48 protein-coding genes and 1 tRNA gene (1 of these 49 running past the window's edge) are annotated in these 57,185 nt (G+C 65.8%); 28 read left to right on the top strand and 21 right to left on the bottom strand.

Translation table 11 applies throughout. The features are described from left to right. Positions 1–639: 639 nt before the first annotated feature. From HNP98_RS13145 to HNP98_RS13155, 3 genes are all read left to right on the top strand, one after another. Entirely contained in the window at positions 640–1,650 is a 1,011-nt protein-coding gene (locus tag HNP98_RS13145; protein WP_317171105.1) for a sensor histidine kinase, read from the top strand. 38 nt (positions 1,651–1,688) lie between these two features. Continuing rightward, positions 1,689–2,081: a response regulator gene (locus HNP98_RS13150; protein WP_173810541.1), complete on the top strand. Its 393-nt coding sequence runs from the start codon at positions 1,689–1,691 to the stop codon at positions 2,079–2,081. A 210-nt stretch (positions 2,082–2,291) separates the two neighbouring features. After that, complete coding sequence (locus tag HNP98_RS13155) at positions 2,292–3,338, top strand: adenylate/guanylate cyclase domain-containing protein (RefSeq protein ID WP_173810542.1); 1,047 nt, start codon at positions 2,292–2,294, stop codon at positions 3,336–3,338. Positions 3,339–3,375: 37 nt separating this feature from the next. Here HNP98_RS13155 and HNP98_RS13160 read toward each other — a convergent pair whose 3' ends face one another. Continuing rightward, positions 3,376–6,087: a cyclic nucleotide-binding domain-containing protein gene (locus HNP98_RS13160; protein ID WP_173810543.1), complete on the bottom strand. Its 2,712-nt coding sequence runs from the start codon at positions 6,085–6,087 to the stop codon at positions 3,376–3,378. Between the two features lie 161 nt (positions 6,088–6,248). Then, positions 6,249–7,073 carry a 4-(cytidine 5'-diphospho)-2-C-methyl-D-erythritol kinase gene (ispE, locus tag HNP98_RS13165; RefSeq protein WP_173810544.1) on the bottom strand — a complete coding sequence of 275 codons (825 nt, stop codon included), beginning with the start codon at positions 7,071–7,073 and terminating at the stop codon, positions 6,249–6,251. A gap of 66 nt (positions 7,074–7,139) precedes the next feature. On the opposite strand from ispE, the gene HNP98_RS13170 reads away from it, so the two are divergent. The 6 genes from HNP98_RS13170 to HNP98_RS13195 all read left to right on the top strand — a co-directional run bounded on the left by HNP98_RS13170 (position 7,140) and on the right by HNP98_RS13195 (position 12,109). Further along, positions 7,140–7,787 carry a sugar transferase gene (locus HNP98_RS13170; protein WP_173810545.1) on the top strand — a complete coding sequence of 216 codons (648 nt, stop codon included), beginning with the start codon at positions 7,140–7,142 and terminating at the stop codon, positions 7,785–7,787. Between the two features lie 62 nt (positions 7,788–7,849). Next, entirely contained in the window at positions 7,850–8,551 is a 702-nt protein-coding gene (locus tag HNP98_RS13175) for an acetyltransferase (protein WP_173810546.1), read from the top strand. A 109-nt stretch (positions 8,552–8,660) separates the two neighbouring features. Further along, positions 8,661–9,338: an IS1595 family transposase gene (locus HNP98_RS13180; protein WP_173810547.1), complete on the top strand. Its 678-nt coding sequence runs from the start codon at positions 8,661–8,663 to the stop codon at positions 9,336–9,338. Between the two features lie 38 nt (positions 9,339–9,376). Beyond that, the gene (locus tag HNP98_RS13185) at positions 9,377–10,531 is read left to right on the top strand and encodes a DegT/DnrJ/EryC1/StrS family aminotransferase (RefSeq protein WP_173810548.1); all 1,155 of its coding nucleotides are present in this window, start codon (positions 9,377–9,379) and stop codon (positions 10,529–10,531) included. A 102-nt stretch (positions 10,532–10,633) separates the two neighbouring features. Further along, complete coding sequence (locus HNP98_RS13190) at positions 10,634–11,155, top strand: hypothetical protein (protein ID WP_173810549.1); 522 nt, start codon at positions 10,634–10,636, stop codon at positions 11,153–11,155. Positions 11,156–11,221: 66 nt separating this feature from the next. Beyond that, the gene (locus HNP98_RS13195; protein WP_173810550.1) at positions 11,222–12,109 is read left to right on the top strand and encodes an SDR family oxidoreductase; all 888 of its coding nucleotides are present in this window, start codon (positions 11,222–11,224) and stop codon (positions 12,107–12,109) included. A gap of 110 nt (positions 12,110–12,219) precedes the next feature. Here HNP98_RS13195 and HNP98_RS13200 read toward each other — a convergent pair whose 3' ends face one another. After that, on the bottom strand, positions 12,220–13,374 hold the full coding sequence (locus HNP98_RS13200) for a trans-sulfuration enzyme family protein (RefSeq protein WP_173810551.1): 1,155 nt from the start codon (positions 13,372–13,374) through the stop codon (positions 12,220–12,222). A gap of 304 nt (positions 13,375–13,678) precedes the next feature. On the opposite strand from HNP98_RS13200, the gene HNP98_RS13205 reads away from it, so the two are divergent. Then, positions 13,679–17,377, top strand: coding sequence for a PKD domain-containing protein (locus tag HNP98_RS13205; protein WP_173810552.1), 3,699 nt, complete (start codon positions 13,679–13,681; stop codon positions 17,375–17,377). 68 nt (positions 17,378–17,445) lie between these two features. Here the strand turns inward: HNP98_RS13205 and HNP98_RS13210 are convergent, their stop codons facing one another. The 3 genes from HNP98_RS13210 to atpD form a co-directional block, all read right to left on the bottom strand. Next, positions 17,446–18,528: an AI-2E family transporter gene (locus HNP98_RS13210; protein ID WP_173810553.1), complete on the bottom strand. Its 1,083-nt coding sequence runs from the start codon at positions 18,526–18,528 to the stop codon at positions 17,446–17,448. A 139-nt stretch (positions 18,529–18,667) separates the two neighbouring features. Then, positions 18,668–18,913 (bottom strand): ATP synthase F1 subunit epsilon, encoded by a 246-nt coding sequence (gene atpC / locus HNP98_RS13215; protein ID WP_173810554.1) that lies wholly within the window; start codon positions 18,911–18,913, stop codon positions 18,668–18,670. A 105-nt stretch (positions 18,914–19,018) separates the two neighbouring features. Continuing rightward, positions 19,019–20,524 (bottom strand): F0F1 ATP synthase subunit beta, encoded by a 1,506-nt coding sequence (atpD, locus tag HNP98_RS13220; RefSeq protein WP_173810555.1) that lies wholly within the window; start codon positions 20,522–20,524, stop codon positions 19,019–19,021. Between the two features lie 280 nt (positions 20,525–20,804). Here atpD and HNP98_RS13225 point away from each other — a divergent pair. The 3 genes from HNP98_RS13225 to HNP98_RS13235 all read left to right on the top strand — a co-directional run bounded on the left by HNP98_RS13225 (position 20,805) and on the right by HNP98_RS13235 (position 22,503). Next, a tRNA-Gln gene (locus HNP98_RS13225) sits at positions 20,805–20,877 on the top strand. Positions 20,878–21,027: 150 nt separating this feature from the next. After that, a complete protein-coding gene (locus HNP98_RS13230; protein WP_173810556.1) occupies positions 21,028–21,954 on the top strand; it encodes a ribose-phosphate pyrophosphokinase in 927 nt (308 codons plus the stop codon). A gap of 156 nt (positions 21,955–22,110) precedes the next feature. Continuing rightward, positions 22,111–22,503: a VOC family protein gene (locus HNP98_RS13235; protein WP_173810557.1), complete on the top strand. Its 393-nt coding sequence runs from the start codon at positions 22,111–22,113 to the stop codon at positions 22,501–22,503. 50 nt (positions 22,504–22,553) lie between these two features. Here HNP98_RS13235 and HNP98_RS21570 read toward each other — a convergent pair whose 3' ends face one another. From HNP98_RS21570 to HNP98_RS13260, 7 genes are all read right to left on the bottom strand, one after another. Continuing rightward, positions 22,554–23,432 (bottom strand): peroxidase family protein, encoded by an 879-nt coding sequence (locus tag HNP98_RS21570; RefSeq protein WP_217425767.1) that lies wholly within the window; start codon positions 23,430–23,432, stop codon positions 22,554–22,556. Beyond that, positions 23,371–23,739: a hypothetical protein gene (locus HNP98_RS21575; protein ID WP_217425768.1), complete on the bottom strand. Its 369-nt coding sequence runs from the start codon at positions 23,737–23,739 to the stop codon at positions 23,371–23,373. Before HNP98_RS21575 ends, HNP98_RS21570 begins: the two co-directional genes overlap by 62 nt. A 90-nt stretch (positions 23,740–23,829) precedes the next feature. Then, complete coding sequence (locus HNP98_RS21580) at positions 23,830–24,300, bottom strand: peroxidase family protein (protein WP_217425769.1); 471 nt, start codon at positions 24,298–24,300, stop codon at positions 23,830–23,832. 129 nt (positions 24,301–24,429) lie between these two features. Beyond that, positions 24,430–25,329, bottom strand: a complete 900-nt coding sequence (locus HNP98_RS13245; RefSeq protein WP_173810558.1) for a MerR family transcriptional regulator — start codon at positions 25,327–25,329, stop codon at positions 24,430–24,432. Between the two features lie 120 nt (positions 25,330–25,449). Next, entirely contained in the window at positions 25,450–26,148 is a 699-nt protein-coding gene (locus HNP98_RS13250) for a carboxypeptidase-like regulatory domain-containing protein (protein ID WP_173810559.1), read from the bottom strand. 75 nt (positions 26,149–26,223) lie between these two features. Beyond that, the gene (locus HNP98_RS13255; protein WP_173810560.1) at positions 26,224–26,604 is read right to left on the bottom strand and encodes a hypothetical protein; all 381 of its coding nucleotides are present in this window, start codon (positions 26,602–26,604) and stop codon (positions 26,224–26,226) included. Positions 26,605–26,661: 57 nt separating this feature from the next. Then, entirely contained in the window at positions 26,662–27,081 is a 420-nt protein-coding gene (locus tag HNP98_RS13260) for a hypothetical protein (RefSeq protein ID WP_246275132.1), read from the bottom strand. 440 nt (positions 27,082–27,521) lie between these two features. On the opposite strand from HNP98_RS13260, the gene HNP98_RS13265 reads away from it, so the two are divergent. Both HNP98_RS13265 and pth read left to right on the top strand, forming a co-directional pair. After that, positions 27,522–28,094, top strand: coding sequence for a 50S ribosomal protein L25/general stress protein Ctc (locus HNP98_RS13265; protein WP_173810561.1), 573 nt, complete (start codon positions 27,522–27,524; stop codon positions 28,092–28,094). A gap of 251 nt (positions 28,095–28,345) precedes the next feature. After that, positions 28,346–28,909 carry an aminoacyl-tRNA hydrolase gene (pth, locus tag HNP98_RS13270; protein WP_173810562.1) on the top strand — a complete coding sequence of 188 codons (564 nt, stop codon included), beginning with the start codon at positions 28,346–28,348 and terminating at the stop codon, positions 28,907–28,909. A gap of 106 nt (positions 28,910–29,015) precedes the next feature. On the opposite strand, the gene metG is transcribed toward pth, so the two are convergent. Beyond that, positions 29,016–31,058, bottom strand: a complete 2,043-nt coding sequence (metG, locus tag HNP98_RS13275; RefSeq protein WP_173810563.1) for a methionine--tRNA ligase — start codon at positions 31,056–31,058, stop codon at positions 29,016–29,018. A 249-nt stretch (positions 31,059–31,307) separates the two neighbouring features. Here metG and HNP98_RS13280 point away from each other — a divergent pair, with 249 nt between their 5' ends. Beyond that, positions 31,308–32,081 carry a hypothetical protein gene (locus tag HNP98_RS13280; protein ID WP_173810564.1) on the top strand — a complete coding sequence of 258 codons (774 nt, stop codon included), beginning with the start codon at positions 31,308–31,310 and terminating at the stop codon, positions 32,079–32,081. An 84-nt stretch (positions 32,082–32,165) separates the two neighbouring features. On the opposite strand, the gene HNP98_RS13285 is transcribed toward HNP98_RS13280, so the two are convergent. From HNP98_RS13285 to msrB, 3 genes are all read right to left on the bottom strand, one after another. Beyond that, positions 32,166–32,507, bottom strand: a complete 342-nt coding sequence (locus tag HNP98_RS13285) for a hypothetical protein (RefSeq protein ID WP_173810565.1) — start codon at positions 32,505–32,507, stop codon at positions 32,166–32,168. Between the two features lie 89 nt (positions 32,508–32,596). After that, the gene (locus HNP98_RS13290; RefSeq protein ID WP_173810566.1) at positions 32,597–33,385 is read right to left on the bottom strand and encodes a DUF3050 domain-containing protein; all 789 of its coding nucleotides are present in this window, start codon (positions 33,383–33,385) and stop codon (positions 32,597–32,599) included. A 158-nt stretch (positions 33,386–33,543) separates the two neighbouring features. Then, the gene (gene msrB / locus HNP98_RS13295; protein ID WP_173810567.1) at positions 33,544–34,095 is read right to left on the bottom strand and encodes a peptide-methionine (R)-S-oxide reductase MsrB; all 552 of its coding nucleotides are present in this window, start codon (positions 34,093–34,095) and stop codon (positions 33,544–33,546) included. A gap of 241 nt (positions 34,096–34,336) precedes the next feature. Between msrB and typA the strand changes: the two genes are divergently transcribed. The 4 genes from typA (at position 34,337) to galB (ending at position 39,860) form a co-directional block, all read left to right on the top strand. Beyond that, positions 34,337–36,148, top strand: a complete 1,812-nt coding sequence (typA, locus tag HNP98_RS13300; RefSeq protein ID WP_173810568.1) for a translational GTPase TypA — start codon at positions 34,337–34,339, stop codon at positions 36,146–36,148. Between the two features lie 107 nt (positions 36,149–36,255). Beyond that, entirely contained in the window at positions 36,256–36,771 is a 516-nt protein-coding gene (locus HNP98_RS13305) for a DUF6630 family protein (RefSeq protein WP_173810569.1), read from the top strand. 111 nt (positions 36,772–36,882) lie between these two features. Continuing rightward, positions 36,883–37,326, top strand: coding sequence for a cyanase (cynS, locus tag HNP98_RS13310; RefSeq protein ID WP_173810570.1), 444 nt, complete (start codon positions 36,883–36,885; stop codon positions 37,324–37,326). A gap of 68 nt (positions 37,327–37,394) precedes the next feature. Then, positions 37,395–39,860 (top strand): beta-galactosidase GalB, encoded by a 2,466-nt coding sequence (gene galB, locus HNP98_RS13315; RefSeq protein WP_173810571.1) that lies wholly within the window; start codon positions 37,395–37,397, stop codon positions 39,858–39,860. 476 nt (positions 39,861–40,336) lie between these two features. Here the strand turns inward: galB and HNP98_RS13320 are convergent, their stop codons facing one another. Then, a complete protein-coding gene (locus tag HNP98_RS13320; RefSeq protein ID WP_173810572.1) occupies positions 40,337–41,167 on the bottom strand; it encodes a TrmH family RNA methyltransferase in 831 nt (276 codons plus the stop codon). A 73-nt stretch (positions 41,168–41,240) separates the two neighbouring features. Here HNP98_RS13320 and HNP98_RS13325 point away from each other — a divergent pair, with 73 nt between their 5' ends. The 5 genes from HNP98_RS13325 to HNP98_RS13345 all read left to right on the top strand — a co-directional run bounded on the left by HNP98_RS13325 (position 41,241) and on the right by HNP98_RS13345 (position 45,653). Beyond that, positions 41,241–42,800 (top strand): sensor histidine kinase, encoded by a 1,560-nt coding sequence (locus tag HNP98_RS13325; RefSeq protein ID WP_173810573.1) that lies wholly within the window; start codon positions 41,241–41,243, stop codon positions 42,798–42,800. Positions 42,801–42,851: 51 nt separating this feature from the next. Beyond that, positions 42,852–43,262, top strand: coding sequence for a response regulator (locus HNP98_RS13330; protein WP_173810574.1), 411 nt, complete (start codon positions 42,852–42,854; stop codon positions 43,260–43,262). 106 nt (positions 43,263–43,368) lie between these two features. Further along, positions 43,369–44,382 (top strand): hypothetical protein, encoded by a 1,014-nt coding sequence (locus HNP98_RS21585; protein ID WP_217425770.1) that lies wholly within the window; start codon positions 43,369–43,371, stop codon positions 44,380–44,382. Between the two features lie 248 nt (positions 44,383–44,630). Next, the gene (locus tag HNP98_RS13340) at positions 44,631–45,371 is read left to right on the top strand and encodes an endonuclease III domain-containing protein (protein WP_173810575.1); all 741 of its coding nucleotides are present in this window, start codon (positions 44,631–44,633) and stop codon (positions 45,369–45,371) included. 18 nt (positions 45,372–45,389) lie between these two features. Further along, positions 45,390–45,653 (top strand): DUF167 domain-containing protein, encoded by a 264-nt coding sequence (locus HNP98_RS13345; protein WP_173810576.1) that lies wholly within the window; start codon positions 45,390–45,392, stop codon positions 45,651–45,653. A gap of 22 nt (positions 45,654–45,675) precedes the next feature. Here the strand turns inward: HNP98_RS13345 and HNP98_RS13350 are convergent, their stop codons facing one another. The 3 genes from HNP98_RS13350 to HNP98_RS13360 form a co-directional block, all read right to left on the bottom strand. Then, positions 45,676–47,508 (bottom strand): polysaccharide deacetylase family protein, encoded by a 1,833-nt coding sequence (locus HNP98_RS13350; RefSeq protein WP_173810577.1) that lies wholly within the window; start codon positions 47,506–47,508, stop codon positions 45,676–45,678. Positions 47,509–47,725: 217 nt separating this feature from the next. Further along, complete coding sequence (locus HNP98_RS13355; protein WP_173810578.1) at positions 47,726–48,928, bottom strand: threonine synthase; 1,203 nt, start codon at positions 48,926–48,928, stop codon at positions 47,726–47,728. Between the two features lie 67 nt (positions 48,929–48,995). Continuing rightward, positions 48,996–49,901, bottom strand: coding sequence for a LysR family transcriptional regulator (locus HNP98_RS13360; RefSeq protein WP_173810579.1), 906 nt, complete (start codon positions 49,899–49,901; stop codon positions 48,996–48,998). Positions 49,902–50,303: 402 nt separating this feature from the next. Here HNP98_RS13360 and HNP98_RS13365 point away from each other — a divergent pair, with 402 nt between their 5' ends. The 3 genes from HNP98_RS13365 to pbpC form a co-directional block, all read left to right on the top strand. Further along, positions 50,304–55,850, top strand: coding sequence for an alpha-2-macroglobulin family protein (locus HNP98_RS13365; RefSeq protein ID WP_173810580.1), 5,547 nt, complete (start codon positions 50,304–50,306; stop codon positions 55,848–55,850). 205 nt (positions 55,851–56,055) lie between these two features. Beyond that, positions 56,056–56,940 (top strand): hypothetical protein, encoded by an 885-nt coding sequence (locus tag HNP98_RS13370; protein ID WP_173810581.1) that lies wholly within the window; start codon positions 56,056–56,058, stop codon positions 56,938–56,940. Beyond that, positions 56,937–57,185, top strand: partial view of a penicillin-binding protein 1C gene (pbpC, locus tag HNP98_RS13375; protein WP_173810582.1) — the beginning only. Its footprint extends 2,175 nt past the window's final position; only the first 249 of its 2,424 coding nucleotides appear in the window; the start codon lies at positions 56,937–56,939; its stop codon lies off the right edge, out of view. The genes HNP98_RS13370 and pbpC overlap by 4 nt, the downstream gene beginning before the upstream one ends.

The following is a 57,185-nucleotide window of genomic DNA, read 5'->3' on the forward strand; positions in this document are numbered from 1 at the left end:
GGCCACCCGGTACGATAAGCTGGATGCGCATTTTCTGGCTTTTATTCACCTGGCCGCAACCGTCCTCTGGCTGCGTGACTGTTAACACTTCCTAGCTTGCTCACCCTGCTGCACCTGGCCTTCTTTCGCTACTACCCGGCCCAGCCGGCCAACCTCTATTTCGCCCTTTTTACCCTGGGGTCGGGGTTGCAAAATCTGGGCATTTTGGGTCAGAAAGCAATGGCCTTTTCGACCCCGGTACCTGGGCTGCTCCTGCAGTTCGTCACGGATTTCCTATTAACGGGCGCTTACTTGTGGGCTGTGCGGGCCCTTTATGCCTTGTTCGGCTTCCGGCCCGGCTGGCTGTATAAAGGGCTATGGCTGGGCTTTGGGGTGATGGTAGCCCTTAAACTGTACGGCAGTGAAACGGTTGCTTACGCTTTTATAAGCGTATTCCTTGCCGCCATTGTCGAGCTGCTGCACCTAACCGGGCGTGCCCTGCGGCAACGCCAACGCGGGGCCTGGATTATCGGTGCCGGGTTTGCCGTTACCCTCCTACTCATCGTGGGCATGTTGGTAATCATCGCGGTAGGTACCCTGCTGAAAGCTCCGAATTCATCACTGGCAGCGGGGGATGTACTTTCTGTGTTATTACCCCTGGTGCTTTATCTGTCCCCGGCGCTGGGCATCTCGTTGTTTCTGGCTCGCGAGTTCGCCCTTGATGCCGTGCTGCTGCAAGTCAAGCTGGGCGAAGTCGAGCGCCTCTCGGCCCAGACCCTGGCCCAGGAGCAGGACAAGCAGGCCCTGCTGGCCAACCAAAACGAGACCCTGGAGCAGCAGGTAGCCCAGCGCACCCAGGAGCTGCAAGGCTCGCTCACCCGCCTGCAAGCCACCCAGGCCCAGCTCGTCCAGGCCGAGAAGATGGCCGGCCTGGGCGAGCTGACGGCCGGCATCGCCCACGAGATTCAGAACCCGCTCAACTTCGTCAACAACTTCGCCGAAGTCAGCGCCGAGCTGGTGGGCGAGCTGGCAGAAGAGCAGCAGCGCCCGGCCCGCGACCCGGCCCTGGAAGCCGAGCTACTGGGCGACCTCAAGCAGAACCTGGGCAAAATCAGCCACCACGGCCAGCGGGCGGCCAGCATCGTGCGCGGGATGCTCGAGCACAGCCGCGCTAGCACGGGCGAGCGGACCCCCTCCGACCTCAACGCCCTCTGCGACGAGTACCTACGCCTGGCCTACCACGGCCTGCGGGCCAAAGACAAAGCCTTCAACGCGGCGCTCAGCACCGACTTCGCGCCGGACCTGCCAGCAGTAAACGTGGTGGGCCCCGACATCGGCCGCGTGCTGCTCAACCTGCTCACCAACGCCTTTTACGCCGTGCGCCAGCGCCAGCGGGCCGGCGAGGCCGGCTACGCGCCCCGCGTCGGCGTCAGCACGCGGCGGGTCGGCGGGCAGGTCGAAATCCGGGTGGCCGACAACGGCACGGGGATGCCGGCGGCGGTGCAGGCCAAGATATTTCAGCCCTTTTTCACCACCAAGCCCACCGGCGAGGGCACCGGCCTGGGCCTCTCGCTCAGCCACGACATCATCGCCCAGGGCCACGGCGGCACGCTCGGCGTGGAGAGCCGCGAGGGCGAGGGCACCGAATTCGTGATTTTTCTTCCCATTTAAGCCCAGTTCAATCTAACACCCATCCTATCTTTGAGCAGATGAAAATCCTGGTAGTGGACGACGAGCCCGACGTGCGCGTTTTGTTTGAGCAGCGCTTCCGGCGGGAGATTCGCCAAGGCGAATTCACGTTCTCCTTTGCCTATTCGGGCGAAGAAGCCCTGGCGTACCTGCACGGGCACGCCTCGGAGGTGGTGCTCATCCTTTCCGACATCAACATGCCGGGCATGAGCGGCTTCGAGCTGCTGCGGCGCGTGAAGCAGGAATACGGGGCCCCGCCGCCGCCCGCCCCGCCCCTGGTGATGATGGTGACGGCCTACGGCGACACGGAAAGCTACAACCAGGCCATGCAGCTCGGGGCCGACGATTTCCTGACCAAGCCGGTGGACTTCGCCGCCCTCAAAGAAAAACTGATTTCCCTGGAAAAGCAATAGACTTATTATGAGCTTTAAACCACAGATTTATAATAATTTAGAACGTCATGCTGAGCGCAGCCGAAGCATCTCTACCGCGGCAGTAATCAATAAATAGTTAGCGGGAGAGATGCTTCGGCTGCGCTCAGCATGACGTTCATCAGGTGACGTTCAATCCAGCATGACATTTAATTGTGATAAATAGCTCATTTAAAAACACTAGCGACCCTGATGAGCACAAAAATACTGGTGGTGGACGACGAGGCCGACCTGGAGCTGCTCATCAAGCAGAAGTTTCGGCGCAAAATCCGGGAGGGGGCCTACGAGTTCCTCTTCGCCGGCAACGGCGAGGAGGCCCTGGCCTGCGTGGCCGCGCACCCCGACACCGACATCATCCTCTCCGACATCAACATGCCCGTGATGGACGGGCTGACGCTACTATCGCGCCTGCACGACCTCAACTCGGTCATTAAGACGGTCATCGTGTCGGCCTACGGCGACATGGGCAACATCCGCACCGCCATGAACCGGGGGGCCTTCGACTTCGTGTGCAAGCCCGTCGATTTCGGCGACCTGGAGCTGACCATCGAGAAAACCATCGGGCAGGTGCAGCAGCTGCACGAAACGCTGCGGGCCATCCAGGAAAACAACATCCTGAAGATGTACGTGGACGAGACGGTCATCAACTTCATGGCCCGCCCCGGCTTCGCCGACCAGCTGCTGGCCAGCGAAACCATCGAGGCCACGGTCGTTTTCATCGACATCTGCGGCTTCACGGCCCTGTCCGAACAGCTGCCGGCCGCAGCCCTGGTGCAGCTGCTCAACACCTACTTCGACCAGATTGTCAAGGAAATCATTGCCCAGGGCGGCTACGTCGATAAGTTCATGGGCGACGCCGTGATGGCCGTGTTCCGGGGCGAATACCACCTGGACCGGGCCATCGACGCGGCCCTCTCGGTGCGCACCATGCTGCACGCCGTCCCCGACGTGGTACTGAAGGACACCCGCTACCACCCGGAGGTGTCCATCGGCATCAACACCGGCGAGATGGTGTCGGGCAACATCGGCTCGTCCTCGCTCAAGCGCCTGGACTACACCGTCATCGGCGACGCCGTGAACATGAGCCAGCGCCTGCAATCAGTGGCGCAGGCCAGCCAGATTGTCGTCACCGAAATCATCTACGAGCAGGTAAAGGAGAGCTTTCAGTGCCGGGCCATCGGCGAGTTGAAGCTCAAAAACAAGGCGCACCCGGTGATGACCTACGAGGTGGTAGCGTAAGCCGCCGGGCCCGCCGCGGCCCCGGGCCCGGCCGCCGTCAGTCGGGCCGCAGGGCCTCGTTCTGGCGGCGCAGGCGCTGGCACAGCACCCGCACGATGTTGCGCAGCACCTCGCCGCGCTCCTCCATCACGTCGTAAAAGTCTTCCTGGTCGAGCCGGAAGGCCGTCACCGCATCCTGCGCCACCGCCGACGCCGAACGGGGCTCGGCATCGAGCAGGGCCAGCTCGCCAAAAAAGTCGCCGTTGCCGAAGGTGGCCAGCCGCTGCGGGCCGTTGAAGATGCCGACCTGGCCCTCGTGGATGATGAAGAGCGAGGCCCCCAGCTCGCCCTTGGCAAAAATCTGCTCGCCGGCGGCAAAGCTCACTTCGTGCATGATGGGCACGATGCTGCTGAGCACGTTTTCGGCCGTTTCGGCGAACAGCGCCGTGTGTTGCAGCACCCGCACCCGCTCGGCGGCGCTGATGGACGAAGTAGTGGCGGCGTGGCTCATGAGCAGCTGGTCGAGGGTTTGGTGGGCGGCATCTACGAGCCGGTACAGGGCCGGCTGCTGCGCGGCGAGCCGCGCCAGGAGGGCAAAAGCGCTTTCGCGCACCAGCGGGCTGGGGCTGCGCAGGTGCGGGGCCAGCGCCGCCACCGAGCCGGCCGTGGGCTGCCACTGCTCCAGGGCCACCCGCACGGTCCAGTCGGCAAAGGCGGTTTCGCCGCGCGTCACGATGGTTTCGACGATGGGGGCGGGGGCCAGCAGCGGCCCCAGCAGGCGGTCGAAAGTGCGCTCTTTTTCGGCGGGCGGGTCTGGCGCGAGCAGGGCTTGCAGGCCCAGGTAGGTGGGCCGGGCAATGCTGTTGTCGAGGATTTCGAGGGCGTTGGCCTGGCGCTCGCGGGCGGCGTGGGCCACCCCGCGCTGCGCGTCGGCAATGAGCCGGGGCGCGTGCAGCTGGCCCAGCAGGCCGAACACCCGCTGCCGGGCCCGGGCCAGCTCGTAGTCGAGGCAGCCGGCCAGGGCGGGGCCGGCCGTGGCCTGGCCGTGCAGCAGCAGCTGGGCCAGGCGCAGCTCTTCGCCCACCAGGGCCTGAAACAGGGGGCCGTCCTGGGGGCCCGCGTCGGCGTGGCGCAGCGCCCGCAGGGCCGCCTCGCGCCGGAACAGGTGGGGCTGCCCGGCCAGGGCCACCAGCAGCTGGCGGCTGGCGGCCGTGCGCAGGCGGCCGCACACCTGCGCCACCCGCCGCACCCGGGCCGGGTCGGGCTCGGCGCTGAGCACGTCGGCCAGCGCGGGCAGGACGGCGTCGCCCAGGCGCAGCAGGTGCTGCGCGGCAGCGGCCCGGCCCGCCTTGCGCCCCAGCTCCAGCACCAAGTGGCGAATCTCGTCGGGGCTGGCGGTAGCGGGGAGGGCCAGGGCGTGGCCGGGGTCGGCGGGGTCGGCGGCCGCCGGGGCTTCGTCTTCGCCCGGCGCGAAGCGCTGGCTCAAGGCGTGCCCCAGCTCGGCCACGTACTGGCGGTAGGTGCGCCCCAGCAGCAGCAGCACGCCGAGCATCAGCAGGCCCATCCACGCGAACGGGGCCCAGGGGTGGTGGCCCCCCGGCAGGGCGGGCAGCACGAACAGCAATCCGCCGCCCAGGGCCAGGCCCAGCGGCTCGTAGAGGCCCTTGGCTAAGGTGTGCGCCTGCAGGCGCTCGGGCGGCGAGAGGGGCTGGAAAAGCAGCAGAAACACGGGGTCAAACACGGCCCGGCGCAGCACTTCCAGCCCCAAATACAGCCCGCAGAAATAGCGCAGCGCCGTGCTCTCGTTGGTCAGGTCGAGGCCGGCGTACAGGACCAGCCCGCCCAGCAGGGCCACCGGCAGTGCCAGCAGCACCCGGCGCACGCCCAGCGCGTCGAGGGCGCGCTGCGAGAGCAGCAGCTTGAAAACCAGGGCCAACAGGTAGGTGCACACGAGCACGGTGCCCACGTAGCGCATGATGGCCGCCTCGTCGTGGAAGCGGTGCTTGACGTTCACAAAAAACAGGTACTCGATGCCCGTCGTCACGGCCGCCAGGCCCAGCAGGCTCAGGCACAGCGTCGGCACCAGCCGGCTCTCGCCCAGCCAGCGGCGCAGCCCCGGGGCCACCGCCTGCGCCCGGGCCCGCCGCGGGGCCGGGGCCGCGGCCACCGCGTGCGCCCGCAGCGTGGCCCGCAGGGCCAGCAGCGCCCCCAGGTAGGCCCCGAAGGCCGTGCCCAGCAGCCACGGCAGGTCGGCGTGGCCGTGGATGGCAATGGCCAGCACGGCCCCCAGCGTCTTGGCCGGCATGTCGCCCGCGCTGATGACGCCGAACAGCCGCTTGCTCTGCCGCACGTCGAACACCACCGCCGCCACGCCCCAAAACTCCAGGCTGGTGAGCAGGTAGATGACCCGGTAGCCCGCCATCACGGCCACGGCCGAGGCCACCGAGTGGCCCGTGGCCACCAGCACGCCCAGCACGCCCGCCAGCACCACCGCCGCCAGCAGCACCCGCACCGCCAGCTTTTGCAGGGGCCAGTGGTGCTCGAAGCGCCCGTAGAGCTGGCCCGCCGCCAGCATGGCCAGGGCCGCCGCGCCGTAGGCCAGCGGCAGGTTGCGCTCGGGGTTGTTTTCGAGCAGCAGCACGTTGGCCGCCACGTACACCAGCACGGCCCCAACGCCCAGCAGGCAGTTGTGCAGGAAAAACAGCCACACCGTGCGCCCCTCCCCGGTCCGCACGCCCAGCAGCTGTTTTCCGCGCTCGGTTATCGTCATGGCCCGCAAGTTAGCGCAGGGCCGTTCTTTCAAATCCCAATTTCTGCCGGCATGAGGCAAAGAAATACAGCGGTGTTCCGGCCAGGGCCCGGCCGGGTGCGGGGCCGCCTTACCGTGGGGCCGCCTTGCCGTGGGGTCCGGCCGGCGCTTTTGCTTCGCGCCTATAGCACGCCCCGCCACACCAGGTACTCGGCGGGCCAGTCGAGGGCCGGGGCCTCCGCCCGGCCGGGCCACAGGCCGTACAGGGCCGAGCCCGAGCCCGACAAGCTGGCGTAGGCGGCCCCGGCGGCGTAGAGCTGGGCTTTGATGGCGGCCAGGCCCGGGTAGGCCGGGGCCAGGGCCGTTTCGAAGTCGTTGGCCACGGTGCCGCGCCAGGTTTCGATGGGCCCCGCCAGGGCCGCCCGCAGCGGGTGGGCCGGGGCCCGCGGCGCCACCCGGGCGTAGGCCTCGGCCGTGCCGATGTGCAGGCCCGGGTACACCACGGCGCAGGCGGTGCCGGCCAGGGGCAAGTCAATGGCCTCGAATTCGTCGCCCTTGCCCCCGGCCAGCACGGGCCGGTTTTGGATGAAAAAGGCGCAGTCGGCCCCCAGACGGCGGGCGTAGCCTTCCAGCGCTTCCGTCGATAAGCCCAGCCCGAACAGCTCGTTGGCCGCCTTCAGCGCAAACGCCGCGTCGGCGGAGCCGCCGCCCAGGCCCGCCCCGATGGGCACCACCTTGTGCAGGTGCAGCTGCACGGGCGGCAGCCGCGGGAAATCGGCTTGCAGCAGCGCATAGGCCCGCAGGCACAGGTTGGTTTCCGGGGCCCCGGGAATGGGCCGGCCGGTGAGGACAATGCCGGTGGGCTGGCCGGGCGCGGCAGGCAGCAGCTCCAGCGCGTCGGTCCACGGCAGCGGCACAAACACCGTCTCGAGCGTGTGGAAGCCGTCGGGGCGGCGGGCGGTGACGTAGAGGCCCAGGTTGAGCTTGGCGTTGGGGAAGGTGAGCACGGGGCGTGGGAAACGGGGTTGGCGGGAAGGACGGGCGCTGGGGCGGGCGGCACCGTATTTTTGGCCATGCCCGCGGCCGCCCAAAATTCAGCATTCCCCGCCCAAAGTTTCTACGCGCGCCGCGGCAAGCGCTGGCTCGACGTGGCCGGGGCCCTGGCCCTGCTGGGCCCGGCCCTGCCCCTGGCGGCGCTGGGGGCCCTGCTGGCCGCCGCCCAAAACCGGGGCTCCTGGCTGTTCCGGCAGGCGCGGCCTGGGTGGCACGGGCGGCTGTTTACCCTCTACAAGCTGCAAACCATGACCAACGCCCGCGACGCCCGCGGCCGGCTGCTGCCCGATGCTCAGCGCCTGCCGCCGCTGGGCCGCTGGCTGCGCCGCACCTCGCTCGACGAGTTGCCCCAGCTCTGGAACGTGCTGCGCGGCGACCTGAGCCTGGTGGGGCCCCGGCCGCTGCTGCCCCAGTACCTGCCGCTGTACTCGCCGGCCCAGGCCCGGCGGCACCTGGTGCGCCCCGGCCTCACGGGCTGGGCCCAGGTGCACGGACGCAACGCCATTTCGTGGGAAGAGAAATTTGCCCTCGACGGGTGGTACGTGGAGCACCTCTCGCTGGCCCTGGACCTGAAAATTCTGTGGCGCACGGCCGGGCGGGTGCTGCGCGGGACCGGCGTGGCAGCCCCCGACCAGGCCACGGCCGAGGCCTTCCGGGGCCCGGCGTAGGGCCCGGGCGCGGAAGCAGCGCGAACTTTGCCGCCCGTGCCCACTTTCGCCCAGCCCGCCGCATGACCCAGCTTTTCTTTTCGGACTACCACGCGGAGGAGGGCACCGGCCGGCCGCTCGTCATTTTTGGGGCCGGCGGGCTGGGGCGCGAAGTGCTGGACCTGGTGCGGCAGCTGAACGCGGCCGGCGCGGGCTGGGACGTACGCGGCTTCTACGACGACGCGGCCCCCGCCGCGCCCACCGTGGCGGGCCTCCCCTACCTGGGCACCAGCGCCGCCCTCAACGCCACCGCCGAGCCGCTGGCCGTGGCCGTGGCCGTGGGCAGCAGCGCCGGCCGGGCCGCCGTGGCGGGCCGCCTCACGTCGGGGCAGCTGGCCTTTCCGGCGCTGGTGCACCCGGGCGTGGTGCTGGGCCCCGCCCAGCGCATTGCCGTGGGCGCGGGCTGCGTCATCCAGCAGGGCTGCATCCTCACGTGCGACATCACCCTGGGCCGCTTCGTGCTGCTGAACCTGGGCTGCACCGTGGGCCACGACGCCGCGCTCGGCGACTTCTGCTCGCTGATGCCCCGCGTCAACGTGGGCGGCGCGGCCCGGCTGGCCCCCGGCGTGTACCTTGGCACCGGGGCCACCGTCATCCAGGGCATCAGCGTGGGCGAGGACACCACCGTAGGAGCCGGGGCCGTGGTGGTGCGCGACCTGCCCGCCCGCGTCACGGCCGTGGGCGTGCCGGCCCGGGTAATTAAACAATTGACAGTGAGCAGTTAGTAATGAGCAATTACTGATTCCCAGTCACTACCTTTTTGCTCATTGCTCATTGTTAATTATTAAGGGGCTTAGGAAGCAAAATTCAGAAATTGGGGCGTAACTTCTTGTTATGCAACCCGCTAACCGCTATTATAAGTGCAGCAAACTTTCGGAGGTCAAATTTCGCTACTTGCTGCGGCTCTTTGCCCTGGATTTGACGGCCTCGGATGCGGCCCGCCTCACGGGCCTGAGCACGCGTGCCGTCAACGCGCTCTACCTGCGGCTGCGCCACCGATTCCTGGTCTGGAACCCGGTGCCGGCCGAGCTGGCTGGGGCCATCGAACTCGACGAAAGTTACTTCGGCCCGCGGCGGGTGCGCGGCAAACGGGGCCGGGGCGCGAGCGGCAAAACCATTGTCTTTGGCCTGTTCAAACGCGGCGGGCAGGTGTACACGGAAATCGTCCCCGATTGCTCGAAAAAGACGCTGCAAGCCATTATTCGCGGCAAAATCAACGTCTCGGCCATGGTCAACACCGACGGCTGGCGCGGCTACGACGGGTTGGTGGACGTGGGCTTCGACCGCCACTTCCGCGTCCGCCACGGCCGGGACGAATTTGTTCAGGGGGCCTCGCACATCAACGGCATCGAGTCCTTCTGGAGCTTCGCCAAAGCCCGCCTTCAACAGTTCAAAGGCGTGCCCAAACACACCTTTTTGCTCCACCTGAAAGAGTCCGAATTTCGCTTCAATCATCGCTACGAAAACCTCTATAAATTGCTCCTTAAATTACTTCGTCAACAACCCCTCTGAACCAGTTTGCTTCCCAAGCCCCTTATTAATTACCGTTAGTGCGTAGCCAAGACCACGACCGCCTGTACCTGTCGCCGCCCCACCTCGGCCGCCACGAGCTGAACTACGTGCACAAGGCCATCGAAGACAACTGGGTGGCCCCGGTGGGCCCCAACCTGGATGGCTTCGAGGCCGACATCTGCGCGGCGGTGGGGATACCGTTTTGCGTGGCCCTGAACTCGGGCACGGCGGCCCTGCACCTGGGGCTGCTGCTGCTGGGCGTGGGCCCCGGCGACGAAGTGCTGTGCCCGTCGTTCACGTTCGTGGCCACGGCCAGCGCCGTGCGCTACTGCGGGGCCGCGCCGGTATTCGTTGACAGCGAATACGACACCTGGAACATCTGCCCCCAGCGCCTGCGCGAGGCCATCGAGGACCGGCTCCGGCGCGGCAAAAAGCCCAAGGCGCTGCTGCTGGTGCATTTGTACGGCATGCCGGCCAAGGTGCCCGAAGTACTGGCTCTGGCGGCGGAATTTGACATCCCGGTGCTGGAGGACGCGGCCGAGGCCCTGGGCAGCTGCTGGGAGGGCCAGCCGCTGGGCAGCTTCGGGCGGGTGGGCGTGTTCTCGTTCAACGGCAACAAAATCCTGACCACCAGCGGCGGCGGGGCCCTCGTGGCCCACGACCGGGCCCTGGCCGAGCGGGCCCGCTTCCTGGCCACCCAGGCCAAGGACGACGCCCCCCACTACCAGCACGCGGAGGTGGGCTACAACTACCGGCTGAGCAACATCCTGGCCGGCATCGGGCGCGGCCAGATGGAGCTGCTGGCCGACCGGGTGAAGCGCCGCCGCGAAATTTTTGCCTGGTACCGCGAGCACCTGGCCGCCCTGCCCGGCCTGGCCGTGGGCCCCGCCGAGCCCCCCGGGGCCCGGGCCAACCGCTGGCTCACCACCGTGCTCCTCGCCCCGCCCGCCCCGGACGCCGCCCCCGCCCCGCCCCCCGAAGCCCTGCGCCGGGCCCTCGAAGCCCACAACATCGAAAGCCGGCCCCTGTGGAAGCCCATGCACTTGCAGCCGCTCTTCGCCGACGCGCCGATGTACGGCGGCGCGGTGTGCACCGACTTGTTTGCCCGGGGACTGTGCCTGCCCAGCGGCACCGCCATGACGGAGGCCGACCTGCGCCGCGTGGCCGGGGCCCTGCGGGAGGCCTTCGGCTAAGGGCCCGCGGCGCGTTTGGAACCATTATTGCCTGGGAGCGGGGCCCGCAGACTACCGCCAGCTGCCATTTGCCGTTAAAGGCCCAGCTCTTTTCGTTTCCTCATGAAAAACCTTCGCTTTCTCGCCGCGCTGCTGTTCGTGCTACCCGTGGCCGCCAAGGCCCAAACCAAGCCGGCCACCACCCAGCAGGTAACTGAAGTAACCGAAGACCTGGACCCGGCCACGGGCAAGGTCGTGCGCCGCACTACCCGCACCACCACCGTGCCGGCGGGCACGGCCTTGCCCACCAGAACGACCGCGGCCGACGCGCCCGCAACCCGGGCCAGCGACGCCCAGGTATCGGACTTCTTCCGGGAAAAAACCACCGTGGGAACCCTCACCGCCCCCGCGCTGCTCGACGCCTACGCCCGCTTCATCGAGAAAGTACGCGCCGACCGCCGCACCTGGAACGCGGCCAACTGGTCGGCGGCCGCGGCCGTGCTCAGCAGCCTCAACGGCCGCTACGAACAGGTGCGGGCCAACTTCGTGCTCGACGACAAGGTGACCATCCGTTCGCAGCAGGCCGAGTTCCAGACCCTGCGCACCGCCCGCCAGCTTTCCGACCAAGTGTCGGACAAACTGTAGGCGGGCCCCGGGCCTGAACACCGGGCCGGGCCGCCGGGTTGTGGCCCTTCACCGTCCGCGCCCTTCATGCCCGTTTCCAAACCGACTGTCCTCATCACCGGTGCCACCGGCCAGATCGGGGGCGACACCCTGCGCCGCCTCCGCGCCGACGATTCCATTACGCCCGTGGCCGCGGTGCGCTCGGCCGCAAAGGCGCAGGTGTTTCACGACCAGGGCGTGCGCACCGTTATTCTCGATTTCGATAAGGAAGAAACCCTGGGCCCCGCTCTGCACGGCATCGACCGGGCCCTGTTGGTGACCGGCTATACCGTGGACATGCTGCGCCAGAGCAAGGCATTTCTCGACCAAGCCCAGCGGGCGGGCGTGCAGCACCTGGTGCATCTGGGGGCCTGTGGGCGCGACGACGCCACCGTGGCCCACTGGGCCTGGCACCAGCTCGTGGAGCGCTACATCGAGTGGCGCGGCTTTTCCTTCACGCACCTGCGCCCCGAAACCTTTATGCAGAACCTGCTGAGCTACGGCGGCACCCAGGTGGTGCGCCAGGGTCTCATCCAACAGTACGTGGGCGATGCGCGCCTGAGCTGGGTTGATGCCGAAGACGTGGCCCAGGTGGCCGTGCAGGCCCTGCTGCACCCCGAGCGCCACGCCGGCCAAACCTACCGCCTGGGCTACGAGGCCAAATCGTACGCCGAAATCGCCGCTACCATGGCCGAAGTGCTGGGCAAGCCCTTCCGCTACGAAGCCCAGGCCCCCGAGATTTTCCGCGAAAACATGCGCGCCGCCGGGGCCGACATGGCCTACATGGATTGCGTGTACGACCACTACAAGCGCTACGCCGCCCACACCATCCCCGGGGCCGACGACACGTTCGACAACTTCCCCGTCCTCACCGGCCAGCAGCCCACTCGGTGGGCCCATTTCGTGCAAAAGCACCGGGCCTCATTTGATTATTAGTGCAGCGTACTGGAAATGAAAGCGGCGTTGGCCCGCTTGCCTAATGAATTCGGCAGGCGGGCCAACGCCGCTGTTGCTTTGCCGTAAGATTTAGTTGTACGGCCGGGGTCTTACCCCAGCGCCTGGGTCAGGTCGGCCAGCAGTTCTTCTACTTCTTCGATGCCCACGCTTAGGCGCACCAGGCCCGGAGTAATGCCCAGGGCCCGGCGGCGCTCGTCGGGAATGTTGCGGTGCGAGGTGGCCAGCGGGTACGAGCACGACGAATCGACGCCGGCCAGCGACGGGGCCAGCGGAAACCGCTGACACTTTTGAATAAACGCATCGACGGCCGCGGCCGTGTCGTCGGCCAGCCGGAACGAGAGCATGCCGCCGAACAGGCCGCCCAGCAGCTGGGCCGCGGCCAGGGCGTGGCCGGGGTCGGCGGGCAGGCCGGGGTAGAACACCTGCCCCACGGCCGGGTGCGCGGCCAGCAGCCGGGCCACGGCCAGGGCGTTTTCCGAGTGCTGGCGCATGCGCAGGCGCAGGGTTTTGGTGCCGCGCAGGGTCAGCCAGCTTTCCAGCGGGGCCAGGGTGAGGCCGAGGCTGCCGCCCACCTGGCGCAGGCGCAGGGCCACGGCCGGGTCGCGGGCCAGCACGAGGCCGGCCGTCACGTCGGAGTGCCCGCCGAGGTACTTGGTGGCCGAGTGCCACACCAAATCGGCCCCCCAGCTGAACGGCTGGCTGATGACGGGCGAGGCGAACGTGTTGTCAATCAGCAGCAGTACGCCCTGCGCCTGGCAGGCGGCGGCCAGCCGGGGCCCGTCGAGCACGGTGAGCAAGGGGTTGCTGAGGGTTTCGGCCAGTACCAGCCTGGTGGTGGGCCGGGCATGAGCGGCAAGGTTGTAGAGGTCGGCCAGGGGCACGTAGCTCGTTTCAATGCCCAGGCGACTTAACTCGTTGGATAGCAGCACCACCGAGCCGCCGTACAGCTCGGCGGGGCACAGCACGTGGTCGCCGGCCCGGCAGGTGGCCAGCACGGCGGCCAGCAGCCCGGCCAGGCCCGCGCCGGTGGCCACGCCGGCCATTGCGCCCCCGGCCACGCCCTCAAGCTGGGCCACGGCGGCCACCAGCTCCTCGGTGTTGGGGTGCTCGGAGCGCGAGTAGCCGTAGCGGCCGCCGCGGCCGGGGGCGGTGTAGTACTCTTCCAGCTCGGCCAGGGAAGAAAATTTGAAGACCGAGGTTTGGTAGATGGGGGTGACTTTGGGGTGGATGTTGGTCAGGTTCATGGCGGGGGACGGCGGCGGCGGGCCGGCAAGTGCCAAAGTAACGCCCGAATGCCCGGCTCACCACTGCGCCGGTGGGCCCCCGACGGCGTTTCAGCTGTACTTCGGCCCGGCCCGGGACGGCCGCGCGGCAAGCCTTGGCCAGGAAGGTCACCAGCCGCGGCACTGGCTGGACAATCCCCATAATTTATGCGCTTGTAACAAGAAAAATAAGTTAAACCTATTGTGAAAGTTGTCTGAATATTAACGCTAACTTGCTCGCTCAACTCCACCTTCACTAGTATTTATGAGAAGTCTGTTTACTCTCTTGGGAACGTGCCTGGCCACCGTGCCGCTGCTCACGCAGCTCGGGCCTTCCGCGCACCCCGCCACCCCGGCGGCTACCGTGGCTGCCGGGCCCCGGCCGGTGGCCGACCCCAACTCGCGCATCGGCGGCGAGCTGCAGCAACTCTACCAGCAGTGGCACGGCACGGCTGCCCGGGGCGGGGCCCAGCTGGCGGCGGCTTTTCCCGAGCTGAGCGTGGCGGCCGACGGGGCGGTGCTGGTGCGCATCACGGCCCGCGACGTGGCGGCTTTGCGCCCGGCCCTGCTGGCCCGCGGCTTCGAAATCGTTTCCGACCAGAGCAAGTTTCACTTCATTGAAGGCCGCCTGCCGGTGAGCGAGCTGGCCCCCGGCACGGCCGGCATCAGCGCCCTGGCGGCGCAGGGCCTGCTGGGCGTGCTGCCGGTGTTCGACCCGGTGAACAACGCGGGCAAAATCCAGAACCAGGCCGACTTCCTGCTCGAAGCGGCCCGCGTGCGCGCCGTGAAGCCCACCGGCTACGACGGTACGGGCGTGCGCATCGGCGTGATGAGCGACTCTTACAACGCCTTGGGCGGCGCAGCGACCGGCGTGGCTTCCGGCGACCTGCCCGCCGGCGTGCAGGTGCTGCAAGACCCCGCCACCGGCACCGACGAGGGCCGGGCCATGATTGAGCTAATCCACGACCTGGCCCCCGGGGCCGGCAAAGCCTTCAGCGGCATTTACCAGGGCGAGGCCAACTTCGCCGACCAGATTTACCGCCTGGCCGACCCCACGGTGGCCAACTGCAAAATCATCGTTGACGACATTAGCTACCTCAACGAGCCCATGTTCCAGGACGGCGTGATTGCCCAGGCCGTGGAGGAAGTGGTGGCCACGCGCGGCGTGGCCTATTACTCGTCGGCGGGCAACTACGCCGACCAGTCGTCGGAGTACGCGGCCCCCACCTTCGCCGCCACCACCGGCGGCGCGGCCGATTTGGACTTCGGCCTCTCGACCGGCGCCACCACCGACACGCGCCAGCCGTTCACCATCGCGGCCTCGGGGGCCTTCCGCCTGGCCATTCAGTGGAGCGACCCGTTTTACACCGCCAACGGCGTGAAGACCGACCTCGACGCCTACCTCGTGGTGGCCCGCGCCACCGGCGTGGTTATGAAGGGCGACACCGTGGCCCGCGCCACCACCAACAACATCGCCAGCCAGACCCCCGGCGAAATCATCAGCTTCACCAACCCCGCCGCGGCCACCAACACGACGTTCAGCCTGGTGCTGAACCGCCGCGCCGGCACCGCCGACCCGGCCCGCGTGAAGTACATCAACTACGGCGCGTCGTTCACGCCCACCAAGTACTGGACGCACAGCGGCACCGTGACGGGCCACCACGCTTCCGTGAACAGCATGGCGGTGGCGGCGGCGCCCTCCTACAACCGCCTCGTCAACGAGTCGTACTCGTCGAAAGGCCTTCCCACCTACTTGTACGGCCCGCTGGGGGCCCCGCTGGCGGCCCCGGTGACGCGCAACAAGCCCGACTTTACGTCGATTGACTTCGTGAGCACCACGTTCTTCGGCGGCAACGCCACGCCCGACCCGGCCGACGGCCTGTTCTTCGGCGGCACCTCGGCGGCGGCTCCCAACGCGGCGGCCGTGGCCGCGCTGCTGCTGCAAGCCCAGCCCGCGCTCACCCAGGCGCAACTCAACGACCGGCTGAAGGCCACTGCCACCGACCTGCTGACCCCCGGCTACGACGCCCTGACCGGCGCGGGCCTGATTAACGCCTACGCCGCCATCTACGGGCTGCCCTTGGCCACCGCCGCCCCGTTCGTGGAAACGTTCGACAACGCCGGCCTCAGCCGCGCCTGGCAGATTGAGGGCCGCGGGGCCGGCCGCTCGCTCGTGCGCACCGACTTCGCGCCCGCCTCGGCCCCCGGCCAGCTGGTGCTCGACAACTTTATTCCGACCTACACCATCGGGGTGGGCACGAGCGAAGCCACCCTGCGCCTCAACCTGAGCGCCGCGCCCACCACCAGCTACGTGCTGGCCTTTAAGCACAAGAAGATTCTGGGCGAAACCGACCAGGCCATGCCCGCCACCTTCGCCACCACCAGCCCCACCGACGGCGTGGCCCTCAGCGTGGACGGCGGCACCAGCTGGTTCCGCCTGGCCGACCTGACCGGCACCAACGCCACCACCGCCTACAAAACGGTGAGCGTGGACCTGACCCAGTTCGCCACGGCCAACGGCCTGACGCTGGGGGCCGACGTGCGCATCCGCTTTCAGCGCTACGGTGCCTCCTTGCAAGTGGATGCGGCCGTGACCACCCGCCGCGGGGGCCGTGCCTACGACGACATCACCGTGACGGGCGGCACCGTGGCTCCCATCGCCTACTTCACGTCGTCGGCCACCGCCACGGCCGTCTGCCCCGGCTCCACGGTGCAGTTCACCGACGCGTCGCTGCTGACGCCCACGGCCTGGAGCTGGAGCTTCCCCGGCGGCACGCCCGCCACCAGCACCGCTCAAAACCCCGTCGTGACCTACAACGTGGCCGGCACCTACGGCGCCACGCTGACCGCGACCAACGCCAGCGGCTCGTCCAGCACCACCACCGCAGCGCTGGTCACGGTGTCGGCGGCGCTGCCGGTGGCCAGCTTCACCGCCCGCCAGGCCCTCATTTGCCCCGGCGGCAAAGCCAGCTTCACCAACACGTCCACGCAGTGCGTGAGTAGCGTCAGCTGGAGCTTCCCCGGCGGCACGCCGGCCACCAGCACCGCCCAGAACCCCGTCGTGACCTACGCCACGGCCGGCAACTACACCGCCACCCTCACGGCCACCAACGCCAACGGCAGCACCACCAAGAGCATTCCGGTGCAGGTGCAGGGCACCGCCCTGGCCGTGCCCTACGCCGAGTCGCTGGCCGCCGGCGTGCCCGCCACCTGGGGCGTCATCAACCCCGACAACAGCTATACCTGGGCCAGCGCGAGCAACGTGCTGCTGAAAGACGGCACCCGCGGCGGCGCGGTGGACATGAACTTCTACGACTACGGCCCCAAGGTGGGCCAGCGCGACACGCTGCAAACCCCCGCCTTCAACCTGACCCAGCCCCGCGCCTTTTTGCGCTTCGACGTGGCTTACGCCGCGGCGGGGCCCGTGGCCGCTGCCAACAACGACTCGCTGGCCGTGGACGTGTACACGTCCTGCACCAACACCCGCCTGGGCCGCGTGTACCTGAAGTCGGCCGTCAACGGCTTGCCCACCACGCTTTTTCGGCAGGCCGCCTACACGCCCACGGCCGTCAGCCAGTGGCGCACCGAGAACATCGACCTGGCCGCCTACCTCAACCAGCAGGTGTACCTGCGCTTCGTGGCCTTCAACCAGTACGGCAACCACCTCTTCCTGAGCAACGTGCGGGTAGAAAACACCGTGCTGGCCGCCAAAACGGCCCTCGCCGACTCGCCGGCCCTGCAAGCCTACCCGAACCCGGTGGCCGGCGGCCGCAGCCTGACGCTGGCCCTGCCCGCCGCTCCCGGCGCGGCCACGGTGCGCCTGGTTGACGCCCTGGGCCGCACCACCTGGCAAACCACCGTGGCCCTGAACGCCGCCGCCGCTACCCGCCGCAGCCTGGACGCCCCCCTGGCTTCCGGCCTCTACACCGTGCTGTGCCAGACGGCCGACGGCCAGCTGTACTCGCGCCGCGTGGTGGTGGAATAAGCATTCGTTGAGAAACATGAAAAGGGCTACCCAATGGTTGGGTAGCCCTTTTTTTTCTTCAGCAGGTGTTACTCGTCGGCGGCCGGTGGCTTCAGCGCTTCGGCCGCCGCCGCGCTGATGTGGGCCCGGGCCCGGTTTTCGCGGGCGAATACCTGCATCAGCACGATGAAATACGAGAGCAGCAGGGGCCCGATGACCAGCCCGACGATGCCGAAAATTTCCACGCCCAGCACGATGCCCACCAGCGTCACCCAGGGGTGGATGTCGCCCATGCTCTTGGCCAGCCAGATGCGCAGCAGGTTGTCGATGTTGACGATAACCACCGCCCCTACCACCAGAATGCCGATGCCCTGCCCCGTGTGGCCCAGGGCCAGCTGGTAGAGGGCCGCCGGCACCCACACCAGCGGCGTGCCCAGCACCGGCAAAAACGCCAGGAAGAACGCCACCACCGTCCAGAACAGCGGCGTGGGCACCCCGAAAATCCACAGCGTCAGCCCCGTCAGCAGGCCCTGCACGAGGGCCACCAGGGCCTGGCCCAGCACGTTGGCGTTCACGTTGTTGCGCAACGATTCGCTCAGCTCGTCCAGCGTTTTTTCGCGGAAGGGCAGGTAGCGGTGCAGGCCCGCCAGGAAAGCCTCTTCCTGCGTGAGCAGGTAGTACAAGGTGAACAGCATCAGCCCCACCACGACGATAACGTTCAGCACGCTGCTGGCCAGCGTGGGAATCCACTGGCTCACGCGGGCGGCCCCCTGCTGTAAAAGCTGCCGCACGTTGTTCTCCTGCGTTACCTGCAGGCCCACTTTGCGCTCGATGCGCTGCACCACCAGCAGTATCTGGTCGGTGCTTTTGGCCAGCATCTGCAGCCGCTCGATGAGCAGCGACGTGAGGGCGAAGAACGGGATGACGAGCACCACCACTGCAAACAGCAGCAGCAGCACCGTCACGAAGGTGCGGTTCCACCCGCGCCGGTGCACCAGGGCCGTGAACCACGGCCGGAACACCACGTACAAAATGCCTGCCCCCAGAAAAGCCGTCAGGTATTGGAGCAGCCCAAACAGCGCCAGGGCCCCCAGCACCACCAGCGCGACGATGAGTAGCAGGAAGCGCTGGTGCGGCGTGTAAACGTTGGTTTCGTCGGGAATAGAGGTCATAAAAAGCCGATGTAGCAGATGAATTTCTTGTGAAACAACCAGGGTTCCTACGAAAGAACCGGGCGCTTTGGCCGTAACCAACAGCGCCCGCCCCGGCCGAAGCCGGAGCGGGCGCTGCCCTTACCAACGATGCCCGTTGCTAGGCGCTGGCTCCTTCGGCCAGCACAATCACGTTATTGCGCAGCACTTCCACCACGCCGCCTTCGATGCGAATCGTGTCGCGGCCGGCCGCGCCGGTCAGCGTCACGTCGCCAGCCTTCAGGGCGGCAATCATTGGGGCGTGGTTGTTCAGCACTTCGAACGAGCCGTCGGCCCCCGGAAACCGGGCCGCCGTCACTTCGCCTTCGAATACCTTGCGGTCAGGGGTGATGATTTCCAGATGCATAATTTTTTCAGCTGTTGGCTTTCAGCTGTTAGCTGTTAGCCATACTGTATGCCATTCTTTCGAAAAGCTAACAGCTAACGGCTAACGGCTAACGGCTCAAAAAATTTACTTGGCTTCGGCAATCAGCTTCTCCCCTTTGGCAGCGGCGTCCTCGATGGTGCCCACCAGGTTGAAAGCGGCCTCGGGCAGGTGGTCGTACTTGCCGTCGATGATTTCGTTGAAGCCGCGGATGGTGTCCTTGATGTCCACGAGCACGCCTTGCAGACCGGTGAACTGCTCGGCCACGAAGAAGGGCTGCGAGAGGAAGCGCTGCACGCGGCGGGCGCGGTTCACGGTCTGCTTGTCCTCCTCGCTCAGCTCGTCCATGCCCAGGATGGCGATGATGTCCTGCAACTCCTTGTAGCGCTGGAGGATTTCCTTCACGCGCTGGGCCGTGTTGTAGTGCTCGTCGCCGAGGATGTCGGCCGAGAGGATGCGCGAGGTCGAGTCCAGCGGGTCCACGGCCGGGTAGATGCCCAGCTCGGCAATTTTGCGGCTGAGCACCGTCGTGGCGTCCAGGTGGGCAAAGGTGTTGGCCGGGGCCGGGTCGGTCAGGTCATCGGCCGGCACGTACACGGCCTGCACCGAGGTGATGGAGCCGCGCTTGGTGGAGGTGATGCGCTCCTGCATGGCCCCCATCTCGGTGGCCAGCGTGGGCTGGTAGCCCACGGCCGACGGCATCCGGCCCAGCAAAGCCGATACCTCCGAGCCCGCCTGCGTGAAGCGGAAGATGTTGTCGATGAAGAACAGGATGTCGCGGCCAGCGCCGGTGCCGTCGCCGTCGCGGAAGCTCTCGGCGATGGTCAGGCCGGAGAGGGCCACGCGGGCCCGGGCTCCGGGGGGCTCGTTCATCTGGCCGAACACCAGGGTGGCCTGCGATTTCTCCATCTCCACCAAGTCCACCTTGCTCAGGTCCCAGCCGCCCTGCTCCATCGAGTGCTTGAACTCGGTGCCGTAGCGGATGATATCCGACTCGATGAACTCGCGCAGCAGGTCGTTGCCCTCGCGGGTGCGCTCGCCCACGCCGGCGAACACCGACAGGCCCGAGTAGGCCTTGGCGATGTTGTTGATGAGCTCCTGGATGAGCACGGTTTTGCCCACGCCGGCCCCGCCGAACAGGCCAATCTTGCCGCCCTTCACGTAAGGCGCCAGCAAGTCAATTACTTTGATGCCGGTGAAGAACACCTCCGACGTCGTGGCCAGGTCCTCAAACGCCGGGGCAGCGCGGTGGATGGGCAGCGGCCCGTCGGACTTGGGCTGCGGAATGCCGTCGATGGCCTGGCCGATAACGTTGAACAGGCGGCCTTTCACGCCGTCGCCGGTGGGCATCGAGAGCGGGGCCCCCAGGTCGCGCACCTCGGTGCCGCGGGCCAGGCCCTCGGTCGAGTCCATGGCAATGGTGCGGACCCGGTCTTCGCCCAGGTGCTGCTGGCATTCGAGCAACACCACCTGGCCGTTGTCTTTCGTCACCTCCATCGCATCGAAGATATTGGGAAGCTTGGTGCCTTCCCCAGCGAAGCTTACGTCCACGACGGGGCCGATGACCTGGGTGATTTTGCCGGTATTCGCCATTGCGTTTTTTATATAAAAGAAATGAAGTTGCGGAGTTTCAGGCCGCAAAATTACGCCAGCGGCACCGCTTTTCCAACCCCCGGCCCGGCGCTTCCCGGGCCCCCGGGCCGATGAACGCCCGAATGGCGGCGGGCTGAAAACCAACTCGTAGCGCCCGGCTGGCGGCCTTCCGGCCCGGCCCGAGCGGCACCAAAGCCAGAAATTTTTTCCGCCGAAACTTGCCTAAAAGCAAACGGGTCGTACATTTGCAGTCCCAAACGGCCTTGGCCCCGCGGGAAATTGTCCGATGGTGTAACCGGCAACACGCTTGATTTTGATTCAAGAAAGTCCAGGTTCGAGCCCTGGTCGGACAACGACAAAGCTCACGTAACACAAGCGAAAGGCGCTGGCTTCTCTTCCTGGAGAGGTCAGCGCCTTTCGCTTGTATCCCCTGGTCCTGCGGCCCGCCCGTTGCCCACCCCGGCCCCCTGCTTATTCCTACACCATCAGCTTTTTACCGCACCATGAAGCAAGTAAGAATTTTCGCGGGCAGCGCCTCGCGGGCCCTGGCCGAGGGCATCGCCGCCGCCTACGGCAAGCCCCTGGGCGACCTCACCATCCAGCGCTTCGCCGACACCGAGATGGGGCCCAGCTTCAACGAGAGCGTGCGGGGCTGCGAGGTGTTCCTGATCCAGAGCACGCCCCCGCCGGCCGAAAACCTGATGGAGCTGATGCTGATGGTGGACGCGGCCAAGCGGGCCTCGGCCCACAAGGTCAACATCGTGATGCCCTACATGGGCTACGCCCGCCAGGACCGCAAGGACAAGCCCCGGGTGAGCATCGGGGCCAAGGTGGTGGCCAACATCATCCAGAGCGTGGGCACCGACCGGCTGATGACCTGCGAACTCCACGCGGGCCAGATTCAGGGCTTCTTCGACATCCCGGTGGACCACCTCGACGGGGCCACCGTCACGGCCCCCTACATCAAGTCGCTGAACCTGGACAACCTGATTTTCGCCTCGCCCGACGTGGGCGGCGTGGTGCGCACCCGGGCCTTTGCCAAGAAATTCGGGGCCGAGATTGTGGTCTGCGACAAAACGCGCCTGCGGGCCAACGAGATTGCCTCGATGCAGGTGATTGGCGACGTGGCCGGCATGAACGTGGTGCTGGTGGACGACATGGTGGACACGGCCGGCACCATCTGCAAAGCCGCCGACTTGCTGATGGAGCGCGGGGCCCTCTCGGTGCGCGCCGTCATCACGCACCCGCTGCTGAGCGGCCCGGCCCACGAGCGCATCCGCGCCAGTGCCCTCACCGAGCTGGTGGTGACGGACACGATTCCGCTGAAGGAGCAGAACGAGAAAATTCGGGTAATTTCGGTGGCCCACCTGTTTGCCCACGCCATCCGCAACGTAGTTACGCACGAGAGCATCAGCTCGCTGTTCGTGTAACGAGCCAATGCGCAGGGCCCCGGCCGGTTGATAACCGTGCCGGGGCCCTGTTCTTTTGCCAGCATGCGCTTTGCCTGCTTTTTGAGCGGCCGGTGCGGCCAAGGTCGCTGGTTTGCCGTTAGACGCAGGTACTGCCTTCACTTTTTTAGCTTGTCCATGTCCATTCAACCCAAAACCAAGGGCTTGGCGCACGTAGCCTTGCGCACCACCGACTTTGCCCGCGCCAAAGCGTTTTACCACGATTTGCTGGGCCTGCCGATAGCGCTCGAAACGCCCGAAATACTGGGGTTTCTGGTGGGCTCAACGTTCATCGGCTTCAAGCAGGCGGCGCCTACTTACCCCGGCGGCGGCACCTTCACCCCCTTCAACGTGGGCCTGGACCACATCGCCATTGCCTGCGAAGACGAGGCCGAGCTGCACCGCGTGGCCGATGCCTTGCAGGCGGCCGGGGTTGAGAACACCGGCGTCAAGGCAGACACCGTGCAGCCCGTGAAATACGTGGCCTTCAAAGACCCCGACCGTATTTCCTGGGAGTTTTACATGGTGTAAGGGGCCGCCGGCTCGCCTCTCCCGTAAGAGCAACCAAGCATTTTCCTTGACTAAAAGAGGAGCTGACCACTATCGGTCAGCTCCTCATTTAACGGAATTAATGCCTTATTATCAGGTTTTACGTCGCAGCGGTCGAGCATCATCACCTTGTCCCAGGCCTTCGCCAACGCTCTCACGAAGCGTTTGTGGCCGTCGCCGCCGGCGAAAACTTCCGCCACGGCCCGCAGCTGGCTGTTGGAGCCGAACAAGAGGTCGGAGCGGGTCGCCACAAAGCGGCTTTTGCCCGTTTCGCGGTGTTCGAGCGAGAAAGTCAGGCCCTTCGCGTCGTCCTTCTTCCAGTCGTATTCCGTGCTCGTGAGCACGGTGAAGAAGTCGTTGGTGAGCACGCCCACGCGGTCGGTGAAGCTACCGTAGGGCGAACCGTCGTGGTTGGCGTTCATGGCCCGCAGGCCGCCCGTCAGCGCCACCCACTCGGGCGAGGTGAGCGAGAGCAGCTGCGCCTTGTCGAGAAAAATCTCCTCCGGCGAAACGCCCTGCAAAGTATCCCCAAACCCTTTGCCAAGGTAGTTGCGGAAACCGTCGGCCACGGGCTTCAGCCACGTGAACATCTCAACGTCGGTGAGTGCCTGCGTGCTGTCGCGGCGGCCCGGCGTGAAGGGCACTTCGGTGGCAACGCCCGCAGCGGCGGCCGCTTTTTCAAGCGCCGCGCAGCCGCCCAGCACGATGAGGTCGGCCAGCGAAACGTGCTTGCCACCCGCCGGCTGGCCGTTGAACTCCTCCAGCGCCGTGCGCAGAGCCGCGATGACCGGCACCGTGCGGCGGTTCACTGCCCAGTCCTTTTGCGGGGCTAGCGCGAGCCGCCCGCCATTAGCACCGCCGCGCTTGTCGCTGCTGCGGTGCGCAACCGCCGCCGAAAAAGCCGTGTACACGAGGCCAGAAACCGAAACACCCGAAGCCAGAATCGACTGCTTCAGCGCTGCAATGTCGGCCGCGTCGATATGTGGCGTAATCGGCCACCGGAATCGGGTCCTGCCAGAGCAGGTCGTTTTCGTTCACCTTCTCGGCACCGGGGTAGCGCTCACGGGGGCCCATGTCGCGGTGCGTCAGCTTGTACCAGGCCTTGGAAAAGGCCTGGGTAAACGCGTCGAAATCGCCAAGGAATTTCTCGCACACCGCGCGGTAAGCGGGGTCCACCTTGAAGGCAATGTCGGTCGTCGTCATCGTCAGGGCGTTCATCTGGCCGGGGATGTGCGCGTCGGGCGTCTTGGGGGCGTTCTTGTCAACCGGGGTCCATTGCAGGGCGCAGGCCGGGCTCTTGGTCTACGCTCACTCAGATTTGAACAGGTTGGTGAGGTAGTCGTTGTTCCAGCGCGTGGGGTGCGGCGTCCAGCTGCCCTCGATGCCGTTGGTCATCGTGAGCTCGGCGTTGCCGGGGCCCTCGGGGTTGTGCCAGCCCAGGCCCATCAGCTCCATCGGCGCAATCTCGGGCGGGGCCCCGGTTTCGGTCGGCTTGACTATGCCGTGGCTCTTGCCAAAGGCGTGGCCGCCGGCAATGAGGGCCACGCTTTCCTCGTCGTTCATGGCCCTGCGCGAGAACGTCACGCGGATGTCGCGCGCCGAACCCAGCGGGTCACCGTTGGCGTAAGGGCCTTCGGGGTTCACGTAAATCAGGGACTGATGCGAGGCCGCCAGCGGGTTCTCCAGGTCGTAGTCGGCGTCGCCGTTTTGGCCGCGCCAGCGCTTGTCGCGCGTCACCATCTCGTCAAACGAGTCCGCTTTCGCGAGGTCCTTGTACACTTCGGGGCCCCAGTAGGTGCCAAGCGCAGCAGCCCGCTGTTCGTGTAACCCGCTGTTCGTGTAAAACACCCCCGGGATAGGACGGCGAACGACCCGGTGCGGGCAGCCCGGGCCAGGGGCGGGGGCCCGTTACTGCCCGGCCCGGAGCTGGCCCAACACGGCTATCAGGGCCAGGAAGTCGGTGATGAGGGCCGGCAGGTGGGAGCCCGCGGGCGGCGTGCCCACCAGTTGGGCCAGCGGGCCGTAGAACACCAGCTGGGGCCCCGGGCAGCGGCGGCGCAGCTCGGCGGCAAAGGCCGGCACCCGCTCGCGGGCGGGCACGGCCGTGAGCACCGTAGCCACGGCATCGGGCCGGAACGCCCGGCACGCGGCTTCCACGTCGGCCAGCGGCAAATTTTGGCCCAGGAAAAGCACCTGCTGCCCCCGGGCCCGCAGCGCGTAGTTGATGAACAGCAAAGCCAGCTCGTGCAGCTCGCCCTCGGGCAGAAACAGGAGCCAGCGCGGGGCCCCGGCGGGGGCCGCGGGCAGCCCGTCGGCGGCCACCAGCAGCCGCTGGCGCACCAGCTGCGACACCAGGTGCTCCTGCGCGGCGTTGAGCGTGCCGGCCTGCCACGAGAGCCCGATGCGCCGCAGCAGCGGGTACACCACCTCCACCATGGCCGGCTCGAGCCCCAGCTGCGCCACCGCCTCGCCCAGCAGCCGGTGCAGCAGGGGCTCGTCGAGGCCCAGCATGGCCGCCACCAGCGCGTTGATGCGGGGCCCGTGGCCGGCGGCCGCCTCGCCGGCCAGCGCCCCCACGGCCTGCGCCCGCTCGTGCTCGCTGAGCCGCGCCACGGCCGAGATGCGGAGGCCCCGCTCGCACAGCGACGCCACGTTGAGCAGCCGGCGCAGGTCGTCGTCGCTGTAATAGCGGATGTTGGCGGCCGTGCGGGCGGGCTGGAGCAAGCCGTAGCGCTGCTCCCACACGCGGATGGTGTGCGCCTTGACGTTGGAGAGCTGCTCTAAATCGCTGATGGAATACTGGCCCACAGAACCTACAATAAGTTAATCGCAATGATAACGGGGAAAACACCGGCCGGGCAAATTGCTTTGCCGCGGTGCTCCGGTGTTTTCCCCGTTAGCTGCTCACTCCAGGCTTTCCGCGGGCGCTTAAAAGAACAGCCAGCGGTGGCGGCGCGTGGGCGCGGGCGCGTCCTGCCCGGCGGCGTCCCGCGGCACCAGCGTCATGTTCTGGGTAAACTTTCCTTTCAACTGCACTTCGTCTTCGGCGTAGCCGCCGTAGCCGAACTGGAGCCTGGTGGTGCCGGCCAAGGCGGCGGGCACCCGCAGCGCGTAGTTGCCGTTGGCGTCGGTACCGGCCCCGCGGCCCGAGCGTTTGTCGAGCACCGTGGCCCCCACCAGGGGCCGGCCGTTCTCGTCCAGGATGCGCCCGCGCACGGTCACCAGCGCCACGGCGGCCCCGCTCGCTTCGCCGGCCAGGGCGGGCTCCGCCGCCGGCCCCCCGGCGGCAAGGTTGGAAACGGCCGGGGTGCTGGTGGCCATGGATGCTCCGGCCACCAGCAGGGCCCCGGCCACGAGCGCGGCGGCGCGGCGGCGGAAGCGCTGGGGCTCGGTGCGCACCAGTTCCAGCTGGCGCTGCACCCAGCCCACGGGCCGCACCTGCTCGCCCTGCTGCTGCATTGCGTGGAGGCGGTGCAGGGTGTCGTTGGCCAGCAGCCGGTCGGTTTTGAGGTGGGCGTCCACGGCGGCACTGCCTTGGTGCGACAAGTCGCCGCGCAGGTAAGCGTCGCGGTACACGGGCAGCAGCGTGCCGGTGGCCGCATCGAAGGGAGAAGCAGTTAATTTCATATTGGGAAAAATTGGAGACTGGGAGAAAAATTAAAAGAGTGTGCGTAAAGAAGCCCGGAGGCCGGGCCGCCGGGCTTACTTGAGCAGCTCGGACTGTTGGCGCAGCACGTCGCGGGCAATGGCGAGGTTGGTGTCGCGCGAGTTCACCACGAGGTAAATAAATTTCTTGCCGCCTTCAGCTATATTAATGAGGTGGAGCTGATTGGTGAGGGTAATCAGGATGTCATTAATGGTTTCGCTTTGCAGCTTGAGGGCCGTCAGAGCCTTCTGCTTTTGCTTGACCACCTCGGTGTTATAGGCGGCGGCGGTTTCGGGGTTGAAGGTGGGCGAGTTGGAATGCGAAGCCAGGGCCATGCCCGACTGCGCGTCCACGATGGCGACCGCCACCAGCTGGGGCAGTTCGTCGATGATGTTTTGGACGGCTTGTCCGGTCGGGGTATTAGTGGTATAGGCCATGGGTGAAATAAATTTATGGAGTGGAGTGAATGGAAAAACGGGTCGGGAAAAAGCCGGTTAACCGCTGTGCGCCTGCAACACGCCGCGGGCGATGGCCAGGTTGGTGTCGAGGGGGCTCACCACCAGGTACAAGAGGCGTTTATCGTCGCGGCTGATGCGCAACAAGTGAATTTGCCCGCGCAGGGTGATGAGGATGTCCTCAATTTTTTCGTCCGGCAAGGCCAGCGCGAGCAGGGCCCGCCGTTTTTGGCGCACCACCTCCGCGTTGTGCGGCGCGGCTTTGGCCGGGTCGAGGCGCGGCGTGTTGGAGTGGGCCGCCAGTGCTTGTCCGCTCTCAATGTCGATGACCGCCACGGCCAGCAGCTCTGGCAGGGCCGCCCGCACCGCCGCCACCGTGGCCGCCGCCTGGGCCCGCAGCGGGCCGGGCACGGCGGGTTGGGCGAGGCCCTGCAAACGGGTAAGAAAAGGAATGTTCATGGGAAAAATGCGCCAGCAGGACTTTAACCAGATAAAAAATGATTCTTCTCCTAATGGCTGATAAACAGTCTATTGGGTGAGCCTTTAATTCTATACAAAGCTCGATCTGTTTAACTGTTTGACAAAATCCGTTAAACAGAATAACCCGGAGACCGGGCTAACCCGCCCAAGTACTGGCCGAATGCACGGATTTAAACGGCCAGTATTTTAGGGGTCAGGCCGGCGGTGTGCGCTTTTGCAGGCAGCGCCCGTCCGGCCTTGCGCCGCGCCCGGGGCCCACGCGGCTTTGGCGGCTGCCGTACTGCTGCCGGCGAAATGCGCCGGCGCAACGCCTTCCTGTTCTTATAGTTTAGTTGTGGCTCCTGGGTATATTCCCTACCTTTGCGGCCCGTTTCGGCAAGGGTTGCCGGGGCGGAAATTCATTTTCAAGAACTTCTTTTATGAAAAGCCTCGAGATTGTAGGGTTTAAAAGAGCGAATCTCGGTAAAACGGATGCCAAGGCCCTGCGCCTGGATTCGCAAGTACCGTGTGTGTTGTACGGCGGCAAGGACACGGTGCATTTTTCGGTGCCCGCCATCCTGTTCCGCGAGCTGCTGTACACCCCCGAGGCCCACATCGTGGACCTGAACGTGGAAGGCACCTTGTACCGCGCCGTGGTGCAGGACGCCCAGTTCCACCCGGTGAACGAAATGCTGCTGCACGTCGATTTCCTGGAAATCGAGGACGGCAAAGAAGTGAAGATGGACATTCCGATTAAGTACGTGGGCGTGTCGCCGGGCGTACTGGCCGGCGGCCGGTTGGTGAGCACGCTGCGCAAGCTGAAAGTGAAGGCCAACGCCGAAAACCTGCCCGACTACGTGGAGGTTGACATCAGCGGCATGGAGCTGGGCAAGTCCATCAAAGTATCGGCCGTGGCCACCAAAAACTTCGCCATCCTTACCAATCCCCTGGCCCCCATTGCCAGCATCGCCATCCCGCGCGCCCTCAAAGGCGAGTTGGCCGCCGGTAAGTAAGGACCAGGGATTGAACGGATTTTTAACGGATTGAACGGATTTTTTGGAGTTCCGCCCGTTCTTATCCCTTCGTTCTGGTTTGATTTTGTATTGAGCATTGCAAGAAAGCCGTCCTGCGCAGGACGGCTTTTTTGTGCACGCTCCGTAGTCAATTAAATCGTTGTTTTTCCAGCTTACTCACCTGCTTAAACGAACGAGCGGAAACCCAAAAATCCGTTTAATCCGTTAAAAATCCGTTAAATCTGTGGTCTATGTTTCTAGTTCTTGCTTTGGGTAATATCGGCCCTGAATACGCCCACACGCGGCACAACATCGGTTTTATGGTGGCCGATTATTTGGCGGAAAAATTTGACGCGCCGCGCTTCGAAACCGGCCGTCACGCTTTCACTACCCAAATTAAAAGCAAGGGCCACACCTACGCGCTGGTCAAGCCCACCACCTACATGAACCTGAGCGGCAAGGCCGCCGCGCACTGGCTCAGCGCCCTGAAAATTCCGGTCGAAAACATGGTCGTCGTCACCGATGATTTGGCCCTGCCCTTTGGCAAGCTGCGCCTCAAGGGCCAGGGCTCGGCCGGCGGGCACAACGGCCTCAAAGACGTTCAGGCCACGCTCGGCACCGACGTGTACGCCCGGCTGCGCTTCGGCGTGGACGCTAATTTCCCCAAAGGCCGGCAAGTCGATTACGTGCTGGACCCCTTCTCGGCCGACGAACGGATAGAACTGCCCACGCGCATCGAAAAAGCCGCCGAAGCCGTGCTGGCCTTCGGGGCCCTGGGCCTGGAACGTGCCATGAACGCGGTAAATGTAAAATAATTAACCAGCGGTAGCCCAACGAACGGCCCCCGGGATGTGCGCGTGTACATTCCGGGGGCCGTTCGTTGGGCTACCGCTGGTTGCCGCCGCTGGTTGCCGCCGCTGGTTAATTAATCGGGCTGCCGTTGCGCACCGCTTTGCCGGGTTGCATGAGCGCCAGGCTGCCGTCGGCATTCTCGGCCATTAGCAGCATGCCCTGGCTCTGGATGCCTTTTAATTCGCGGGGCAACAGGTTGAGCAAGACCTGCACTTGCTGGCCCACCAGTTCTTCGGGGGTGAAATGTTCGGCGATGCCGCTCACGATGGTGCGCTGCTCCAGGCCCACGTCCACGGTAAGTTTGAGGAGTTTTTTGGTTTTGGCTATTTTTTCGGCGGCCACGATGGTGCCCACGCGCAGGTCCATTTTCTGAAAATCATCGAAGCTTACGGCGGGCTTGGCTTCGGCCACTGGGGCGTTGGCCAGCAGGTTGGCGTTTTTGGTGTCGAGCAGCTTTTGCACCTGCGCTTCCACCGTGGCATCTTCAATTTTGGCAAACAGCAAGGCCGGCTCGCGCAGCTGGTGGCCCGCCCCCAGGGCGTCGGGGCGGCCGGCGGCAGCCCAGGCCACCAGGTCGGTGGCGAGCATGGTGGCCAACTTCTGGGCCGAATCGGGCAGGAACGGGGCCAGCAGCGGGGCCAGGCCCGCCGCAATTTGCAGGGCCACGTGCAGTACGGTACCGGTGCGGGCCGCGTCCGTTTTGATGAGGTGCCAGGGCTGCGTATCGGCCAGGTACTTGTTGCCGAGGCGCGCCAGGTTCATCACCTCCGCCAGCGCGTCGCGAAAACGGTAATTGTCAATCAACTCACCAATTTTGGCCGGAAAAGCCGCCAGCTGGTCCAGTGCCTCGCGGTCAATGGCCAGCAGCTCGCCCGCGGCCGGCACTGCGCCGCCAAAAAATTTGTGCGTGAGCACAACCGCGCGGTTCACAAAATTGCCGAGCGTGGCCACCAGCTCGTTGTTGTTGCGGGCCTGGAAATCCTTCCACGTAAAATCGTTGTCCTTCGTCTCGGGGGCGTTGGCGCACAGCACGTAGCGCAGCACGTCGGCCTGCCCGGGGAAGTCCTGCAAATACTCGTGCAGCCACACCGCCCAGTTGCGCGACGTGCTGATTTTGTCGCCTTCCAGATTCAGAAATTCGTTGGCGGGCACGTTGTTCGGCAGAATGTATTCGCCGTGCGCCTTCAGCATGACGGGAAAGATGATGCAGTGAAAAACGATGTTGTCTTTGCCAATAAAATGCACCAGCTTGGTGCCCGCGTCTTTCCAGTACAATTCCCACTCGTCGGGAAATGCCTCTTTGGTGGCCGAGATGTAGCCGATGGGCGCGTCAAACCACACGTACAGCACCTTGCCTTCGGCCCCGGGCAGCGGCACGGGCACGCCCCAGTCCAGGTCGCGGGTCACGGCGCGCGGGTGCAGGCCCTGGTCAATCCACGACTTGCACTGGCCGTACACGTTGTTTTTCCAATCGTGTTTGTGGCCCTCAATTATCCATTCGCGCAGCCAGGGCTCGTATTCGTCGAGCGGCAAAAACCAGTGCCTGGTATCGCGCAGCACCGGCTGGGCCCCGCTGAGCATGCTGCGCGGATTAATTAATTCGGTGGGGCTGAGCGACGTACCGCACCGCTCGCACTGGTCGCCGTAGGCGTTTTCGTTGCCGCAGTTGGGGCAGGTGCCCACAATGTAGCGGTCGGCCAGAAATTGCTGGGCCTGCTCGTCGAAATACTGCTGCGTGGTTTGTTCAATAAATTTATCGTCGCGGTAAAGCCGTAGAAAAAAATTGCTGCTGACCTCGGCGTGCGTGGGCGAGGAAGTGCGCGAGTAAACGTCGAACGAGACGTTGAAATCACTAAATGAATCGCGGATGAGGGCGTGGTATTTATCGACTACCTGCTGGGGCGTAACGCCTTCTTTCTGCGCGCGAATGGTAATGGGCACCCCGTGCTCGTCGGAACCACAAATAAATTTTACGTCGCGGCCCGCCGAGCGCAGATAGCGCACATAAATATCGGCGGGCAGGTAAACGCCGGCCAGGTGGCCGATGTGTACCGGACCGTTGGCGTAGGGCAAAGCGGCCGTAACCGTGTAGCGCTGAGGGAAAACAGCCATGAATCAAATAAATAGTTAAGAGCGAAGAAGCAGTGGAGCGAACCACCAAAAAATAATTCTCACCGCCTGAAACGGCCCGGAATTGCACGTGAAAACAGAAAAGTCAATTTTGAAAGCAGCAAAAAATAATTAAAGAATTGTTCGCGTTGCTATTTATTTTATATTTGAACACAATTAGCGGTACCGAGCACTAATTTTTCACCTCTTTCGCCAAGCACCAACCAACAATTCATTCTCTTTTTTCTCATCATGAAAAAACCTGCTTCTCCCGCTCAACCGGAAAAAAAAGTTAAGCGCACTCCGGTCGAGAAGGCCCAGCGCAAGTCGGAAAAAGCGGCCACCCGGGCCAGCACCGACCTGAGCGATACCCACGCGGCCAAAAAAGTCAGCCAGAAAAAATCGTTGCGCTCCGCGGCCAAGCAGTTGCAAAAAGAACTCGACGGCCGGATGAGCGAAGTGGTGGCCCGCATCCGCAAAGAAACGAAGGCCAAGCTGAAGGAAGTGGTGAAAGAAGCTACCCGCCGCCTGGACGGCGACACGGAACGGATGTTTGAGCAGGCGTTGCACACCATCGTGCGGCATTACGACGGGGCCATGCCCGAAGGAGCAGCCAAAGCCAGCACCAGCAAGGGCCTGAAAAAAGACGGCACGGAGCGCAAGCCGCGCGCCACCAGCCCAGCGGCCACCTCCACCGCCCCGGCCGCCGAAGCCCCCGACGCAGCCGCCAAGAAGCGCGGGCCCAAGCCCAAAACTGCTGCCGTAGCCCCCGCCCCTAAGAAGGGCAGCGCCAAGCCCGCCCCCGAAGCCGCTGCCCCCGCCCCGGAGGCCGCCGCCAAGAGCAGCCGCAAGCCCGCGGCCACTGCCGCGGCCACCAAAAAGCGCGGCCCTAAGCCCGGCACGCCGGCCACGGGGGCCAAGCGCGGCCCCAAGCCCCGCGCCGCGGCAGCAGAGGCGGCCCAGCCCGAAACCACGGATTTGCTGAACACGGCCGACGGCGCCAGCACCGGCGAAGTGAGCGTTTAGCTTACCCTGCGCCCCGCGCCAAAAAGCCGGCCCACTGTTCCTTCGGGGGCGGTGGGCCGGCTTTTTGGCGCGGGGCGCAGGTTTTTAGGGGCGGCTGCCCAGCGTGTCGCCTTCGTAGCGGATGCGGCGCACGTTGGTTTCGGGCGTGGTGGTGTTGGCCGAGTTGGTACCCAGGTTGCCGACGCGCTGCTTGGAATTGATGCCGGCGGCCTGTTCGCCCAAGTGCACGCGGCCGGGCGTGGCGTCGGGCACGGCCCCGTTGTAGCCGCCGTTGCTGTCGTACACGGCGCGACGGTCGGCGTCGGAGTTGATGGTCGTGGGGGTGGTGCGCGGGGCGGCGGTTTCGGCGGTTTGCTCGGCGGCGGAACAGGCCCCCAGCAGCGCGGCCGCGCCCAGGACAGCCAGTAAGCGGAAAAGTGGTTTCATAGTCGGGTGATGCGGCAACGCAAAACGGCCGCCCGGAACTGGGCGGCCGTTGCTTGAAACGCGGCGCGGGGCCGGGGGGTTAAAAGTATTTACACCGCCACCAGAGCCAGGGCCCGCGTCACGCCGTCCCAGAGGGCCTGGCGGGCTTCCAGGCTGCGCTGGGCCGCTTGCAGCGCCACTTGCCAGCGGGACGCGTCGGCCCCGCACAACTCGCGCACCATTTGTTGGGCCAAGGGCGTGTGCACCTCCTCATCGAGCTGAATGTGGCGGTCGAGGTAATAAATAAACGTGTCGAGCTGGCCCGGAAACTGCGCCTGCAAGCGCCCCACCAGCTGCCGAAACATGTCGGGGATGAGGTCTTCGCGGCCGTAGGTGAAGGCCGCCGCCACTGCGTGGGGCTGGCCGGTGCCGATGGTATCAAACGTGTTCTGCACGAACTGGCGCACCGACGCCGGGGCCCCAGCGGCCTCCAGCGCGGCGGCCACGGGCTGGCCTTCGGCCAGCGCGGCCAGCAGCCGCTCCACGGGCGCGGTGTCGGCCCCGCACTCGCGCATGGCCCGCAGGTACAGCTCGAAGTGGCTGGTGGGCCGGCCCTGGGGGTCCACATCGGACTCTTCTTCCAGCACGATTTCGTTGATGAGGCGGCGGGTGGCGGGGTTGGGCGTGGGCACCCAGGGCAGCGTCACGCAGGTAAGGTCGCGTTGCAAAGTTTTCAGCAAAGACATGAAATCCCACACCGCGAATACGTGGTGGGCCATGAACTGGCGCAGGTCGTCGAGGGTCTGGATTTGGCCGTAGAGGCCGTGGGCCAGCAGGCGCTGGCGGGTGGGCAACAAGCCGGCTTGCAGGGCCTCGGTGGAATTAATTTCGGTGGGCATAACGGGTATGGACAAGTAACGAAATGGAATAATCAGTCGAGGATTAAATCCGGTTTGCGCCCCTAATTGTTTGCGCCGGCCCGCCGGATTTAACACGGAACCGTCCCCCGGCGCAATATGCCGGGGGACGGTTTTCGGGGGAAACGGGCGGGCCCGGACTACTTCTTCTCGAACACCATCGCGTTGCCGTCCATGCAGTACCGCTCGCCGGTGGGCTTGGGGCCGTCGCTGAACACGTGGCCAAGGTGGCCGCCGCACTTGGCGCACACAATTTCGTCGCGGCTCATGCCGAAGCTCTCGTCCGACTTCACCTTCAGGCTGGCGCTGTTGGCCGGGGCCCAAAAGCTGGGCCAACCGGTGCCCGAGTCAAACTTGGTATTGGAAGTGAACAGCAGGTTGTGGTCGGCGGCGCAGTAGTAGGTACCGGCGGCGTGATTGTCGTGGTACTTGCCTGTGAAGGGCCGCTCGGTGCCTTCTTCCCGCAGGATGTAGTACTGGTCGGGCGTGAGCTGCTTGCGCCATTCGGCATCGGTTTTTTGCACCGGGAACTCGCCGGGCTTGCCCGTCACGGCCGCGGGCCGGGGGTAGGTGCCGGGGGCAGCCGTCTGGCCTTTGGGCTCAGCCAGGGCCACGGTGCCGGGTTGCTTCTGCGAGCAGGCCACGTTGAGGGTGAGGGCGGAAATAACGAAAAATAACAAGGTGGAGCGCATGGTCGAAAAGACTATTATTTTTGAATTTGAAGGGGCAACGGCTCAACATACGCAGCCGGGGTCCGGTTCGGTCGGGGCGGCAGACGCCAACCGGCCGGGAACCTTACGCCCCGCCTAACCAATTTGCAGCTATACCCTTGGCTGCGTGGCCGTACGCCGCAGCCGCTGGAGGTTAAGACTTGATTACCACGAGGCTTTGCGCCTTTTTATACGTACCTTTGCACCCGCAAAACCAACCCATATGGCCAACAATATTCGGAACATTGCCATCATCGCTCACGTTGACCACGGCAAGACGACCCTAGTGGATAAGATTATCCACGCTTCTAAGATTTTTGACGCCCACCAGCACTTCGACGACCTCATCCTCGACGACAACCCCCTGGAGCGCGAGCGTGGCATTACCATCGTTTCCAAAAACGTATCGGTACGCTACAACGGCACCAAAATCAACATCATCGACACCCCTGGTCACGCCGACTTCGGCGGTGAGGTAGAGCGCGTGTTGAAGCTGGCCGATGGCGTATTGCTGCTCGTAGATGCCTTTGAAGGCGCCATGCCGCAGACCCGCTTCGTGCTCGGCAAAGCCATCGACCTGGGCCTCAAGCCCATCGTGGTGGTGAACAAAGTAGACAAAGAGAACTGCCGCCCCGACGAGGTGCACGAGCAGGTTTTCGACCTGATGTTCAACCTCGGCGCTTCGGAAGACCAGCTTGATTTCGTGACCTTGTACGGTTCCTCGAAGCAGGGCTGGATGAGCACCGACTGGAAGGTGAAGACGGATAACCTGATTCCGCTGCTCGACGCGGTTATCTCTTCGATTCCGCCCGCGCCGACCTTGGAGGGCACGCCTCAAATGCAGATTACCTCGCTCGACTACTCGTCGTTCGTGGGCCGCATCGCCATCGGCCGCGTGCACCGCGGCACCCTGAAGGAAGGCAGCAACATGAGCCTGATGAAGGCTGATGGCAGCATCAAGAAAGTAAAAATCCGCGAGCTGCACGTGTTTGAAGGCCTCGGCCGCGTGAAAGTGGACGAAGTGAGCAGCGGCGAAATCTGCGCCGTGTCGGGCATCGAAGGCTTCGACATTGGGGATACGCTGGCCGACGCCGACAACCCCGAGCAATTGGAGCGCATCAGCATCGACGAGCCGACGATGAACATGCTGTTCACCATCAACAACTCGCCGTTCTTCGGCAAGGAAGGCAAGTTTGTGACCTCGCGCCACCTGCGCGACCGGCTGTTCAAGGAAACCGAGAAAAACCTCGCCCTGCGCGTGGAAGCCACCGACAAAGAGGACACCTTCCTGGTGTTCGGCCGCGGCATTCTGCACTTGTCGGTGCTGATTGAAACCATGCGCCGCGAAGGCTACGAGCTGCAGGTGGGCCAGCCCCAGGTGCTGTTCAAGGAGGACGAAAAAGGCAAGCGCACCGAGCCCATCGAATTGCTGGTGGTGGACGTGCCCGAGGAATCGGCCGGCAAAGTGATTGAGCTGGTGAGCATGCGCAAGGGCGAAATGACCATCATGGAGCCCAAGGGCGACTTGCAGCACCTGGAATTCACCATTCCGTCGCGCGGCCTGATTGGCCTGCGCAACAACGTGCTGACCGCCACCGGCGGCGAGGCCATCATGAACCACCGCTTCGTGGACTACGAAGAGCACAAGGGCCCCATCCCCGGCCGCATTGCTGGTTCGCTGATTTCGTTGGAGACGGGCCCCGGCACCGCCTACACGATTGACAAGTTGCAGGACCGCGGCTCGTTCTTCGTCGATCCGGGCGAGGAAGTGTACGGCGGCCAGGTAATCGGCGAGCACACCCGCCCGAACGACCTGACCGTAAACATCCAGAAAGGCAAGAAGCTGACCAACATGCGCGCGTCGGGCACCGACGACAACGCCAAGATCGTGCCCAAGCGCCAGTTCTCGCTGGAGGAAGCCATGGAATACATCCAGAAGGATGAGTACTTGGAAGTGACGCCGAAGTCGATCCGGATGCGCAAGATTCTACTCGACGAAAACGAGCGCCTGCGCTACGCCAAAACGGCCGAGTAAATCACTGATTTTCGCGGATTAACCGTGATTTTGCTGATTATTTTTTGAGAGAGGGCGCGGCTTTGGTCGCGCCCTTTTTCTTTGTTCTAATACTACTTTCCTCTCCCATGAATTCCACCCCACTGCACCAATTCGTTCAATACTTCACCGGCGCCAACGCCGCCGCCGCCGAGCGGGCCACGGCCCGGCTGGCCCTGGTGCTGGCCGACCCGGAGGCGTACCAAATCGAGTTTGCCGAGGAGCTGGCCGAGCGGGGCATGGCCGGGGCCCTGCCGGCCCAGGAGCTGCGCGACGTGGCCCTGCTCGACGCCCTGCTGGCCGAAGACCTGGCCTGGGAAAGCGACGAGCAGGATACCCCCGCGGAGCTCGTGGAGGCCCTCAACGACATCCTGGCGCAGCAGGGCCGGGGTGTGGCCTTGGCCCCCGGAGCCATGGCCGGCCGCCGCGGCGCGGGCCCCGAGCAGCTCGACGCCGTGCAGGACGCGCTGGAGGCCCTGGGCTTGGCCCTGGTGCTGTTTACGCTCGACAGCGACGTCTTCCCATTGGGCATGGTGGCCGATGCGCAGGCGGAAGCCGTGCGCCAGCAGGCCGCGGCCCTGGGCTTCGGCGTGACGGTATATTAGCGCCCAGGCTACTCCTTGGGCCCCAAACAAGGCCCCGCGCCGCTGGTTGAGGAACCGGCCCCGATAGTGCGGGGCCGGTTTTTTCATTTCTCACCACTTGCACTTACCGCCATGGACCGCGCCACCGTCACCGAGAAAATCATCGCCGCCAAAGTAAAGCATGGCCTGCGCTGGGCCGACGTGGCCCAGCAGATGGGCCTGAGCAAGGAGTACGCCACCGCCGCCCTGCTCGGCCAGATGAAGCTGACGGCCGCCCAGGCCGCCGTGGCCAAGCAAACCTTTGGCCTGGACGACGAGGAAACCGCCTGGCTGCAAATCGTGCCCTACAAAGGCTCGCTGCCCACGGCCGTGCCCACCGACCCGCTCATCTACCGCTGGTACGAGCTGGTGAACGTGTACGGCCTCACCATTAAGGAGCTGATTAGTGAGGAGTTCGGCGACGGCATCATGAGCGCCATCGACTTTTCGATGGACATCAGCCGCGAGCCTAACGCCAACGGCGACCGGGTGCACGTGGTGATGAGCGGCAAGTTTTTGCCCTATAAATCCTACTAGGCGGCGGCGCAAAACGGGGAGGGGCGTAGCTTTCGGGCCGAATACGCCACCCGCTCTACTCCTCCCCCATGCCCACCCTCAAAACCCTGGCTGCCGCGCTCCTGCTGCTGGCCACCCGCCCCGCCGCCGCCCAGGCCCGCCACGAGTACCTGCTCGACACCGACTGGAAATTTGCCAAGGGCGAAATACCCGACGCTGCTAACCCGACTTTCCAGGATGCGAAGTGGCAGACGGTGAGCGTGCCGCACGACTGGGCCATTGCGGGGCCGTTCGACGGGAACAATGACTTGCAAGCCGTTAAAATAGAGCAAAATAATGAGGCCAAAGCCAGCCTGAAAGCCGGCCGCACCGGGGGCCTGCCGTTCATCGGCACGGGCTGGTACCGGCGGCGGCTGGCGGTGCCGCAGTTCGGGCCCGGCCAGCGGGCGGTGCTGCTCTTCGATGGGGCCATGAGCAACGCCCACGTGTTCGTGAACGGCAAGGAGGTGGGCTACTGGCCCTACGGCTACAACTCGTTTTCGTTCGACATCACGTCCTTTCTGAGCCCCGACGGTAACAACACGCTGGCCGTGCGGCTGCAAAACCAGCCCGAAGCCTCGCGCTGGTACCCCGGGGCCGGCCTCTACCGCAATGTGCACCTGGTGGTGACCGACGACGTGCACATTCCGGTGTGGGGCACCTACGTCACCACGCCCGAAATCACGGCGGGGCTGGCCAAGGTGCGGCTCAAAACCAAGGTGGAAACGCCGAACGGGGCCTTCCAGCCGCTGCGCCTGCAAACCGAAATCCGCGACGCGGCCGGGCAGGTGGTGGCCACCACGAGCACTGCCCTGGCGGCCACCGACGGGCTGGAATTTGAGCAGAACCTGGTGGTGCCCCAGCCCAAGCTGTGGGCCCCGGAGACGCCGGTTTTGTACACCGCTTCCTCAAAATTGTACGCCGGCGACGCGCTGAAGGACGCCTACACCACGCGGTTTGGCATCCGCTCGTTCAAATTCGAGGCCAACAAAGGGTTCTCGCTGAACGGGCAGGTGCGCAAGTTCAAGGGCGTGTGCAACCACCACGACCTGGGGCCCCTGGGCGCGGCCGTCAACACCGCCGCCCTGCGCCGGCAGCTGACGCTGCTCAAGAACATGGGCTGCGACGCCATCCGCACCTCGCACAACATGCCGGCCCCCGAGCTGGTGAGCCTGTGCGACGAAATGGGCTTCATGCTGATGGTGGAGGCCTTTGACGAGTGGAAAACGCCCAAGGTGAAGAACGGCTACAGCCAGTACTTCGACGAGTGGTCGGAGCGCGACATCGTGAACATGGTGCACCGCGACCGCAACCACCCGTCGGTGATTATGTGGAGCATCGGCAACGAGGTGCCCGACCAGAGCACGCCCGGCGGCAACAAAATTGCCAAGCGCCTGCAAGACATTTGCCACCGCGAAGACCCCACCCGCCTGGTGATGGCCGGCATGGACCGCTTCGACGACGACCTGAAGAACAACTTCGCCTCGGTGCTCGACGTGCCGGGCTTCAACTACAAGCCGCACCGCTACCCCGAGGCCTACGGCAAGCTGCCCCAGGGCTTTTTGTTCGGCTCGGAAACGGCGTCCACGGTCAGCTCGCGGGGGGTGTATAAATTCCCGGCGGTGAAAGCCAAGGACAAGAAGTACGCCGACCAGCAGTCGTCGTCGTACGACCTGGAGGCCTGCAACTGGTCGCAAACGCCCGACGAAGAGTTCGTGGCCCAGGACGATTTGCCCTACGTGATGGGCGAGTTCGTGTGGACGGGCTTCGACTACCTCGGCGAGCCCACGCCCTACGACGAGCAGTGGCCTTCGCACAGCTCCCTGTTCGGGATGATGGACCTGGCCACCATGCCCAAGGACCGCTTCTACCTGTACCGGGCCCGCTGGAACACCACCGCGGCCACCCTGCACCTGCTGCCGCACTGGACCTGGCCCGGCCGCGAAGGCCAGCCCACGCCCGTGTTTTGCTACACCAGCTACCCCTCGGCCGAGCTGTTTGTGAACGGAAAGAGCCAAGGCCGCCAAACCAAGGGCCCCTCCGACCAGCCCCAGACCCGCTACCGCCTGATGTGGAACGACGTAAAGTACGCCCCCGGTACGCTGAAAGTAGTGGCCTACGACGCCCAGGGCAAAGCCGCCGCCACGGAGGAAGTGCACACCGCCGGCAAGCCCCACCACATCAAGCTGGTGGCCGACCACACGTCGCTGGCCGCCGACGGCCAGGACCTGGCCTACGTGACGGCCCGCGTGGAGGACGCCCGGGGCAACCTGTGCCCCGACGCCACGAATGAGTTGAAGTTTGCCGTGAGCGGGGCGGGCACCTTCCGCGCCGTGGGCAACGGCGACCCCACCAGCCTGGAGTCCTTCCAGAAGCCCCAGATGAAGGCCTTCAGCGGCCAGGTAATGGCCATTGTGCAGGCCAGCAACAAGGCCGGGGCTCTGCGCCTCAAGGCCACCGGCACCGGCCTGAAGAGCGGGGAAATCGAGCTAAAGACGAGCACGGCCGCGCAGTAGCCTTGCTTTTCCGCAGCGAAGAACTGCCGCGCTGGGGCCCCCAGCCATTGTTGGTTAGCTTAGGTCAGAAACAAGTTGACGCTCCAATCAAAACGCAAAAGTCATGAGTGAGGACCCCGATGCCGCGAAGCAGGAAGAACGAAGCCGGGGCTCTTATACTGCCGAAGAATTACGGGCTGACATGAAAAGGATGAGGGAGGACTTGGCTGACAGGGTAAATGCCTTCATCAAAATACTAGACGCTTACGCCCGGCCTGCCGGGTATTCCAATCCACCCGACATCAACGCCTCTAGACCAATTGATGCTGACAAGGCATCAGGCTCTTAAGAAATTGTTGCTAACAAAGGAGCGGTCATGCTGAACGCAGTGAAGCATCTCTCCCGTTTCGCTGAGTCCATTCAGTGAAGCGGGAGAGATGCTTCACTGCGTTCAGCATGACCGCCAAAAAGACTTATAACTACCATCAAAATGCGGCTTAGGCGCCGGCCTGGCGCTGGCGCACGGCCTCGAAGGCCAGCACGGCCCCGGCCACGCTCACGTTGAGCGAGTCGATGCGGCCCATCATGGGGATGATGATGGTGGCGTCGCAGTCGGCTTGGGTGGCGGGCGTCAGGCCGTCGGCTTCGGTGCCGAGCACCAGGGCGGTGGGGCCCCGGAAGTCGCACGCGGTGTAGGCGCGGGCGCGGGGCGTGAGGGCGGCGGCGTAAGTACGGATGCCGTTTTCTTTTAGAAATTCCAGCACCTCCGCCATCGGCGCGGCCACCACGGGCACCGTGAACACGCAGCCGATGCTGGCCCGGATAACGTTGGGGTTGAACAAGTCGGTGCGGGCATCGCCGACGAGCACGGCATCGACGGGAGCCGCGTCGGCGGTGCGCAGGATGGCCCCGAGGTTGCCGGGCTTTTCCACGGCCTCCAGCACGAGCACCAGCGGGTTGGGCGGCAGGCGCAGGCCGGCCAGGGTACGGGCGGGCGTGTGCAGCACGGCCAGCAGGCCGTCGGAGCCCTCGCGGTAGGCCACTTTCTCGAACACGGGGCGGGTCACCTCCAGCCACTCGGGGGCAAAGTCGCCGCCGGAGAACAGGTTTTGCACCGCCGCCAGCCCCGCCGTGCCGGCCAGCTCGGCGCAGGTGAAGACGGTGGCCACGGCCACGCCGGCCCCCACGGCAATGGCCAGCTCGCGCAGGCCTTCGACCAGGGTAAGGCCCAGGGCCCGGCGTTCGGCGGATTTCTGCTGGAGGCGCAGCAGCTGCTTGATACGCGGGTTTTGGGGGCTGCTAAGGCGGTCGGAAGGAGCAAACGGCATGGCCGCGAAGGTACGCTGTACCTTCGCGGTGGGGCCGTCCGGCGGCCCGTTTCGCCCAGCTATTCTTTTGGCCATGAACCTTCGCCTCGACACCAAACTCCTCCTGGGCTTTGCCGGGGCCGTGGCCGTGCTGCTGCTGAGCGGGGCCGCGGCGCTGCTCAGCATCCGGGGCTTGCAGCGGCAAACGCAGCAGGTGCAGCACACCTACCAGGTCATCCAGGAAACCGACGCCGTGAACGCCATTCTGCGCGACGCCCAGACGGGCGTGCGCGGCTACCGCCTCACCGGCGACACGGTGTTTTTGCGCACTTACAAAAACGCCGTGCGCCAGCTGCCCGCCTTGCAGGCGCAGGTGCAGCGGCTGTCGCAGGGCCACCCCACCCAGCAGGCCCGGCTCGACTCGCTGCGCGACATGGTGGCGCTGGAGTTCCGGGCGCTGCGCCCGCTGGGCAACCCCGACGCCTCCCTCAGCCACTCCGACCTGCTCACGGCCCTCAACACCGACCGCCTGACGATGCGGGCCGCCCGCATCATTTTCCGGCGGGTGAAGGCCGAAGAGCTGCGCCTGCTGGGCCAGCGCACCGCCTCCCAGGGCATGTTTGAGCACGCCACGCCGCTGGTGGTGGGCGGCACGGGCATCCTGGCCCTGCTGCTGGTGGGCTGGCTGCTGTGGCGCATCACCCGCGAGCTGCGCGACAACCAGCGCCTGCAAGCCGAACTGGCCGGCGTGAACGCCGACGTGGCCCGGCGCATCGGGGCCATCCGCGACCTGGCCGAGCAGGTGGTGCGCGGCGACTACACGGTAAAAATTGCCGACGCCGCCACCGATGGCCTCGGCGACCTCGCCGCCCTGCTCAACCGCATGACCCAGAGCCTCGACCAGAGCTTTGAGGCCCTGGCCCAGCGCAACCGCGAGCTGGACCAGTTCGCCTACGTGGCCTCGCACGATTTGAAGGCCCCGCTGCGCGGCATTGCCACGCTCGTGAAGTGGCTCGACGAAGAGCACGCCGCCGAATTCTCGCCCGAAGTGCGCACGTATTTCGACCAGATAAAAGGCCGCCTCGGCCGCCTCGAAGACCTCATCAACGGCTTGCTGGCCTACGCCCGGGTGGGGCGCGGGGCCCGTCCGCCGGCCCTCACCGACGTGGCCGCGCTGCTGCGCGAGGCCGCCGACCTGGTGGTGCCGGCCGCCTTTGCGCTGGACCTGGCCCCCGGCCTGCCCACCTTTCGCACCGACCGCCTGGGCTTGCAGCAGGTGTTCACCAACCTGCTCGACAACGCCGTGAAGTACCACGGGCCGGGCCCGGGCCGCATTGCCGTGCGCTGCCGCGACGCGGACGGCCACTACGAGTTTCGGGTGGAAGACGACGGCCCCGGCATCGCCCCGGCCCACCACCAGAAAATCTTTCAGCTCTTCCAAACCCTGCGCGACCGCCACACCCCCGAGAGCACCGGCATCGGCCTGAGCATCGTGAAGAAAATTGTGGAGGAGCAGCCCGGCACCATCCGCGTGGAATCGGCGCGGGGGCAGGGCGCAACCTTTATCTTCACCTGGCCCCGGGAAGCGGCCCGCGTGGCCGCCGCGCCGCCGGCCGATGCAACGTTAAACCCGGCCTTGGCACTCTTGTCATAGCTGGCGGGCCAGCCGTCCTTTGTTGGTTATTACTCCTCAACTTCTTTATCCATGCGCTCGGTCCTTTTAGTGGAAGACGATATTTTCGACACGATGACGGCGCAACGGTCTTTCGCCCGCTTCAACGTGCCGCACACGCTGCACACGGCGTTCAACGGCGAGGAGGCCCTCGATTTGCTGCGGGGCCGCCAGGGCCAGCAGGCGCTGCGGCCCCTGCCCGAAGTCATCCTGCTCGACCTGAACATGCCCCGCATGAACGGCGAAGAGTTCCTGACCGAGCTGCGGGCCGACCCCGAGCTGCGCGACATCCCGGTGTTCGTGACGACTACCTCGGGCATGGAGGCCGACCGCGCCGCCACCACGGCATTGGGCGTGCACGGTTACATCCTCAAGCCCCTCGATTTTGAAACCAGCGCCGACCTCATCGATAGCCTGAGCCTGCTGGAACAGCTGCTGAAATAAGCCCGTCCTTCGGGACGGGGCGGGAATTTCCGGCGGCGGGCGGCGGTTTGCCCCGCAGCCCCCGGACGGCCGCGGGGCGGCTCGCTTTTCTTTTGCTTATTGCCGCATGAAACTCTCGGTTTTCTTTGCTTGCCTGCTGGCCGCGGGGGCAGCCGCGCCCCTGGCCCGCGCCCAAGACGACGGCCCGCGCCAGCTGGGGGCCCCGCCCACCGTACCCACCCCGGCGCCGCGCCGTGCGGCAGTGCCAGCCCCGGCAGCGCCCGCGCCCGCCGCGGCACTCCCCGCCGATTCGGCGGTTCGCCAGACGGTGAGCCAACCGGCCGCCGCCCCGACGCCCGGCCCGGCCACGGCCCCCACGCCGGTGTACGCGCCCACGCCCGCCGGCCAGCTGCCGGGCGGCAGCAGCCGCCCCACCCGCTTCCAGGTGGGCCTGAAGAGCGGCATGGTGTACAACGTGTACAGCGTGGAGCAACACAGCCCCATTTTTGGGCACAGCTACCTGCTGCTCGACGGCCAGCGCAAAATTGATTTTTCCGACGTGGGCTTTTACGAAGATGAGACCGGCCACTACGTGCGCACCACGCTGCCCAACTCGTCGCGCGAAACCACGTTCCGGCGCGACCGTACCGGCCGCATCAGCCTGTACTCGACGCTGAGCAGCTCGTATAGCCCTGGCTATGGCGGCTACGGGCTGGGCGGTTTTGGGGGCTACGGCGGGGGCTACGGCGGCTACCCCGGCGGGGGCTACGGGGGCTACCCGTACAACAACGGCTACCGCACCACCAAAACCGAGTACTTCAGCAAAGACAACGGCCCCATCCAGAGCCTGAACTACCGCAACCTGGCCCTGGCCACCCGCGACAACGCCGGGGCCCAGGAATTGCTGGCCCAGGGCCGCCACTACCAAACGGCCATCACGGCGGCCTACGTGGTGGGCGGCGGCCTGCTGCTGGCCGGCGTGCTGCAATCGCTGCAATCCAACAACGGCCAGCAGTCCATTTCGCCGCTGCTCTACGCGGGCATCCCCATCCTCATCGTGCCCATCGTGCTGCAAGGCAAGCAGGCCGCCTCGCAACGCCAGGCCATTGCCCTCTACAACGGCACGCCGGGCACACGCTAGGTTTTGGTTGTCGGTCGTTGCGGCAGCGTGGCTATTACCAATTGACGGCGGGAATTTTGTTCAAATTAGAACGTCCTGCTCGCCCGGCGTCCGCTTGTCTGCCGAAACACCTCCCTCGCTTCGATATGCGGACGCCGGGCGAGCAGGACGTTTTGGATGATTTTTCAGAATTCTTAAACAGCGCCATTATCAACGAACAACCAACAACCAGCGACTAACAAAGCAGCGTCCCGGCGCGTACCCAGGACATGAAAGCTGTTGCCCCTTCTGAAACCGCCGAGGCCTTTGCTGAGCGCCAGGCCAAAGCGCTGCGCGTGCACGCCCAGCTGTGCGCCGAGTACGGGGCCCCGTTCCGGTTTTTCAGCACCAAAGACCCCCTGAGCGAGCTGATGAGTGCCCTGCTTTCGCACCGCACCAAAAATGCCGACTCGCACCGCGCCTACCAGGAATTGCGGGCCACTTTCGCCGACTGGGACACCGTGCGCGACGCCCCCACGGAAGCCGTGCAGCACGCCATCCGGGCCTGCACCTGGCCCGAGCAGAAAGCCCCGCGCCTGCAAGCCGTGCTGCGCGAAGTGAGCAACCGCTGCGACGGCGGCCCCTGCGGCGACCTGCGCTTCCTGGGCGCGATGACCATCCCCGAGGCCCGCACTTGGCTGGAAACGCTGCCCGGCGTGGGGCCCAAAACCAGCGCCGCCACGCTGCTCTTCAGCGACTTGCGCCGGCCCGCCATGCCCGTCGACAGCCACCACCACCGCGTGGCCCAGCGCCTGGGCCTCATCGGCCCCAAGGTGGATGAGAAAGCCGCCCACGTGCTGCTGGCCGACCTGCTGCCGCCCGGCTGGGACGCCCAGCAGGTGTACGACCACCACGAGGCCCTCATGTTCCACGGCCAGAAGTGCTGCTTCTACCAGGCCCCGGCCTGCGCCCGCTGCGTGGTGCTGGCCGAGTGCCCGTTTGGCCAGGCGCGGCTGGGACCCGCCAATTAGCGCACTTCTGCGGACCCGATGGCCATCCTGCACCTCAAAGCCAAGCCCGGCAGCCGCACCAGCCAACTGCTCGTGGGGCCCGACGGAGCCGTAACCGCCCGGCTGGCCGTTCCGGCCCACGATGGCCTGGCCAACGCCGCGCTCCTAGTGCTGCTGGCTACCACTTTTGGCCTGCCCAAGCAAGACGTAACGTTGCTGGCGGGCCACGCCGCGCCGTTCAAGAAAGTGGAACTGGCGGGGTTGAGCGACGAGGCAATGGCGCGGGGGCTGGCCACCTTGTAGCGCGGGGGCAGCCAAGGTCATACTACTTGCCGCGCTTCCAGCGGTAGTATTGGCGGTACCAGGGCGAGGTTTTTTTGAATAGGCTGCCGGTGGTTTCGTGCGGGAACATGTTGACGCGGAACACTTGCTGCCGGTCGTCTTCCAAGTGCAGGCCGCCGGTATCGGTGGCCACGCCGAAGGCGAAGCCGGCGGCGTGCACGGCGGCTTTCAGGTCGCCGTTGAGGTCGCCGTAGGGGTAGGCGAAGCTGACCACTTCGGTGCGCAAGGTCGTTTCCAAGCTGGCTTTGCTGCGCTGAATTTCGGCCGTGGCTTCGGGCAGCGGCAGCGCCGGCAAGTGCGGGTGCGACATGGTGTGGGCCCCAATTTCCCAGCCAGCGGCCACAAAGGCATGCTTCTGGGCCTCGTCCATCAAGTCGGCGCGGGGCTCGGTGGGGTCGGCGGCGAGGTCCCACTGGTTGTAGCGCACGGCAAAGTCACCGAGCAGGTACAGCACGCCGCGGTAGCCGTGCTGGCGCATCAGGGGCAGCAGGTTGGTGTAGTTGTCGCGGTAGCCGTCGTCGAAGGTGAGGACGAGGGGGCGGGCGGGAAACTCGGCCAGGGGCCGCTCGCCGCGGGCAAATTGCAGGTAGTCGGCGAAAGTAATCGGGGTGAAATTTCGGCTTTTGAAAAAAGCCAAATGCTGGGCGAAGTTGTCTTTCGTGACGAAAATCTGGTGCTTGGTAGCGGGCGGCGCGTCGGGGATTTTGTGGTACATGAGCACCGGCAGGAAGCCGGGCAGGGCCTTTTTCATGCGGGCCGACTGGTACACGGCCAACACTTCGGCGGCCACCCGGGCCAGGCTGTAGTGCGCCCGCACCCGCGCTTGCAGGGCCCCCGGCACGGCCTGCGGCTGCGCCAGAAAGGCCCGCGCATCGGCCAGCAGGGCCCCAAAATCAACGTCGGAAGGCGCGACCCGGGCCGAGATATCACCAAAATTAGAGGCGGCGGCCTCCTCAAAATTCACTTCTGTAACCAGGCCCGCGTAGCTGGCTTCGCCCAAGGCCAGCACGGCGTGGCCGGCCCCCAGGGCCTCGATGGCCACCCGGCCCGCGCCGATGGTAAGTGTGGTGCGGGCCAGCCAGCCGGCCACGTCGTCGGTAAAGCCCACCACCTCGACCCGTTCGCCAAACTGCGCTTGCAGCTGCGCCAGGGCTTGCTCACCGGCGGTAGGCAAGTGCTCCAGTTCCCCGCCAATCAGCGCTAGGCGCAGCGCCGGAAACTCGGCCAGCAGCGGCGGGAACACCTGCTGCAACAGCGCCGCCGCCCGCTCGCCCTTGCCCCCGTTGAAGCGGCCGATGAAGGCGATGCGCGGGGGCCCTGAGGTTTCGCTCGCAACTTCTGGCCCAAAGGCTACGCCGTTGGGCAGGGCCACGATTTTGGTGGGGGCCATCCGCACTTCTTCCACCAGGTGCGTTTTCAGATTGGCGCAGATGGCGATGACTTTACCGCCGTAAATGTCAAACAGCGACGTGGAGGTGTGCAGGTGCTGGCGGCCGTGCACGGTGCTCACCAGCGGCACCCGGAGGCCGCGCAGGGCGGCGTAGCTCACCCAGCTGGCGGCCCGCGAGTGGGCGTGCACCACGTCGATTTGCTCGGTGCGCACCAGCTGGCGGATGAGGCGGGCGTTGCGCAGCCGCTGCCCGTAGCGGCGGTTGCTGATGGCCGTTTTCAGTTGCCGGGCCCCGGTGGGCAGCTGGTCCGAGTCGGACACCAGCCACACGGCGTGGCCCTGGGCCCGGTGGGCCTCGGCCAGGGCCACGGCGTAGGCCGCCGAGCCGGCGAAAAACTCGGCCGAGAGAACGTGGAGGATGCGCATCGGGCGCAAAGGTCGCATCAGGCGAGGGGAAGCGGAGAGCGGCCCGGGCTGCCGGCTTTTCGCCGGCTGCCCGGTAATCGCTGCACCGTTGGCGAATCGTTGCCCGCGCCGTTCCGGGGGCTCTACTTGCTGTTGAAACTGGCGCGACGATTACCGGGCAGCCGGCGAAAAGCCGGCAGCCCGGCCCAAGCCGCTTTCCACTTCCCGCTTCTTGATTCTACCCCCGGCTCCTCCCCATCACGTTATCCAGGTATTTCTGGGCGCTGCCGGTGTTCAGCAGCAGAATTTGCTCGTGGGGCCGGAGCCAGCCGCTGGCCAGCAGGCGGCGGGCGGCCATCCACACGGCCGCGCCCTCGGGGGCCACGAACAGGCCTTCCTGCTGGGCCAGCTCGCGCATCCCGGCCAGCATGTCTTCCTCGCTGATGGCCACCACCGTGCCCCGCGACTCGCGCAGGACGCGCAGCATCAGGGCCTCGCCCAGGGGGTGGGGCACGGCCAGGCCGTTGGCCAGGGTGGGGCGGCCCTGGTAGGCGTGGCAGTTGGGCTGGCGGCCCTCGTAGGTTTCGAGCAGGGGGCAGCAGTTTTCGGCCTGCACGGCCACCATGCGGGGCAGCTTGGCGTCGGGGGCCAGCCAGCCCAGGGCCTGCATTTCGCGGAAGGCCTTCCAGATGCCGATGAGGCCGGTGCCGCCGCCGGCGGGGTACAGCAGCACGTCGGGCAGCTGCCAGCCCAGCTGCTCGGCGATTTCGTAGCCCATCGTTTTCTTGCCTTCGAGGCGGTAGGGCTCTTTTAGCGTGGATACGTCGAGCCAGACGCCGCTGGCGTTTAGCTGGCGCACCCGGGCCCCGCAGTCGCTGATGAGGCCGTCTACCAGCTCCACGTCGGCCCCGTACCAGTAGCATTCTTCTTTGAAGGCGTCGGGCGTGTGGCGCGGCATGACCACGGTGGCCGCCAGGCCGGCGCGGGCGCAGTAGGCGGCCAGGGCCACCCCGGCGTTGCCGGCCGTGGGGATGATGCAGCCCTCCGCGCCCAGCTCCAGGGCCTTCGACACGGCCATGCTCAGCCCCCGCGCCTTGAACGAGCCGGTGGGGTTTTGCCCCTCGTCCTTAAGCAGCAGCGAGTGCAGATTATGGCGGGCGGCCAGGCGCGGCAGCCCCAGGATGGGCGTGAAGCCTTCGCCCAGCGTCACCTTGTGGCGGTCGTCGAGCAGCGGCAGCAGGGCCCCGTAGCGCCACATCGACGCATCGGCGGCGTTGATGCCCGCGGCGGGCGTCAGGCGCTCGGCCGTGTCGTAGTCGGCCACCAGCGGCACGGCGCAGCAGGCCGACACGCGTTGCAGCTCAAAGGCGGAGTAGGCGGTGCCGCAGGCCGAGCAGTGCAGGGCGTGGAGGCGGGAAACGGAGGAGTTGGCTACCAGCATAACGAGGCAAAATTACGATTGCCGCCAGCCGGAGCTATGCCCAAACGGGATGGAATTCTGGAATAGGCTATGCCTTATCGGCATAGTAGCGTTTGGTAAACAGTAGAAAATCCCGGTACGGCTCGTTGTTCTCGGTGCCCTTGCGCTGAATAAAATTGAACTGCCTTCGCATGGGCAAGTCCTTGATTTTCACCTCCACCAGTTCGCCCGAAGCCAATTCTTTCACCACGGCTTGGCGGGGCAAAAAGGCCAGGCAGCTGTCCACGCGCACGAAGTTTTTGAGGGCCTCGGTGCCGCCCAGGCGCACGCGCACCGGCAGGGCCGCCAGCTTGAGGCCCCGGTGCGCGAGGGCCTGCTCCAGCACGGCCAGCGTGCCCGAGCCGTCTTCGCGCAGGGCCAGGGGGATGCGGAGCAAATCCCGGGCTTCGAGCACGCGGGCTTCGAGCGGGTTGTGGGCCGCGCACACCGCCACCACGTCGTCGGCCAGCAGGGGCGTGTAGGTGACGTGGCTGACTTTGTGGATGCCCTCGACGATGCCCAGCTCGATTTCGTGGGCCAGCAGGGCCTGGAGGATGTTGTCGGAGTTGCGGTTTTTGAGGCTAAGCTGGCGGTTGGGGTGGCGCTGCAAGTAGGCCGACACCACGGGCGGCAGCACGTAGAGCGAGATGGTGGTGCTGGCCCCGATACTCAGGTGCAGCACCGGCGCAAACTCGGGGCTCAACTCGCTCATTTCCTGGTGCAATTCGAATTGCAGCTGCTTGGCTTGCAGCAGCTTCTGGTAGAGCCGCTGCCCGGCCGGCGTGAGCATAATGCTGCTGCCCAGCCGCTCAAACAAGCCCGTTCGGTAGTGCCCTTCCAAGGCTTTCACCTGCTTGCTCACCGCCGACTGGCTCACGAACAGCGCCTGCCCCGCCTTGGTGAAGCTGAGCTGCCTGGCGACTTCGAGAAACACTTCGTGGGCCTGGGAAAGCATGGCGGCGAAGGTACTTGAACGGGGCGGGCGCGGGCTGCCGGCTTTTCGCCGGCTGCCCGCTAATCGCTGGGCTGGGTTGCCCCAACGGTAGAACCTCACCCACGGCCCCTCTCCTGCGGAGAGGGGTGCGTTCAATTTGCCTGTTCAGTTCACAACGTTCAGGTACTGGCACCCCTCTCCGCAGGAGAGGGGCCCGCCCCGCGGGGGTCTCGTGAGGTTGCCCGGCTGGTGAGACTACCGGGCTGGTAAGGCTGCCCACGGGGGCCCCTGGCGGTTAGCGGGCAGCCGGCGAAAAGCCGGCAGCCCGCGCCGTTCAGCCACCGGATAATTTCCTCATCAAACTCCGCAGTATAGCCGAGTTTCAGTATTACCTTCCGGCCCCTTTTCGCCCCTCCCCTTTCCATGCTGGCCCGTTTCCGCTTTCTGCCACTGCTCTTGCTGTTGGCTACTTTTTCGTGCTCCAAAAAATCGGCCCAGGAGCAGGCCACGGCGCAAGCCCAGACGGACGGCGACGAGATTGACCCGCACTCGAACGTGGTGTTCACCTTCGACGACAAGGTGGTGGACGAGGCCCAGCAAAACAGCTGGGACACTACGCAGTACGTGAAATTTACGCCGGCCGTGCGGGGCAAATTTAAGTGGACCGGTGACCGGGAGCTGACGTTTTCGCCCCTGGATGCGTTCCGGCCCAGCACCGTGTTTTCGGCGGCTTTGCGGCCGGGGGCCCTGCCCAGCGGCAAGCAGCAGCTGAGCATCAACCGCAGCCGGTTCCACACGCCGTACCTGCGCATGGCCGACCCGCAGGTGTTCTACGGCCGCTCGGCGCGGGCGGCGGGCACGGCCGAAATCCGGGCCAACCTGCTGTTCAACTACCCCGTGCGGCCCGCCGACCTGCGCCCCCGCCTGAAGGTGAGCCAGGACGGCAAGCCGCTGGCCGTGAACCTCATCAGCGCCGAGCCCGACCAGACGCTGGGCCTGAGCTTCGCGCAGGACGTGCGTGCCGGGGCCCCCATCACCGTGGAAATTGCGCCCGGCCTGCGGCCGGCCAACGGCACCGTGGCCACCACCACCACCCTCACCGCGCAGGCCGAAGTGCCCGACCAAACCCAGCTCGAAGTGCGCGAGCTGACCGGGGCCCTGCTCAACGGCTTGCCCGTGGTGACGGTGCTGCTCAACCAGCCCGTGACGGTGGCCGACGTGCAAAAAACCCTCACCGTAACGCCCGCCGTGGCCTTTTCGGTGGAGGCGCTGGAAAGCGGCTTCACGCTGCGCGGCGGGTTTGAGGTGGGCAAGACGTACCAGATTGGGCTGAAAGCGGGCACCCGCGGGCTGCTGGGCGGTACGCTCAAGGATGCGTTTCAGCAGGCCGTGTCGTTTGCCGAGGAAGACCCGAGCATCACCTTCGCCAGCGGCGACAAGGCCCTGTACCTCGACGCGCTGGGGGCCCGCAACCTGGGTTTGCGCATCAACAAAGTGGGCAAGGTGAAAGTGACCATTGCCAAGGTGTACGCCAACAACATCCAGCAGCTGATGCGCGGCGAGCAGCAGTACGGCTCGCCCGAGTACGAGGAAGGCCAGCGCGAGTCGAGCACCGACGAGAACGGCGAGTACATCGACCGCAGCTACCGCTACTTTGACATTGAAACACTGGGCAACGTCATCTCCGAGCGCACCGTGTCGGTGGACGGGCTGCCCAAGGAAGCCGGCCTGCGCCTGCTGAATCTGGACCTGAAGGAGCTGGAATTCCAGGGGCCCCTGAAGGGGCTGTACGTGGTGAAAGTGGAGGACACCGAGCACCAGTACCTGCAAGTGAGCAAGCTGGTGGCCGTGACCGACATGGGCCTGATTGTGAAGCAGGGCGCCACCGGCGGCACGCTGGTGTTCGCCAATTCCATCCGCACGGCCCAGCCCATCGGGGGCGTGCTGGTGAACCTGGTCAGCTCGAACAACCAGGTGATTGGCTCGGCCACGACCGACAACGCGGGCGTGGCGCAGTTCGATTCGGCGGCCTCCATGAAGCGGTTCAAGCTGGGACTGGTGACGGCGGCCAAGGACGCCGATTTCACGTTTCTGGACCTGACCAAGAGCCAGGTGGAAACCTCGCGCTTCGAGGTGGGCGGGCAGATGTCCAACGCGGCGCACTACCAGGCCTTTTTGTACGGCGACCGGGAGCTGTACCGCCCCGGCGACACCGTGCGCACCAACGCCGTGGTGCGCACCGACGACTGGAAAGCGCCCCCCGCGGGCCTGCCCATGAAAATCCGGCTGCTGCTGCCCACCGGCAAGGAATACAGCAGCTTGCAGCAGAAGCTGAGCGCCGCGGGGGCCTTCGAGAGCCGCTTTATTTTGCCGCCGTCCGTGATGACGGGCCTCTACACGATGGAGGTGCTGACGGGCAACGACGTGCTGCTGACCTCGCGGCAAATCAGCGTGGAGGAGTTCATTCCCGACCGGATGAAGGTGACCGTGGCGGCCGCCCCCGCCACGCTGCGGCCCGGCCAGAGCGTGACGGCCAGCATCACGGCCGTGAACCTGTTTGGGCCCCCGGCCACCGACCGCAAGTACGAGGTCGAGTTTTCGCTCAAACAAAAGTCGTTTAATCCGAAAGGCTACGACGACTACAGCTTCACCATCAACAGCGGGCAGCGGCGCAAAACTACCGGCCGCGGCGACGACGGCGAGGCCCAGACGGCCCTGGAAACGCGCTTCGAAAAAGACTTGCGCGAGGGCCGCACCGACGCCGCCGGCCACGGCGCGGCCGTGTACGAGGTGCCGCAGTTTGCCGACCTGGGCACGCTGGCGGGCGCGGCCTTCGCCACGGTGTTCGACGAAACGGGGCGGCCGGTGAACCGCCTGGCCACCTTCGAGGTGCAGACCCAGGCCACGATGTTCGGCATCCAGAACCTGCCCGATTTGGTGAACACCCGCCAGGCGCTGCCGCTGCGGCTGCTGGCCCTCACGCCCGCCGGGGCCCCCACCCAGGCCCCCGCCCAGGTGCGCGTGGTGCGGATGCTGTGGGAAACCGTGCTGGAGCGCCAGGGCGGCCGCTTCGTGTACAACTCGCAGCAGCGCGAGCAAACCGTGCTCAGCCAGAACCTGACGGTGGGCACCGGCACGGCCCTGAGCTACACCCCCCTCAACTCGGGCGAGTACGAGGTGCGCGTGAACCGGCCCGGGGCCCTGCCCTACGTGATGCAGCGCTTCTACGCCTACGGCTACGGCGACACGCAGGCCAACTCCTTCGAGGTCAGCAACGAAGGCGCGGTGACCATCGAGGCCGACAAGGCCCAGTACGCCCCCGGCGAAACGGCCAGCCTGCTGCTGAAAACGCCCTTCGCCGGCCGCATCCTCGTGACGGTGGAGCGCGACCACGTGCTCGACCACTTCTACGTGACCACGGACCAGAAGTCGGCCCGCGTCAAAATCCCCATCACCGCCGCCCACGTGCCCAACGTGTACGTGACGGCCACCGCCATCCGCGCCATCACCGACCACGGCCTGCCCCTGACGGTGGCCCGCGGCTTCGTGCCCCTGGCCGTGGCGCGCCCCGAGGCCCGCCTGGCCCTGGCCCTGGCCGCGCCCGCCACCAGCCGCTCGCACACCTCCCAAACCGTGGAAGTGACCACCGCCCCGGGGGCCCAGGTGACGCTGGCCATCGTGGACGAGGGCATTTTGCAGCGCAAGGGCTACGCCACGCCCGACCCCTACGGCTACTTCTACCAGAAGCGGGCCCTGGAGGTGTCGGCCTACGACGTGTACCCCTTCCTGCTGCCCGAGCTGGGCAGCAGCAGCACCGGCGGCGACGCCGGCGACCTGGCCCGCCGCACCTCGCCCGTGCCCAGCCGCCGCGTGCAGCTCGTGGCCGAATGGAGCGGCGTGCTCACCGCCGACGCCAGCGGCAAAGTGCGCTACCGGGTGCGCGTGCCGCAATTTTCGGGGGCCCTGCGCATCATGGCCGTGGCATACAAAGACGACGCCTTCAACTCGGCCGAGAGCACGATGAAGGTGGCCGACCCGGTGGTAATTTCCATGGCGTTGCCTAGATTCTTGAGCCCCGGCGACACGATTGACGTGCCGGTGACGCTGACGAATACGACGAATCAGTTAATTGCTGTCAAGGTTGATAAGCAACTTACTGGTCCACTTGTATCCACTGAGCGTTTGACAGAACGTAACGGGGTTGACGGTATTAGCGTGAAGGGAAGAGTTGAAGAGGAAACTGTTTCGCTGCGTCCTAACGCAGAAAACAAGGTAGTTTTTCGTGTTGCGGCTCAACAGGCTATTGGTAATGCAAGTGTTAAAATTCTTGCTGTGGGCCTCAAAGGAGTAGCCGAAACCTTCACCGAAACCATCGAAATCCCCGTGCGCCCCGCCGCGCCGCTGGAAAAGCGCAACGGCAGCGGCGTGGTGGCCGGCGGGGCCACGGTGCCGCTCAACCTGACCAACGATTTCCTGCCCGCCTCGCAACGCAGCCAGCTGGTACTCAGTCGCTCGCCGCTCACGGAGTTCAGCAAGGACCTGCGCTACCTGCTCCAATACCCCTACGGCTGCCTGGAGCAAACCGTGTCGGCCGCGTTTCCGCAGCTGTACTATGGCGACTTGGCGGCCACGTTGCAGCAAAAGACCGGGGCCGCCGCCAAAAACCAGCGCTACAACCCCAACTACAACGTGCAGGAGGCCATCCGCAAAATCGAGTCGATGCAGCTCTACAACGGCAGCCTGAGCTACTGGCCGGGCGGCGACTACGACAACTGGTGGGCCACGGCCTACGCCGCCCACTTCCTGCTCGAAGCCCGGCAGGCCGGCTTCGCGGTCAATAAAACGACGCTCGACAAAGTGCTCGGCTACCTACAGTTCCGCCTGAAAAAGCGCGAAACCGAACCCTACCGCTACTTCGACGTGAACAACATTGCCCGCGAGAAAACCATCGCCAAGAAGGAAATCGCCTACTCGCTGTACGTGCTGGCCCTGGCCGGCCGCCAGGACGCCGTGGCCCTGAACTACTACCGCGCCAACCGCGCCGAGCTGGCCCAGGACTCGAAGTTCCTGCTGGCCTGCACCCAGGGCATCCTGGGCAACCAGCGGCAGTTCCGCGAGCTGCTGCCCGCCCAGTTCGGGGGCGAAACCGCCGCCGGCCGGGCCCTCGACGGCTCGTTCTACTCGCCCATCCGCGACGAGGGCGTGGTGCTGAACGCCCTGCTCGCCACCGACCCCACCAACCCGCAGGTGCTCGCGCTGGCCCGCCAGCTCAGCCGCCAGGTGAAGCAAGCCTACTACCTCAACACCCAGGAAACGGCCTTCGCCCTGCTGGCCCTGGGCAAAATTGCCCGCCAGAACGCCAAGAGTACCGCCACCGGGGCCCTGTTTTCCGACGGCAAATCGATAGGAAACTTCACCGGCCAGGACCTCACCGTGGGCAACGTGGCCAACCACAACCTGAGCCTGCGCACCGCCGGCCGCGGCAACCTGTACTACTTCTGGGAGGCGTCGGGCATCTCGCCCACCACGCCCGTCCGCGAGGAGGACTCCTACCTGAAAGTGCGCCGCCAGTTCCTCACCCGCGACGGCCGCCCGCTGGGGGCCCCCACCTTCGCCCAGAACGATTTGGTGGTCGTGAAAATCACCATCGAAGCCGCCAACGCGGCCGGCGAGGTGAAGAACGTGGCCATCACCGACCTGCTGCCCGCCGGCCTCGAAATCGAGAACCCCCGCATCGGGGCCGTGCGCGAAATCGACTGGGCCAAGGACGCCGCCACCCCCGACTACCTCGACGTGCGCGACGACCGCCTGAACCTGTTCACCACCGCCACCGGGGCCCCCAAATCGTTCTACTACATGGCCCGCGCCGTCAGCAAAGGCACCTTCAAGCTGGGCCCGGTAAGCGCCGATGCGATGTACAACGGCGAGTACCATTCGTATAACGGGGCCGGGGTGGTACGGGTGCGGTAGCGGGGGCTCTACGGGGGCCGGGTATGGAGCCGTTCACACGGGGGCACCTCACCCCCGGCCCCTCTCCTGCGGAGAGGGGTGCGTTCAACGATTCTGTTACAACGTCAGGTACTGGCACCCCTCTCCGCAGGAGAGGGGCCGGGGGTGAGGTTTTACCGTTGCCGGGCCCCAGCAGTTACTGAGCAGTCGCCATACCTTGCGCCGCATGGCCGATTTCCTCCTTTACCAAGCTTACGGCAGCCCCGCCATCCTCAACGAGGCGCTGTTCAGCATCCTGTCGTATTTGCGGCAGGAGAGCGGGGCCACCGTGCTGGTTTATACCGATAACCCCGCCCACTTCCGGGCGGTATTGGGCGATGCGGAGGCGGTGCAATACGTGGAAATCGCGCCGGCCCAGTGGCGGGCGTGGCGCGGGGAAATCGACTTTGTGCACCGCGTCAAAATCGAGGTGTTGCAGCACGCCGCCGCGCACTGCGCCGGCAACCTGCTGTACGCCGATACCGACACCGTTTTCCTAAAGCCACTGGCCGAGATTTTTGCGGCTTTGGGCAAGGGCGAGCGGTTCATGCACGTGGGCGAGGGCCGGCTGCGCGACGGCAACCCGCTGAACCGCAAAATCAACCGCGCCTTACAGCAGGATGCCGGCCGCACGGCCCTGGCCGGGGGCCCCATCAGCCCCGATACGCGCATGTACAACGCCGGCGTGCTGGGCCTGCGCAGCACCGACGCGCCGCTGCTGGCCGAGGTGCTGGCCCTCACCGAGCAGCTGTACCGCCTCTACCCCAAGCACGTGATGGAGCAGCTGGCTTTCAGCGCGGTACTGGCCCGGGCCGGCGCGGTGCGCGAGGCCGCGCCGTGGGTGTACCACTACTGGAACCTGAAGGAAATCCGGCCGGTGCTGGACGAGCTGTTTGCGGCCCCGGGGCCCCGGCCGCTGGCCGCCTGGCAGGCCCGCGCCGGGGCCCTCGACGTGCCCGCGCTGGCCGGGGAAAAGGCGCGGTTCCGGCAGCGGCCGGGGTGGCAGCGGGCAGTGCTGCGCTGGGTGGGCCGGGGCTGGCAGCTGCCGGCCGTAGCGGTGCCGGCACCATGAAAACCTGGGCCGCCTGGTGGCGGGGCCGGGGGCCCTGGCTGCGCCGGGGCCTGCCGGGCCTGGTGCTGTTGCTGGCCGGGGCCGCGCTGGCCGACCGGCTGTTTCCGCTGCCGCCCGCGCCGCAGTACTCGCCGCTGGTGACGGCTGCCGACGGCTCGGCCCTGCACGCCTTTTTGAACCCGACGCAGAAGTGGCGGATGAAGACCGAGCTGGCCGAGATAACGCCGGCCTTGCAGCGGGCCATT

This window comes from Hymenobacter caeli, assembly GCF_013294115.1.
GTDB lineage: Bacteria > Bacteroidota > Bacteroidia > Cytophagales > Hymenobacteraceae > Hymenobacter > Hymenobacter caeli.

What these genes read in the sequence shown, in the direction of transcription:
- HNP98_RS13150 (WP_173810541.1), top strand. Translation starts at nt 1,689, where the DNA reads ATGAAAATCCTGGTAGTGGACGACGAGCCCGACGTGCGCGTTTTGTTT.
- HNP98_RS13155 (WP_173810542.1), top strand. Translation starts at nt 2,292, where the DNA reads ATGAGCACAAAAATACTGGTGGTGGACGACGAGGCCGACCTGGAGCTG.
- HNP98_RS13160 (WP_173810543.1), bottom strand. Translation starts at nt 6,087, where the DNA reads ATGACGATAACCGAGCGCGGAAAACAGCTGCTGGGCGTGCGGACCGGG.
- HNP98_RS13170 (WP_173810545.1), top strand. Translation starts at nt 7,140, where the DNA reads ATGCCCGCGGCCGCCCAAAATTCAGCATTCCCCGCCCAAAGTTTCTAC.
- HNP98_RS13175 (WP_173810546.1), top strand. Translation starts at nt 7,850, where the DNA reads ATGACCCAGCTTTTCTTTTCGGACTACCACGCGGAGGAGGGCACCGGC.
- HNP98_RS13180 (WP_173810547.1), top strand. Translation starts at nt 8,661, where the DNA reads ATGCAACCCGCTAACCGCTATTATAAGTGCAGCAAACTTTCGGAGGTC.
- HNP98_RS13190 (WP_173810549.1), top strand. Translation starts at nt 10,634, where the DNA reads ATGAAAAACCTTCGCTTTCTCGCCGCGCTGCTGTTCGTGCTACCCGTG.
- HNP98_RS13195 (WP_173810550.1), top strand. Translation starts at nt 11,222, where the DNA reads ATGCCCGTTTCCAAACCGACTGTCCTCATCACCGGTGCCACCGGCCAG.
- HNP98_RS13200 (WP_173810551.1), bottom strand. Translation starts at nt 13,374, where the DNA reads ATGAACCTGACCAACATCCACCCCAAAGTCACCCCCATCTACCAAACC.
- HNP98_RS13210 (WP_173810553.1), bottom strand. Translation starts at nt 18,528, where the DNA reads ATGACCTCTATTCCCGACGAAACCAACGTTTACACGCCGCACCAGCGC.
- atpC (WP_173810554.1), bottom strand. Translation starts at nt 18,913, where the DNA reads ATGCATCTGGAAATCATCACCCCTGACCGCAAGGTATTCGAAGGCGAA.
- atpD (WP_173810555.1), bottom strand. Translation starts at nt 20,524, where the DNA reads ATGGCGAATACCGGCAAAATCACCCAGGTCATCGGCCCCGTCGTGGAC.
- HNP98_RS13230 (WP_173810556.1), top strand. Translation starts at nt 21,028, where the DNA reads ATGAAGCAAGTAAGAATTTTCGCGGGCAGCGCCTCGCGGGCCCTGGCC.
- HNP98_RS13235 (WP_173810557.1), top strand. Translation starts at nt 22,111, where the DNA reads ATGTCCATTCAACCCAAAACCAAGGGCTTGGCGCACGTAGCCTTGCGC.
- HNP98_RS21575 (WP_217425768.1), bottom strand. Translation starts at nt 23,739, where the DNA reads ATGAACGCCCTGACGATGACGACGACCGACATTGCCTTCAAGGTGGAC.
- HNP98_RS13250 (WP_173810559.1), bottom strand. Translation starts at nt 26,148, where the DNA reads ATGAAATTAACTGCTTCTCCCTTCGATGCGGCCACCGGCACGCTGCTG.
- HNP98_RS13255 (WP_173810560.1), bottom strand. Translation starts at nt 26,604, where the DNA reads ATGGCCTATACCACTAATACCCCGACCGGACAAGCCGTCCAAAACATC.
- HNP98_RS13260 (WP_246275132.1), bottom strand. Translation starts at nt 27,081, where the DNA reads ATGAACATTCCTTTTCTTACCCGTTTGCAGGGCCTCGCCCAACCCGCC.
- HNP98_RS13265 (WP_173810561.1), top strand. Translation starts at nt 27,522, where the DNA reads ATGAAAAGCCTCGAGATTGTAGGGTTTAAAAGAGCGAATCTCGGTAAA.
- pth (WP_173810562.1), top strand. Translation starts at nt 28,346, where the DNA reads ATGTTTCTAGTTCTTGCTTTGGGTAATATCGGCCCTGAATACGCCCAC.
- metG (WP_173810563.1), bottom strand. Translation starts at nt 31,058, where the DNA reads ATGGCTGTTTTCCCTCAGCGCTACACGGTTACGGCCGCTTTGCCCTAC.
- HNP98_RS13280 (WP_173810564.1), top strand. Translation starts at nt 31,308, where the DNA reads ATGAAAAAACCTGCTTCTCCCGCTCAACCGGAAAAAAAAGTTAAGCGC.
- HNP98_RS13285 (WP_173810565.1), bottom strand. Translation starts at nt 32,507, where the DNA reads ATGAAACCACTTTTCCGCTTACTGGCTGTCCTGGGCGCGGCCGCGCTG.
- HNP98_RS13290 (WP_173810566.1), bottom strand. Translation starts at nt 33,385, where the DNA reads ATGCCCACCGAAATTAATTCCACCGAGGCCCTGCAAGCCGGCTTGTTG.
- msrB (WP_173810567.1), bottom strand. Translation starts at nt 34,095, where the DNA reads ATGCGCTCCACCTTGTTATTTTTCGTTATTTCCGCCCTCACCCTCAAC.
- typA (WP_173810568.1), top strand. Translation starts at nt 34,337, where the DNA reads ATGGCCAACAATATTCGGAACATTGCCATCATCGCTCACGTTGACCAC.
- HNP98_RS13305 (WP_173810569.1), top strand. Translation starts at nt 36,256, where the DNA reads ATGAATTCCACCCCACTGCACCAATTCGTTCAATACTTCACCGGCGCC.
- cynS (WP_173810570.1), top strand. Translation starts at nt 36,883, where the DNA reads ATGGACCGCGCCACCGTCACCGAGAAAATCATCGCCGCCAAAGTAAAG.
- galB (WP_173810571.1), top strand. Translation starts at nt 37,395, where the DNA reads ATGCCCACCCTCAAAACCCTGGCTGCCGCGCTCCTGCTGCTGGCCACC.
- HNP98_RS13320 (WP_173810572.1), bottom strand. Translation starts at nt 41,167, where the DNA reads ATGCCGTTTGCTCCTTCCGACCGCCTTAGCAGCCCCCAAAACCCGCGT.
- HNP98_RS13325 (WP_173810573.1), top strand. Translation starts at nt 41,241, where the DNA reads ATGAACCTTCGCCTCGACACCAAACTCCTCCTGGGCTTTGCCGGGGCC.
- HNP98_RS13330 (WP_173810574.1), top strand. Translation starts at nt 42,852, where the DNA reads ATGCGCTCGGTCCTTTTAGTGGAAGACGATATTTTCGACACGATGACG.
- HNP98_RS21585 (WP_217425770.1), top strand. Translation starts at nt 43,369, where the DNA reads ATGAAACTCTCGGTTTTCTTTGCTTGCCTGCTGGCCGCGGGGGCAGCC.
- HNP98_RS13340 (WP_173810575.1), top strand. Translation starts at nt 44,631, where the DNA reads ATGAAAGCTGTTGCCCCTTCTGAAACCGCCGAGGCCTTTGCTGAGCGC.
- HNP98_RS13345 (WP_173810576.1), top strand. Translation starts at nt 45,390, where the DNA reads ATGGCCATCCTGCACCTCAAAGCCAAGCCCGGCAGCCGCACCAGCCAA.
- HNP98_RS13350 (WP_173810577.1), bottom strand. Translation starts at nt 47,508, where the DNA reads ATGCGCATCCTCCACGTTCTCTCGGCCGAGTTTTTCGCCGGCTCGGCG.
- HNP98_RS13355 (WP_173810578.1), bottom strand. Translation starts at nt 48,928, where the DNA reads ATGCTGGTAGCCAACTCCTCCGTTTCCCGCCTCCACGCCCTGCACTGC.
- HNP98_RS13360 (WP_173810579.1), bottom strand. Translation starts at nt 49,901, where the DNA reads ATGCTTTCCCAGGCCCACGAAGTGTTTCTCGAAGTCGCCAGGCAGCTC.
- HNP98_RS13365 (WP_173810580.1), top strand. Translation starts at nt 50,304, where the DNA reads ATGCTGGCCCGTTTCCGCTTTCTGCCACTGCTCTTGCTGTTGGCTACT.
- HNP98_RS13370 (WP_173810581.1), top strand. Translation starts at nt 56,056, where the DNA reads ATGGCCGATTTCCTCCTTTACCAAGCTTACGGCAGCCCCGCCATCCTC.